Origin of the sequence: Massilia sp. 9I (genome assembly GCF_902506415.1) — a bacterium.
Classification (GTDB): domain Bacteria; phylum Pseudomonadota; class Gammaproteobacteria; order Burkholderiales; family Burkholderiaceae_D; genus Telluria.
Genome location: NZ_LR733275.1, coordinates 5130124 through 5186504, shown reverse-complemented (window position 1 = coordinate 5186504; position 56381 = coordinate 5130124). Strand labels below are relative to the sequence as shown.

53 protein-coding genes and 3 tRNA genes (2 of these 56 only partly in view) are annotated in these 56381 nt (G+C 65.1%); 16 read left to right on the top strand and 40 right to left on the bottom strand.

Annotated features, from left to right (window positions below; genetic code table 11):
* A protein-coding gene (gene maiA / locus GV068_RS23210) for a maleylacetoacetate isomerase (protein WP_159703583.1) crosses the window boundary here: on the bottom strand, positions 1-43 show its beginning. It extends 602 nt beyond the left edge of the window; only the first 43 of its 645 coding nucleotides appear in the window; its start codon is at positions 41-43; its stop codon lies beyond the left edge, outside the window.
* Entirely contained in the window at positions 40-1065 is a 1026-nt protein-coding gene (locus tag GV068_RS23205) for a fumarylacetoacetate hydrolase family protein (RefSeq protein WP_159703580.1), read from the bottom strand. The genes maiA and GV068_RS23205 overlap by 4 nt, the downstream gene beginning before the upstream one ends.
* A gap of 96 nt (positions 1066-1161) precedes the next feature.
* Between GV068_RS23205 and GV068_RS23200 the strand changes: the two genes are divergently transcribed.
* Together GV068_RS23200 and GV068_RS23195 are read left to right on the top strand one after the other, a co-directional pair.
* Entirely contained in the window at positions 1162-2052 is an 891-nt protein-coding gene (locus GV068_RS23200) for a LysR family transcriptional regulator (RefSeq protein WP_159703577.1), read from the top strand.
* Between the two features lie 33 nt (positions 2053-2085).
* A complete protein-coding gene (locus GV068_RS23195) occupies positions 2086-2646 on the top strand; it encodes a gamma-glutamylcyclotransferase (protein ID WP_159703574.1) in 561 nt (186 codons plus the stop codon).
* Positions 2647-2746: 100 nt separating this feature from the next.
* Here GV068_RS23195 and GV068_RS23190 read toward each other — a convergent pair whose 3' ends face one another.
* Positions 2747-4216 carry a cytochrome P450 gene (locus tag GV068_RS23190; RefSeq protein ID WP_159703571.1) on the bottom strand — a complete coding sequence of 490 codons (1470 nt, stop codon included), beginning with the start codon at positions 4214-4216 and terminating at the stop codon, positions 2747-2749.
* An 87-nt stretch (positions 4217-4303) separates the two neighbouring features.
* Between GV068_RS23190 and GV068_RS23185 the strand changes: the two genes are divergently transcribed.
* Both GV068_RS23185 and GV068_RS23180 read left to right on the top strand, forming a co-directional pair.
* Positions 4304-5230: an AraC family transcriptional regulator gene (locus tag GV068_RS23185; protein ID WP_159703568.1), complete on the top strand. Its 927-nt coding sequence runs from the start codon at positions 4304-4306 to the stop codon at positions 5228-5230.
* A gap of 91 nt (positions 5231-5321) precedes the next feature.
* A complete protein-coding gene (locus tag GV068_RS23180; protein ID WP_159703566.1) occupies positions 5322-5795 on the top strand; it encodes a YciI family protein in 474 nt (157 codons plus the stop codon).
* Between the two features lie 26 nt (positions 5796-5821).
* Here the strand turns inward: GV068_RS23180 and GV068_RS23175 are convergent, their stop codons facing one another.
* The 5 genes from GV068_RS23175 to GV068_RS23155 form a co-directional block, all read right to left on the bottom strand.
* Positions 5822-6943 (bottom strand): PA0069 family radical SAM protein, encoded by a 1122-nt coding sequence (locus GV068_RS23175; protein ID WP_159705468.1) that lies wholly within the window; start codon positions 6941-6943, stop codon positions 5822-5824.
* A gap of 94 nt (positions 6944-7037) precedes the next feature.
* The gene (locus tag GV068_RS23170) at positions 7038-7655 is read right to left on the bottom strand and encodes a tRNA-uridine aminocarboxypropyltransferase (RefSeq protein ID WP_159703563.1); all 618 of its coding nucleotides are present in this window, start codon (positions 7653-7655) and stop codon (positions 7038-7040) included.
* Complete coding sequence (locus GV068_RS23165; RefSeq protein WP_159703560.1) at positions 7652-9022, bottom strand: efflux transporter outer membrane subunit; 1371 nt, start codon at positions 9020-9022, stop codon at positions 7652-7654. Before GV068_RS23165 ends, GV068_RS23170 begins: the two co-directional genes overlap by 4 nt.
* Positions 9019-10104: an HlyD family secretion protein gene (locus GV068_RS23160; RefSeq protein ID WP_159703557.1), complete on the bottom strand. Its 1086-nt coding sequence runs from the start codon at positions 10102-10104 to the stop codon at positions 9019-9021. Before GV068_RS23160 ends, GV068_RS23165 begins: the two co-directional genes overlap by 4 nt.
* A 1-nt stretch (position 10105) precedes the next feature.
* A complete protein-coding gene (locus tag GV068_RS23155; RefSeq protein WP_159703554.1) occupies positions 10106-11776 on the bottom strand; it encodes an MFS transporter in 1671 nt (556 codons plus the stop codon).
* A gap of 244 nt (positions 11777-12020) precedes the next feature.
* Here GV068_RS23155 and GV068_RS23150 point away from each other — a divergent pair, with 244 nt between their 5' ends.
* Together GV068_RS23150 and GV068_RS23145 are read left to right on the top strand one after the other, a co-directional pair.
* Positions 12021-13271 carry a dienelactone hydrolase family protein gene (locus tag GV068_RS23150; protein WP_229464441.1) on the top strand — a complete coding sequence of 417 codons (1251 nt, stop codon included), beginning with the start codon at positions 12021-12023 and terminating at the stop codon, positions 13269-13271.
* Between the two features lie 145 nt (positions 13272-13416).
* Positions 13417-14601 (top strand): triacylglycerol lipase, encoded by a 1185-nt coding sequence (locus GV068_RS23145; protein ID WP_159703551.1) that lies wholly within the window; start codon positions 13417-13419, stop codon positions 14599-14601.
* A 166-nt stretch (positions 14602-14767) separates the two neighbouring features.
* On the opposite strand, the gene GV068_RS23140 is transcribed toward GV068_RS23145, so the two are convergent.
* Positions 14768-16675, bottom strand: a complete 1908-nt coding sequence (locus tag GV068_RS23140; protein ID WP_159703548.1) for a PAS domain-containing sensor histidine kinase — start codon at positions 16673-16675, stop codon at positions 14768-14770.
* A 193-nt stretch (positions 16676-16868) separates the two neighbouring features.
* On the opposite strand from GV068_RS23140, the gene GV068_RS23135 reads away from it, so the two are divergent.
* A complete protein-coding gene (locus GV068_RS23135; protein WP_159703545.1) occupies positions 16869-19109 on the top strand; it encodes an ATP-binding protein in 2241 nt (746 codons plus the stop codon).
* A 7-nt stretch (positions 19110-19116) separates the two neighbouring features.
* Positions 19117-19572: a response regulator gene (locus GV068_RS23130; protein ID WP_159703542.1), complete on the top strand. Its 456-nt coding sequence runs from the start codon at positions 19117-19119 to the stop codon at positions 19570-19572.
* Here the strand turns inward: GV068_RS23130 and GV068_RS23125 are convergent.
* Entirely contained in the window at positions 19554-21200 is a 1647-nt protein-coding gene (locus GV068_RS23125) for a response regulator (protein WP_159703539.1), read from the bottom strand. The genes GV068_RS23130 and GV068_RS23125 overlap by 19 nt on opposite strands.
* 159 nt (positions 21201-21359) lie before the next feature.
* On the opposite strand from GV068_RS23125, the gene GV068_RS23120 reads away from it, so the two are divergent.
* The 5 genes from GV068_RS23120 (at position 21360) to GV068_RS23100 (ending at position 25512) form a co-directional block, all read left to right on the top strand.
* On the top strand, positions 21360-21689 hold the full coding sequence (locus GV068_RS23120; RefSeq protein ID WP_229464439.1) for a hypothetical protein: 330 nt from the start codon (positions 21360-21362) through the stop codon (positions 21687-21689).
* 65 nt (positions 21690-21754) lie between these two features.
* The gene (locus GV068_RS23115; RefSeq protein WP_229464437.1) at positions 21755-22093 is read left to right on the top strand and encodes a metalloregulator ArsR/SmtB family transcription factor; all 339 of its coding nucleotides are present in this window, start codon (positions 21755-21757) and stop codon (positions 22091-22093) included.
* A complete protein-coding gene (locus GV068_RS23110; RefSeq protein WP_159703533.1) occupies positions 22083-22520 on the top strand; it encodes a YeeE/YedE family protein in 438 nt (145 codons plus the stop codon). The genes GV068_RS23115 and GV068_RS23110 overlap by 11 nt, the downstream gene beginning before the upstream one ends.
* Positions 22517-22972, top strand: a complete 456-nt coding sequence (locus GV068_RS23105; RefSeq protein WP_159703530.1) for a YeeE/YedE family protein — start codon at positions 22517-22519, stop codon at positions 22970-22972. Before GV068_RS23110 ends, GV068_RS23105 begins: the two co-directional genes overlap by 4 nt.
* 152 nt (positions 22973-23124) lie before the next feature.
* Entirely contained in the window at positions 23125-25512 is a 2388-nt protein-coding gene (locus GV068_RS23100; protein WP_159703527.1) for an ATP-binding protein, read from the top strand.
* On the opposite strand, the gene GV068_RS23095 is transcribed toward GV068_RS23100, so the two are convergent.
* The 13 genes from GV068_RS23095 to GV068_RS23035 form a co-directional block, all read right to left on the bottom strand.
* Positions 25509-26735 (bottom strand): acyl-CoA reductase, encoded by a 1227-nt coding sequence (locus GV068_RS23095; protein WP_159703524.1) that lies wholly within the window; start codon positions 26733-26735, stop codon positions 25509-25511. The two genes, GV068_RS23100 and GV068_RS23095, sit on opposite strands and share 4 nt — an antisense overlap.
* Entirely contained in the window at positions 26735-27820 is a 1086-nt protein-coding gene (locus tag GV068_RS23090) for an acyl-protein synthetase (RefSeq protein ID WP_159703521.1), read from the bottom strand. The genes GV068_RS23095 and GV068_RS23090 overlap by 1 nt, the downstream gene beginning before the upstream one ends.
* Positions 27817-28407 (bottom strand): alpha/beta fold hydrolase, encoded by a 591-nt coding sequence (locus tag GV068_RS23085; RefSeq protein ID WP_159703518.1) that lies wholly within the window; start codon positions 28405-28407, stop codon positions 27817-27819. The genes GV068_RS23090 and GV068_RS23085 overlap by 4 nt, the downstream gene beginning before the upstream one ends.
* Positions 28408-29430 (bottom strand): N-acetylneuraminate synthase family protein, encoded by a 1023-nt coding sequence (locus tag GV068_RS23080; protein WP_159703515.1) that lies wholly within the window; start codon positions 29428-29430, stop codon positions 28408-28410. It abuts the gene before it with no gap.
* An 8-nt stretch (positions 29431-29438) separates the two neighbouring features.
* Positions 29439-31208, bottom strand: coding sequence for a thiamine pyrophosphate-binding protein (locus GV068_RS23075; protein WP_159703512.1), 1770 nt, complete (start codon positions 31206-31208; stop codon positions 29439-29441).
* Complete coding sequence (locus tag GV068_RS23070; RefSeq protein WP_159703509.1) at positions 31205-31678, bottom strand: 3-hydroxyacyl-ACP dehydratase FabZ family protein; 474 nt, start codon at positions 31676-31678, stop codon at positions 31205-31207. The genes GV068_RS23075 and GV068_RS23070 overlap by 4 nt, the downstream gene beginning before the upstream one ends.
* Entirely contained in the window at positions 31679-31912 is a 234-nt protein-coding gene (locus tag GV068_RS23065; RefSeq protein ID WP_159703506.1) for an acyl carrier protein, read from the bottom strand. It abuts the gene before it with no gap.
* A 2-nt stretch (positions 31913-31914) separates the two neighbouring features.
* Positions 31915-32139: an acyl carrier protein gene (locus tag GV068_RS23060; protein ID WP_159703503.1), complete on the bottom strand. Its 225-nt coding sequence runs from the start codon at positions 32137-32139 to the stop codon at positions 31915-31917.
* Between the two features lie 9 nt (positions 32140-32148).
* On the bottom strand, positions 32149-32784 hold the full coding sequence (locus GV068_RS23055; RefSeq protein ID WP_159703500.1) for a NeuD/PglB/VioB family sugar acetyltransferase: 636 nt from the start codon (positions 32782-32784) through the stop codon (positions 32149-32151).
* A complete protein-coding gene (locus GV068_RS23050; protein WP_159703497.1) occupies positions 32777-33898 on the bottom strand; it encodes a 3-oxoacyl-ACP synthase III family protein in 1122 nt (373 codons plus the stop codon). Before GV068_RS23050 ends, GV068_RS23055 begins: the two co-directional genes overlap by 8 nt.
* A gap of 1 nt (position 33899) precedes the next feature.
* The gene (locus GV068_RS23045) at positions 33900-34655 is read right to left on the bottom strand and encodes an SDR family NAD(P)-dependent oxidoreductase (RefSeq protein ID WP_159703494.1); all 756 of its coding nucleotides are present in this window, start codon (positions 34653-34655) and stop codon (positions 33900-33902) included.
* Between the two features lie 12 nt (positions 34656-34667).
* The gene (locus tag GV068_RS23040) at positions 34668-36071 is read right to left on the bottom strand and encodes an AMP-binding protein (RefSeq protein ID WP_159703491.1); all 1404 of its coding nucleotides are present in this window, start codon (positions 36069-36071) and stop codon (positions 34668-34670) included.
* 136 nt (positions 36072-36207) lie between these two features.
* A tRNA-Asn gene (locus GV068_RS23035) sits at positions 36208-36283 on the bottom strand.
* Between the two features lie 124 nt (positions 36284-36407).
* Between GV068_RS23035 and purT the strand changes: the two genes are divergently transcribed.
* Positions 36408-37616, top strand: a complete 1209-nt coding sequence (gene purT, locus GV068_RS23030) for a formate-dependent phosphoribosylglycinamide formyltransferase (protein WP_159703488.1) — start codon at positions 36408-36410, stop codon at positions 37614-37616.
* A gap of 147 nt (positions 37617-37763) precedes the next feature.
* A complete protein-coding gene (locus GV068_RS23025) occupies positions 37764-38450 on the top strand; it encodes a DUF2628 domain-containing protein (RefSeq protein WP_159705459.1) in 687 nt (228 codons plus the stop codon).
* Positions 38451-38548: 98 nt separating this feature from the next.
* Here GV068_RS23025 and GV068_RS23020 read toward each other — a convergent pair.
* The 4 genes from GV068_RS23020 to GV068_RS23005 form a co-directional block, all read right to left on the bottom strand.
* Positions 38549-38624 (bottom strand) — tRNA-Asn (locus GV068_RS23020).
* A gap of 68 nt (positions 38625-38692) precedes the next feature.
* A complete protein-coding gene (locus GV068_RS23015; RefSeq protein WP_159703485.1) occupies positions 38693-39451 on the bottom strand; it encodes an alpha/beta fold hydrolase in 759 nt (252 codons plus the stop codon).
* A gap of 124 nt (positions 39452-39575) precedes the next feature.
* Positions 39576-39651, bottom strand: a tRNA-Asn gene (locus GV068_RS23010).
* Positions 39652-39775: 124 nt separating this feature from the next.
* Positions 39776-40987: an amino acid aminotransferase gene (locus tag GV068_RS23005; protein WP_159703482.1), complete on the bottom strand. Its 1212-nt coding sequence runs from the start codon at positions 40985-40987 to the stop codon at positions 39776-39778.
* Positions 40988-41092: 105 nt separating this feature from the next.
* On the opposite strand from GV068_RS23005, the gene uvrB reads away from it, so the two are divergent.
* On the top strand, positions 41093-43189 hold the full coding sequence (uvrB, locus tag GV068_RS23000) for an excinuclease ABC subunit UvrB (RefSeq protein WP_159703479.1): 2097 nt from the start codon (positions 41093-41095) through the stop codon (positions 43187-43189).
* A 217-nt stretch (positions 43190-43406) separates the two neighbouring features.
* Here uvrB and GV068_RS22995 read toward each other — a convergent pair whose 3' ends face one another.
* From GV068_RS22995 to bamB, 13 genes are all read right to left on the bottom strand, one after another.
* Entirely contained in the window at positions 43407-43883 is a 477-nt protein-coding gene (locus GV068_RS22995) for an RES family NAD+ phosphorylase (protein WP_159703476.1), read from the bottom strand.
* A 79-nt stretch (positions 43884-43962) separates the two neighbouring features.
* Positions 43963-45978: an ATP-binding protein gene (locus GV068_RS22990; protein ID WP_159703473.1), complete on the bottom strand. Its 2016-nt coding sequence runs from the start codon at positions 45976-45978 to the stop codon at positions 43963-43965.
* A gap of 91 nt (positions 45979-46069) precedes the next feature.
* The gene (locus GV068_RS22985; RefSeq protein ID WP_159703470.1) at positions 46070-46666 is read right to left on the bottom strand and encodes a MarC family protein; all 597 of its coding nucleotides are present in this window, start codon (positions 46664-46666) and stop codon (positions 46070-46072) included.
* Positions 46667-46746: 80 nt separating this feature from the next.
* A complete protein-coding gene (locus GV068_RS22980; RefSeq protein WP_229464434.1) occupies positions 46747-47232 on the bottom strand; it encodes an Lrp/AsnC family transcriptional regulator in 486 nt (161 codons plus the stop codon).
* Positions 47233-47500: 268 nt separating this feature from the next.
* Positions 47501-48040, bottom strand: coding sequence for a phosphoribosyltransferase (locus GV068_RS22975; RefSeq protein ID WP_159703467.1), 540 nt, complete (start codon positions 48038-48040; stop codon positions 47501-47503).
* A gap of 32 nt (positions 48041-48072) precedes the next feature.
* Complete coding sequence (locus GV068_RS22970) at positions 48073-49389, bottom strand: adenylosuccinate synthase (protein WP_159703464.1); 1317 nt, start codon at positions 49387-49389, stop codon at positions 48073-48075.
* 3 nt (positions 49390-49392) lie between these two features.
* Positions 49393-50547, bottom strand: a complete 1155-nt coding sequence (locus tag GV068_RS22965) for an ATP phosphoribosyltransferase regulatory subunit (RefSeq protein ID WP_159703461.1) — start codon at positions 50545-50547, stop codon at positions 49393-49395.
* Positions 50548-50877: 330 nt separating this feature from the next.
* Positions 50878-51750 carry a protease modulator HflC gene (hflC, locus tag GV068_RS22960; RefSeq protein WP_159703458.1) on the bottom strand — a complete coding sequence of 291 codons (873 nt, stop codon included), beginning with the start codon at positions 51748-51750 and terminating at the stop codon, positions 50878-50880.
* Positions 51750-53036 carry an FtsH protease activity modulator HflK gene (gene hflK / locus GV068_RS22955; protein WP_159703456.1) on the bottom strand — a complete coding sequence of 429 codons (1287 nt, stop codon included), beginning with the start codon at positions 53034-53036 and terminating at the stop codon, positions 51750-51752. Before hflK ends, hflC begins: the two co-directional genes overlap by 1 nt.
* A gap of 3 nt (positions 53037-53039) precedes the next feature.
* Complete coding sequence (hflX, locus tag GV068_RS22950) at positions 53040-54212, bottom strand: GTPase HflX (protein ID WP_159705453.1); 1173 nt, start codon at positions 54210-54212, stop codon at positions 53040-53042.
* Between the two features lie 32 nt (positions 54213-54244).
* Positions 54245-54481 (bottom strand): RNA chaperone Hfq, encoded by a 237-nt coding sequence (gene hfq, locus GV068_RS22945; protein WP_026354376.1) that lies wholly within the window; start codon positions 54479-54481, stop codon positions 54245-54247.
* Between the two features lie 140 nt (positions 54482-54621).
* Positions 54622-55965, bottom strand: coding sequence for a ribosome biogenesis GTPase Der (gene der, locus GV068_RS22940; RefSeq protein WP_159703454.1), 1344 nt, complete (start codon positions 55963-55965; stop codon positions 54622-54624).
* A gap of 9 nt (positions 55966-55974) precedes the next feature.
* A protein-coding gene (gene bamB / locus GV068_RS22935) for an outer membrane protein assembly factor BamB (protein ID WP_159703452.1) crosses the window boundary here: on the bottom strand, positions 55975-56381 show its final stretch. It continues 757 nt past the right edge of the window; 407 of the gene's 1164 nt are visible here — the last part of the coding sequence; its start codon lies beyond the right edge, outside the window; it ends in the stop codon at positions 55975-55977.

The following is a 56381-nucleotide window of genomic DNA, read 5'->3' as shown; positions in this document are numbered from 1 at the left end:
CCCGGTACGCGGCCGAGCTGCGGAAATAGGTGTAGAGCTTCATGCGTGCCTCCGATGGTAGCGCGCGACTTCCTGGTCGATCGCGCCGAAGATGCTGGCGCCGTCCTTGTCGACCATTTCGATGCGCACGGTGTCACCATACGCCAGGTAGGGGGTCTTCGGCTTGCCCTGCTCAATCGTTTCGTACATGCGCACTTCGGCCAGGCAGCAGTAGCCGACGCCGCCGTTCTCGATGCTGGAACCGTGCAGGCCGCCCTGCTTGTTCGACACCGTGCCGGAACCGACGATGGTGCCCGCGCCCAGCTCGCGTGTCTTGGCCGCATGCGCGACCAACTGGGCGAAGCTGAAGGTCATGTCCTCGCCCGCGTTGGGACGGCCGAAGGGGCTGTCGTTGAGCGTGACCAGGATCGGCAGGTGCAGCTTGGAATCCACCCAGGCATCGCCCAGCTCGTCGGGCGTAACGGCCACCGGCGAGAAGGCGCTGGCCGGTTTCGACTGGTAGAAACCAAAACCCTTGGCCAGCTCGTTCGGGATCAGGTTGCGCAGCGAGACGTCGTTCACCAGCATCACCAGGCGGATCGCGCCAGCCGCCTCCTCCACGGTCGCGCCCATCGGCACGTCGCCAGTGACCACCGCCACCTCGGCTTCCAGGTCCACGCCCCAGTCTTCCGACAGCACGGCGATCGGGTCGCAGGGGCCGACGAAGGAATCGGAGCCGCCCTGGTACATCAGCGGATCGGAATAGAAGGATTCCGGCACCTCGGCATTGCGCGCCTTGCGAACCAGCTCGACGTGGTTGATGTAGGCCGAACCGTCGCACCACTGGTAGGCGCGCGGCAGCGGCGAATGGCATTCCTCCTCGATGAAGGATTCGGCCTTGTCGGCGGTGCCCGCGTTCAGGCGCTCGTACACCTTCTGCAGCTGCGGCGCGCATTCGTTCCAGTTGTCGAGCGCGCACTGCAGCGTGCGCGCGATCTTGGGGACCGCCTGGCAGGTGACCAGGTCGCGGCTGACGACGACCAGCGTGCCGTCGCGGCCGCCGGTCTTGAGGGAGGCGAGTTTCATGGCGTTTCCTTTGCTGAGTGTTTGCTTTTCGCCATTAAAGAGCAAAACGCACTATCATTCAAACAGTATTTTTCGCTCGATTTATTAGATAATCTTATGAATCCAACTCTGCGCCAGATGCGCGCGTTCGTGGCCCTGGCCAAGACGGGTAACTTTACGCTCGCAGCGCAAGCGATGCACGTCACGCAATCGGCGCTCTCGGGTTTGATCAAGGAGCTGGAGCAGACCCTGGGCGCCAAGGTCGTCGACCGCAGCACGCGCCGCGCCCTGCTCACCGATATCGGCAAGGAACTGTATCCGCTGTTCAGCCAGATGATCGACGACCTCGACGGCGCGCTGGCGAACGTGGCCGAGCACACCAGCCTCAAAAAAGGCGTCGTGCGCATCGCAGCGCCCCAGCTGCTGTCCTGCACCCTGATGCCGGAAGTGATCGCCGCCTACCGCGCGCAACATCCCGACATCGACGTGCGCCTGGGCGACACCGCGGTCGAAAGCGTGATCGCGCGCGTGCTGTCCGGCGAAGCCGACTTCGGCATCGGTCCCGAGCGCGAGCCGGCCCCGCCGCTCGACGCGCGGCTGCTGTTCGAGATGCCGTTCGCGGTGGTGTTCCCGAAGGGGCATGAACTGGAACAGCGGGCGCGCGTCACCTGGAAGGACGTGGCGCGCTATCCGCTGATCTCGCTGCAGGGGCAGTTCACCGAGCGCCTGCTGGAAGACGTGCATGCCTCCCTGCGCGAGGTGCCGGTCAGGCCGGCGAACGAAGTGACCTTCATGACCACGGCGCTGGCGATGGCGGCAGCGGGCTTGGGCGTCACGGTGTGCATGCCCTACGCGGCGCCGCTGGTGACGCTGTACGGGCTGGTGATGCGGCCGCTGGAGGAGCCGGTCCTGAGCCGGCGCTTCTTCATCTATACGCGGCAGGGACGCTCACCGGCGCCTGCTGCGGAAAGCTTCATCGCATTCCTCGACGGCTTCGTGAAAACGTAAAATAGGGCACATCTTCTTCCGCCACTTCCCCCGATGTCCCTGAATACCATCGAGATCAACCGCCAGATGAACCGTTTCGACAGCCACGACAGCGTCTGGCTGTTCGGCTACGGTTCCCTGATCTTCAAGGCCGATTTTCCCTTCATCGAACGCCGTCCCGCCAGCATCCAGGGCTGGAGCCGCCGTTTCTGGCAGGGCTCGCACGATCACCGCGGCACCGAAAGCGCGCCCGGCCGCGTGGTGACGCTCGTGCCCGAGGAAGGCGCGACCTGCCACGGCATGGCCTACCTCGTCACGCCGGAAGAATTCGCCCACCTCGACCACCGCGAAAAGAACGGCTACCTGCGCTTGGCCACCGACATCACCTTCGACGATGGTGGCGTGCACGAGGGCATCGTCTACATCGCCACCATCGATAACGCAGCCTACCTGGGCCCGGCCAGCGAGGAGGACATCGCGCGCCAGATCGCCGGCGCCCGCGGCCCCAGCGGCCCGAACAGCGAGTACCTGCTGGAGCTGGCGCGCGCCCTGCGCGAACTCGGCAAGCACGACGCGCACGTGCACGCGATCGAGCGTCACCTGCTGGCGCTCTAGCTCACTTCGACGTTCAGGCCCACCCATTTGCGGATGCGGCCGTCGGCGCCGGCCGGCCGCGGATTCATTTAGACGATGAACAGCCGCGCAGGCAGCATTACTATGTTTTGAACGCGCGGTCGGCGCAGCCACCATTCGTGGCCCGGACCACCCTACGAACAACCAGCTTCAACGGCACTTTCGGCCGCAACGAAATATTCAACACTGCCTCTGGTTCCCTCTGCCCTTCCCCTTTCGCCAGCGCGAAACGCTGCAACAGCATCGCCGCTATCACCGTCATCTCCGCCAGCGCCAGGTGCTGCCCCAGGCACACCCGCGGACCGGTCCCGAAGGGCATGAAGGCCCCGCGTGGAATTGGCGGCGCGTCAAGCGCAAAGCGCTCCGGCCGGAACGCCTGCGGCTCCGGAAACCAGCGCGCATCCTGGTGCATCAGGAACACCGGAATCATGAACATCGTCCGAGCCGGAATCTGCCAGCCGCCCAGCGTCAAGGCCCGCGTCGCGCGCCGGCTCATCAGGATCGGCGCCGCCGGATACAGGCGCATCGTCTCGTTCAGCGTCTGCGCCAGGTAGCCCAACCGCGGCAGCGCCTCCCCATCCGGTATTCTGCCTTCGAGCACCGCCTCGACCTCCTGCCGCGCCTTCTCCTGCGCCTCGGGATGCGATGCCATGCACCAGGCCCACCAGCTCAGGCTCGCGGCGGTGGTCTCGTGCCCCGCCAGGAAGGCCGTCATGCACTCGTCGCGTACCGCCGCCAGCGGCCAGGCCGCGGCATCGGCGCGGTGCAGCTCCAGCAGGCGGCTCAAGAGATCAAGCGGCCAGTCATCTTGCGGCATCGCCAGGCGCGCCCCAATCTGGCGCTCGATCAGGCCGGCGAGCAGGCCGCGCACCCGGCGCTTGTGGCGCTTCCAGGGCAGCCAGTCCGGGGCGCTGGCCGGCCAGAACATCTCGGCATTGCCGGTCACCAGCGCCTGGTGCACGGCCGCCTCCATCTCGCGTGCTTCGCCGCCGATCTCGCCCGAGAACATCATGCGCATGATGACGTCCATCGCCAGCGAAGTCAGCTCGCTTTCGATCGGCATTGCCGCGCCGGGCTGCCAGCGTTCCATGGCGCTGCCTGCGGCCGCCGCGATAGTCGCCACGAAGCCCTTGACCGACTTCGGCGCGAAGGCCGGCTGCAGCGCCTGGCGCTTCGCGGCCCACGGTTCCTGCTCCGCGATCAGCACGCTGTTGCCCTGCAGGTAGGAGAAGATCTCGATGCCGCGTTCCCAGCGTACGATGGCGCCGTGGTGACTGACGAGGAGCTCGCGCACCAGCGCCGGATCGCTCACCACCAGCTGGTGCTCCGGCCACATGCGCAGGTGGACCAGGTCGCCGTAGGCCTGGCGCCAGCCGGTCAGTGCCGCCGGCAGGCCGCGCGCCATGTGCACCAGCAGGCCCCAGCCGGTCAGGCCGGAGGGCGGGCCCGGCGGCCAGGCGCCAGGTGGATGCGCCGCCGGCACAGGGTCGCTGGAAGCGGACGGCATGCCGCTCGCATGGAAAGGACATTGGGAGGAGTTGGTCGTGTTCATGGCCCCTATTCTTCGCCGTCTGCTGGTTCGCGTCTTGAACGCAAACGACATCGACAGTCCGCCATAGCATGCCTATACTGCTGGCTCATGGCCCCCGACAGTCACGACCACCGGCATCCCGCCCCCAATCCGCTCGCACGCGGACCGCGCGCATGCACCGAGGGTAAGACCCCGCGCGACCGCCTCTACCTGGCGCCGCCGGCGCTGCAGGGCGCGATGATGGCACTCGTCAGCCGCGACACCTTGCACCTCGACTTGAGCGATGCGCAGCGCCTGTCGCACTTCCCGGCCTCCACCATCGTCACGTTGGCCTGGTACCACGACATGGAGGTGGGCCGTGTCGATGCGCGCGGCTGGCATCCGTTCGGCGCGCGCGTGACGATCTCGGGCAGCCACTCGCATTCCCTGGTCACCTGGGCACCGACCACTGGCCGTGGCTACATGGCCTGCTTCCTGCCGGACGCGGCGCAGGCCCTGTTCGGGATCGATCTCGCCGCGGTGCAGGACCGCTTCGTGCCCGCCGATACGGTGCTCGGCGCGGACTGGCAGCCGCTGTTCGACGCCCTGCTGGCGGCCCCGGACGACGATGCCGCCATGCGCGTGCTGGAAGAGCAGCTGGGCAAGCGCTGGCGCGCGCTGCAGGGGCGAACGTCGAGCGGGCCGTCGCTGCGCCAGCTGGGCCGGCACTGGGTCCAGCAGCTGGCGTGGAAGGCCTACGAATGGCGCAGCACGCACAGCGAACGCCAGGTCGAGCGCCGCATCAAGTCCTTCAGCGGACGCTCGCTGCGCGAGTGGCAATCCTTGACCCGCACCGAAGGCGCCTTCTTCGCGGCGCGCGACCGCTACGAGAATGGCCAGCCCTTCGATTGGGCCACGCTGGCATTGGACGAAGGCTTTTCAGACCAGGCCCACCTGAGCCGCGTCACGCGCCAGATCTGCGGTTTCCCGCCGACCGAATTCGCCAAGCGCTACATCGAGGACGAGTCCTTCTGGATCTACCGCCTGTGGGTATGAAGCTTGTAGAATCCCGGTAGATGCAGGCCGCGCGCGGCGGCTTGCCGATAACACGCGCGGCCAGCAAGCGCGCCATAACAGGAGACCGGGAATGTCCACCAACATGTTGATGGTGCTGGGAAGCGCGCTGCTGTTCGCCATGCAGCCTGCCGCTGCGCAGACCAAGCCGGCCGAACCGGCGCCGCAATACGACGCCGCGCTGGCCAAGTCGCTGGGCGCCGACGAGCGCGGCATGCGTCCCTACGTGTTCGTGATCCTCAAGACCGGCCCCAAGAAAATCGAGGACAAGGCCGAGCGCGACAAGATCTTCCAGGGACATTTCGCCAACATGGGCCGGCTCGCTACCGAGAAGAAGCTGGTGTTGGCGGGCCCCCTGGATGGCAAGGAAGGCCGTCGTGGCATCTTCGTCATCGCCACGCCAGACATCGAGGAAGCCAAGCGCTACGTCGATACCGACCCGGTGATTTCGAGCGGCCTGATGGAAGCTGAGTACCACAAGCTCTACGGCTCGGCGGCACTGATGATGCTAAACGATATCCACAGCAAGATCGAAAAGAAGCAGTAAGCCACATGCTTACGCGGGGCTGCTTCCTAGAACAGGTCCAGCTGCCCCGCCGACTTCCCGCTACCCTTGCCGGGCGCCGCCGGCACGATCAGCGGCTTGCGGAACTGCGAACCGTCGAGACGGCTGAAGCGGCCGCGATATTCGCCCATTCCGAGCCGGTCCACCGCTTTCGTGAAGCGCTGCCGGATCAGGTCGGACCAGATGCCTTCCCCCTGCATGCGCTTGCTGAAGTCGCTGTCGTAGTCCTTGCCGCCGCGCAGGTCGCGGATACGGTTCATCACGCGTTGAGCGCGGTCGGGAAAATGCGCCTGCAGCCATTCCTGGAACAGCGGGTTCACTTCCCATGGCAGGCGCAGCACCGTGTAATGCGCGCCGACGGCGCCGGCGTCGCGCGCCGCTTCCAGGATGCGTTCGATTTCCGGTTCAGTGACAAAAGGGATGATCGGCGCGACGCTCACGCTCACGGGAATGCCGGCTTCGGTGAGCGTACGGATGGTGCGCAGGCGGCGCGCCGGTGCGGCCGCGCGCGGTTCCAGCGTGCGTGAGATCTCCGGGTCGAGCGTGGTCAGGGTAATCGCGGCGCAGGCCTGGCTTTTTGCGGCCATGGCCGCGATCAGGTCGATGTCGCGCTCGATCAGCGATGACTTGGTGATCAGGCCAACCGGGTGCTGGCATTCACTGAGCACTTCGAGCACGGCGCGTGTCAGGCGCAGCTCGCGTTCGCAGGGTTGATAAGCGTCGGTGTTGACGCCGATGGCGATGTGCTCGGGCACGTAGCCGGGCTTGGCCAGTTCGCGCCGCAGCAGCTCGGCCGCGTTGACCTTGGCGAACAGGCGGCTTTCGAAGTCCAGCCCCGGCGACAGGCCGAGGTAGCTGTGCGTGGGCCGCGCGAAGCAGTAGATGCAGCCGTGCTCGCAGCCGCGGTAGGGATTCAGGGAGACGTTGAACGGTACGTCGGGCGAAGCGTTGCGGCTCAGGATGCTCTTGGCATGCTCGTCGGTCACGACCGTGCGGATCGTGGAGGCTTCATCCTCGTCGCGCTCCCAGCCGTCGTCGAACTCTTCGCGGCCGTTGACTTCGTACCTGCCCTGCAGGTTCGACACCGCGCCCCGCCCCTTGCGCGCGGCGAGCGGACGCGGGCCGAGCATGGGCTGCTCGTCCACGGGCTGGCGCTGCTTCTCTAGAGGGCGGTCGGGCACGTCGGCTCCATACTGTACATTTATACAGTATCTTACGCCTAGCTCAGTCTGAATTCAAGTGCGGCACGAAGGCCGCCTGTTGCTCCACAAAGCCCTCGAAGGCGTCCAGCAGCGGCTGGAAGGACGCGCCCCTGCCTTCCAGCTGGGCCAGCGCCAGGGCGGCCGCCTCCAGCGAGGATAGCTGGTGCGGCGCATGCGCCTTGCGAATCCGATAATTCGACGGCGCCACATCGCGCAGCGCCAGCCGCGGCAGCTGCTGCAGCGCTGGATTCAGGTACAGCATCTTGCGGCTCTTGCGCCAGGTGGCGTCCAGCACCACCAGCCGCAGCTTGCCGGCATCCATCTCTTCGAACGGCGGCGACGCGGGGAGATTGGCGTCCTCCGGGGTATCGGGGTACAGCAGCACCGGCACCCGGCCGTCCGCATGCAGCAGCGCATCCAGCTCGGCCGGATCGAAGACTTCCCCCACCGCCAGCGCGCTGCCGACCACACTCAGGTGCAGCAGGCGCGCGCTGTTCTTGGCATTGCTTACCTCCAGCGGATGCTGCAGGACCAGCAGCGCCGCGCGTGGCACGACGTGCGTGATCCACTGGCAGATGCAGGCCGATTGCGCGCGCAGGCAGGTCGCGCAGCGCGCGCGTTTCGTTGACACCTCGTTCATCGTGCTGATGTCCATCCCCCACCCAACGCGCGGTACAGGTCGACGTGGGCCGCGAGCAGGCTGGCGCGCAGCTGCAGCACCGTGTTCTCGGCGCTGAAGGCATTGCGCTGGGCGTCCAGCTCTTCCAGGTAGGACGCGTAACCGTTGGCGTAGCGGTTGTGCGCCACGCGCAGCACCTCGTTTGCCGCCGTGCGGCGCGCTTCCGCTTCAAGCAGTTGGCGGCGCAGACCATCGATGCCGGCCAGCGCATTCTCGGTTTCGGCAAAGGCGCCGCGCACCACGTTTTCGTAGGTATAGACGGCGCGGTCGCGCACCGTGCCCGCGATCTCGGCCTGGGCGCGCAGGCGGCCGGCGTCGAACAGCGGCGCGAGGATGCTGCCGCCGATGCTCCACAAGGCAGTGGGCGACTGCAGCAGATTCCCCAGGCTGTGGCCCTGCGCCCCGAACGAAGCCGTCAGGCGGATCGACGGCAGCAGCTGGTCGCGCGCTGCCGCCAGGCTGGCGTCGCTCGCTGCGACGGCGCGCTCGGCCTGGGCGATGTCCGGACGGCGGCGCAGCAGTTCGGACGGCAGTCCCGGTGCGGGCGTCGGCATGCGCAGCTCCAGCAGCGGCACGCCGCGCGCCACCGGCCCGGGACTGGCGCCCACCAGGAGATTGAGCGCCTGCTCCTGCTGCGCGATCGCACGCTCCAGCTGCGGCACCACGGAGGCGGTGGCGCGCAGCTCGGCCTCGGCCTGCGACATCTCCAGGCGCGAGCTGTAGCCGACCTCGAACTGATGCCGCGCCAGCGCGAACGAACGCTCGCGCGAGGCCAGCGTCGCACGCGCCAGCGCGAGCTGGGCGTCCAGGCCCAGCAGATTGAGGTAGCCGGAAGCCGTATTCGCCGCCACCGCCAGCGCCGCCGCATCGAGCGCGGCTTCCTGCGACAGCTCGTCGAAGCGCGCCGCCGCGGTGGTGCTGGCCAGGCGTCCGAACAGGTCGAGCTCATACGCCGCCTGCACCGCACCGGTGACCGAAGTGACTTCCACCGGCTGGCCGAGCGGACCGATGGCGCGGGCGCGCGTCGGGCCGACGGAGAGGTTCAAGGACGGCACTTCGGCGCTGCTGGCCACGCGCACGCGCGCCCCGTATTCCTGCAGGCGCGAACGGGCGATGCGCAGGTCGCCGTTGCTGTCGAGTGCGCGCGCAACCAGCGCGTTCAATTGCGGATCGCCGAAAGCCTGCCACCAGTCACGCGCAACGATGCCATTGGCTGCGGGTGCGCTGCGCCAGGCTGCCGGCAGCTGCAGGGTCGGCGCGGGCGCCGGCTGGGGCGCCATGGCGCAGCCGGCCAGCATCAGCGGTGCAAACAGAAGCGCCTTCCTCATCGCGCTTCCCTATTCCCGGACGCGGTGTCGATCGTCGCCACCACCGACATGCCGGGCCGCAGGCGCTGCGCCAGCGGCTGGTTCGGGTCGATGCTGATCCGCACCGGGATGCGCTGGGCGATCTTGACGTAGTTGCCGGTCGCATTGTCCGGCGTGATCACCGAGAATTCGGAGCCGGTCGCCGGTGCGATCCGTTCCACGTGGCCGCGCAAGGCGGCGTTGTTCAGCGCATCCACCGTGAAGCTCACCGGCTGGCCTAGGCGCACGTCGGCCATTTGCGTTTCCTTCATGTTGGCGATGACCCAGAGCGCGTCCGGCACCAGGGCCGTCAGCTGGGCGCCAGCATTCACGAAAGCGCCCTGGCGCACGGTCACCTGCCCCAGCTGACCGTCGCGCGGGGCGAGGATGCGGGTATTCGACAAGTCGATCTCGGCCAGGCGCACGGCCGCTTCGGCATTCGCCACCGCGGCTTCGAGCGAGGCGCGGCTCACGCCCACCGAGCGCAAGCCCTGGCGCGCGATCTCGAGCGCTGCCCTGGCCTGGTCGCGCGCGGCAACGGCCTGGGCGCGGGTGGCGCGCGCGGCGTCGCGTTCGCGTGCCGACAGCGAACCGTCGGCCGCCAGTTCCTCGACGCGCCGCAAGTCGGCCTCGGCGCGCCGCGCCTGCGCTTCGCCTGAGGCCAGCGTGGCCTGGTTCTGTTCGATGGTCGCCTGTGCGCTGCGATTGGTCTGCGCGTAGTTCTCGAGCGCGGCGCGGCGCGTGGCCAGTTCGGCGCGCGCCTGCTCCAGGCGCTGGGTCGGGATGCGGTCGTCGATGCGCATCAACAGCTCGCCCTTGCGCACCGCCTGGAAGTCCTGCACCAGCACCTCGACCACGTAGCCGGAGAGCTGCGGACTGATGATGGTCACCTGTCCTGCCACCTTCGCGTTCTCGCTCGCCTCCAGGGTGGTGCGGAAAGGCGGCAGCTTCCAGGCGTAGAGCACGAGCAGCACGCCTGCCAGCGCGATCGCGCCGAAGGTCAGGGCGCTGAGCAGGATGCGGCGCGAGCGCTTGTTGGCGGGGGATGTGGATGGTTCGGCCATATCAGTCTGTCACGGGTTCGGGTGGCGGAGGCGCCCCGGGCGGCGGCGGCGCCGGCACGGCCTTCGGGGCGGAGAAGTACTGCAGCCAGACGGCGTGCAGGAAGATCCAGACGGCGCTGGCGGCGGCCAGGACCGACAGGACAAGGAAGACGTCGTTGTACGCCAGGATGTTGGCTTCGCGCGTGGCGGTCGCGGCCAGCGAGGCCACGCCCTGGCGCGTGCGCGCGGCCGGGTCGGCGACCAGCTGGCCGACGGCGGCGGCGCCGGCCTGGATGCGGCTGGCCACCAGCGGGTCCAGGCTGCTCAAGTGTTCGACAATGATCGAAGAGTGGTACTTCTCGCGCACGATCTGGAAACTGCCGACCAGGGCCGAGCCGAGCAGGCTGCCCAGGTTCTGCGTCAGGCCGAACAGCACCGAGAAGCTGATCAGGTTGGCCGGGTTGGCGATCACGGTGCCGATCAGGGAAATCACCAGGGGCCCGAGGAACAGGGTGCCGCCGAAGGCGAGCAGGCTCTGGCTCAGGTACATCTGTTCCGGGCGGGTCTGATTGGTGGCGTGAGCGTCGATCCAGGCGCCCAGCGCCATGATCAGCAGCGAGATCACCTGCGGCGCCATCAGGTGGTTGACGTTGATCGTCAGCGCCGAGACGATCACGCCGGCGACGGTCGCGCACAGCACGATGGCGAATAGAGTCTGCAGCTGGTCGTTACCGAGGCCCACGGCGCGCAGGAAGCCGACCGCCCCCACGCTCTGCTCGGACAGCACGATGCGCACCAGCAGCATCGACAGCGCCAGGCGCAGGATGTTGGCGCTGGTGAACCAGCGCAGGTTCAAGAGCGGATTGGCGCGGTTGTGCTCCACGCACAGGGCCGCCGCCAGCAGGAACACCGAGGCGGCCAGCGCCACGCCGATCCAGGGGGCATCGAACCACCACTGCACGCGGCCGAAGCTCAGCGCCGCGCACAGCAGCGCCATGCCCGGCGCGAACAGGGCGAAGGTGACGAAGTCCATCGGCCGGAAGGCCTTGAAGTGGTCGCCCGGCGGCAGCTTGAGCAGCAGCACTGCACCGAGCGAGACCAGGGCCAGGCCCAGCTCGAACATGTACAGCCCGCGCCACTCGGCGATCTGCAGCAGGTCGTTGGAAAAGATGTAAGCCAGCGGCAGCGCCAGCTGGGCGCAGCCCATGGCCAGCGCCACGCCGCGCAGGCGCCACTCCTTCTTGAAGGCCTGCAGCACGTAGTACAGGCCGAGCGGCGACACCGCCGCCGCCAGCATGCCGTGCGCCGCGCGCACCGCGATGGCCGAGCCCAGGTCGTTGACGAACAGGTGGGCGAAGGTAACCAGCGCGTACAGCACCAGGAAGAACTCGGTGAACAGGCGCAGCCCGAACTGCTGGCGGAACTTCACCAAGAGCAGGTTCATCGAGGCGTTGGTCATCACGTAGACGGCCGGCAGCCAGGCGGTCTCGGTGGAATAGGCGCCGAGCACGCCCTGCAGGTTGATCAGGTTGACCGACACCAGGGCATTGCCGAGGCCGCCAGTGATGGTGATCAGGATGCCGACGGCCAGGTAGGCGAAACGCAGCGGTGTCGGGTGGGCAGGCGTGGAAGGAGAGCCCGGGAGCATCGGCTTTTCGTCCGGCGCCCACTGGCGCGGCGCGTACTTGCTCATCCGACCATTCCCCTCCTTCGTTGTCACCTTCGCATGATAACCGTGATCGAAAAACGACGGCGGACGCAGATGTGGACAGTGTTGCAAGCCGAATGCGTGGTGACTTTGGCACGCCACGAAAATTTACTACCGGAATTGCCTAAACGGATATTGCTCTGGGTTTTCTACATACCTAGAATCAATTTATGCCATGCGGAAATTTGTTCCACTTCTGCTTCACCCGGTACGTAGAGACAGAGTCAACATGATCCACCGCCTCACGCTTCGCAAGTTCCTGGCCGCCGCCCTGGCGGCCGCTGCCATGATCCCCGGGATCGCCGTGCAGCAGGAGTTGCAACTCGATCATCGCATGAACGAACACATCGAGCAGGTGCCCGCCGGCCCGCAGGGCCGCGCCATGCTCGAGACTACCGTGTTCCAGCCGAATGGCCCTGGCCCCTTCCCGCTGATCATCATCAACCACGGCAAGGATCCGGGCCGCCCGAACCTGCAGCCGCGCGACCGCTTCTATCACATGGCCACCGCCTTCGTGAAACGCGGCTACGCCGTGATGGTGCCGATGCGCCAGGGCTTCGCCAACTCGACCGGCCGCTACCGCGACTACGGCTGCAACATGACCGCCAACGGCTATGCCCAGGCGGAAGACATCGCCGCCACCCTCGCCTATGCGCGCCAGCAGAAGTGGGTCGATGCCGAGCGCATCGTCGTCGCCGGCCAGTCCTACGGCGGCCTGGCGACCATCGCCCTCGGCACCTGGGAACAACCGGGCGTGCGCGGCCTGATCAACTTCGCCGGCGGCCTGCGCGACGACAGCGACCGCTGCGCCTGGCGCTCGGCGCTGGTGTCTGCCTTCTCGGAATACGGCTCGAAAGCCAAGCTGCCGACCCTGTGGATGTATGGCCAGAACGACTCGCTGTTCGGCCCGGAACTGGCGCAGCGCATGCACGCCGCCTTCGAACAGTCCGGCGGCCGCGGCCGCCTGATCGAGTTCGCAGCATTCAAGCGCGACTCGCACGGCATGCTGGCCAGCCGCGACGGCGAGAAGGTCTGGCTGGACGACACCATGCGCTTCCTGGCCCAGATCGGCATGCCGACCAAGGTGCTGTACGACGTGCCGCCGCCGCCGACTCCGGCGCGCACCGACTACGCCAAGGTGGACGACATCGAAGCCGTGCCTTTCCTGTCCGAGAACGGCCGCCGCGCCTACCAGGAATACCTGAGCAAGATGACCCCGCGCGCCTTCGCGGTGTCGCCGAGCGGCGCCTGGACCTGGGCCGAAGAAGGCGAAGACCCGGACGGCCGTGCGCTGTCCACCTGCACCGCCAAGAGCACCGAACCATGCCGCCTGTACTCGGTGGACGATTACGTGGTCTGGACGGGCGACCTCGACCAGGCGGCGGAAGCGGCCGTGACGGCATCGAACACGCCAGCGCCGAAGCCGGCGCTGGATTCGGCAACGACGACGTCGATCGGCTCGAACAAGGCGACCAACTAAACCCTTGCCCGGGCCCGCGGCTGTCAAGCGGTTCACGCACTGTTTCAGTGCGTGAAACCTGACAGCCGCCAATTGTGCGACGCAGCGCAAACCACAGCCCGCCCCTAGCTCCGACAATGGCCTTGAGCCCATCTCGGAGACTTGCATGCTTCGCATCACCCACGCCCTGCTCGCGCTGGCCGCGCTGTGCACCAGCGTGCCCGCGCTTGCCTCCACCAACTACCCCGTCATCCTGGTCCACGGCTTTCTCGGCTTCGGCCCCGACACCTTCGAGCACAGCGGCTTCAACTACTGGGGCGGCTATGGCGACATCGCCTCGCACATGCAGATCTACCGCGGCCCGCACACGGTGTTCGCGGCCGTGGTCGGCCCGGTGAGTTCCAACTGGGACCGCGCGGCCGACCTGTACGCCCAGATCAAGGGCGGCTGCGTTGACTACGGCGCCGCCCACGTGCGCAAGTATGGCCTGCCGGGCCAGCAGCAGAAGCCCGCCGGCAAGTGCTGGGCCGCCGACCCGAAGAACAACCCGGACAACTACCCGCTCGCGCTCTACCCGGCCTGGGATGCCAGGCATCCGGTCCACTTCATCGGCCACAGCCAGGGCGGCACCACCATCCGCGCCCTGGTCGAGCTGCTGGAACACGGCTCGCCAGAGGACGAGGGCGGCCACGAACTGTTCAAGGGCGGCAAGGTCGGCTGGGTGCGCAGCGTGACGACCATCTCCACGCCGCACAACGGCACCACCTTCGCCGACGCCGTGCTGAACGTGGTGCCACCGCTGCAGTCGCCGCTGGGCGACCTGCTGAAGAACCGCTGGGCCAACTGGGAGCTGTCTCCGGACGGCGCGCGCGAGTTCAACCTGTGGGCGCGCACCTCGCCGCACATCTATTACTACTCGGTAGGAACGATGGCGACCGAAGCGGGCGCCTGGTGCTGCAACGGCACCGACCGCGTGGTGGCGCCGATCCAGACCACCTTCTATCAGTATCCGCGTACCGACATGATCCCCGGCTTCAAGGCCACGGCGGGCGAATGGATCGTGCCCTCGGTGCTGCAGCACGGGCTGGGCGGCTATACCCAGCTGGCAGCCGGGCGGGTGCGCATCGACAGCGACTGGTTCGCCAACGACGGGGTGGTGAACACGGTCAGCATGCGCGCGCCGGACGGGCATCCGGTGCGCGAGTTCGACGGCAAGTCAGTGAAGGGAACCTGGAACTTCCTGGGGAATTACCGGGGTTACGACCACTTCGATATCCTGAACTGGCCGAATCCGGGGCCGTCGGCCAACCTGGTGTACGAGCGGATCAGCGACATCATCTTCGACCTGTGACTGTAAAGCCGTCGTCCCGGCGGAGGCCGGGACCCAAGTTCGTCGCACCGCCACTAACGCATCCGCGAAGCGCTATCACTAAGCAGGGGAATGGGATCCCGGCCTGCGCCGGGATGACGGATCGAGCGGTGGTGGTAAGAGGTAACGGAACCGGAGCGCGCACGCCTCAGTGCACGCTCCGCAGCCCCCGCGCCAGGTCCGACAGCCGGTACGGCTTGCTGACAAAGGTGAAGTCCCCCAGTCGGTACTGGTCCAGCTTGAGCGCCGGCTGCGGATAGCCCGAGGCCAGCATCACCTTGATGTTCGGGTAGTTCTCGCGCGTGTACTCGGCCAGCTCGATGCCGTTCACGCCGTTCGGCATGACGATGTCGGTAAACAAGATGTCCACATCGCGGCTGGCCAGCACGTTCATGGCTTCCAGTCCGCTGGCCGCCGTCGTGACCTCGTAGCCCATGCTCATGAACAGGGCCGAGGCGACATCCAGCAGGTCCGGTTCGTCCTCGACGATCAGCACCGTCTCGCTGCCGCTGCGCGCCGCCTCGCCGTCCTGGGTGCTCACCATCGGCAGGTAGATCGTGATCGAGGTCCCCTCCCCCTGCGTGCTCTGGATGACGACTTCGCCGCCCGACTGCTTGATGAAGCCGTACACCTGGGACAGGCCCAGGCCCGTGCCCTTGCCGGTTTCCTTGGTCGTGTAGAAAGGCTCGAAGGCGCGCTGCACGGTCTCCGGAGACATGCCGGTGCCGGTGTCGCTCACCGAGATGCACACGTAGGCCCCCGGCGCCAGGCCCGGCACCTCGCCTTCGCGCAGCGTGACCGGCGCGGTGTCGAGCGTCAGCCTGCCGCCGTCCGGCATCGCGTCGCGCGCGTTGACGACCAGGTTGAGCAGGGCCGATTCGAAGCGGGCGCCATCCACCACCGCGCTGCCGGCCTGCGGGTCGAGATGGAAGTCGAACTCGATGCCGCCATGGCCGGCGCGCCGCAGCACCGACTCGAAGCCCGAGATCAGGCGGTTGATGCTGCGCGTTTCCGGCTGCAGCGGCTGCTGGCGCGCAAAGGCCAGCAGCTGCTGGGTCAGGGTAGCGCCGCGGTCGATCGCGCGCCGCATGCTGTCGAGCGTCTTGGCGTCGCCGCTGCCCTGGCGGCTCATGCTCAGCACCTCGACGCCGCTGGCCAGTACCGACAGCAGGTTGTTGAAGTCGTGCGCCACGCCGCCGGTGAGCTGGCCGATCGATTCCATCTTCTGCGACTGGAACAGCGCCAGCTGCGCCTGCTCCAGGGCTTCCTCGGTGCGCTTCTTTTCGGTGAGGTCGCGCGTGATCTTGGCAAAGCCCAGCAGCTCGCCCCCCTCGTCGTGGATGGCGTCGATGATGACGTGGGCCCAGAAACGGGTCCCGTCCTTGCGCTGGCGCCAGCCTTCGGCCTCATAGCGGCCTTCGCGCGCGGCGGTGCCGAGCGCGCGCTGCGGCATGCCGGCGCCTCGATCTTCCTCCGTATAGAAGCGCGAGAAGTGGCTGCCGACGATCTCTTCCAGGCTATAGCCCTTGATGCGCTCGGCGCCGACGTTCCAGTTGGTGACCAGGCCCTCGGGCGAGAGCATGTAGATCGCGTAATCGGTGACACCCTGCACCAGCAGCCGGAAGCGCTGTTCGCTCTCGCGCAGCGCATCTTCGGCCAGCTTGCGCTGCGTGACGTCGCGCGTGATCTTGGCGTAGCCAAGGTGGTTGCGGTGCTCGTCGTAGATCGGGTCGATCACCACGTGGGCCCAGAAACGGGTGCCGTCCTTGCGCACGCGCCAGCCCTCGGCCTCGTATTTACCTTGTTCGAGTGCTTGCGCCAGCGCGCGCGCCGGCAGGCCGCTTTCCCGGTCTTCGGGCGTGTAGAAGCGCGAGAAGTGTTCGCGCAGGATCTCGTGCGGCTGGTAGCCCTTGAAGCGCTGCGCGCCCGTATTCCAGCTGGCGATGTGGCCGGAAGGGTCGAGCATGTAGATGGCGTAGTCGCTGATGCCGGCAATGAGGTACTGGAAGCGCTGCTCGTCGGTCAAGGGAGGCTTGGTCGGGTGTTGCGAATTCATGAGCGGGGCAATTCCGTGTCAGGTGCAGCAAAGATCGTATCATAGCCTTGCTCAGCAATACCGGCCGCGCGCTTGACTCGCCTTTGACTTGTATAGACAGAAGCAATGTTGGAAATTCAGTCAGCTGGCGCTTAATCTGCCGGAATTGACGTTACAATGCTGAATTGTATCCTCCGCAGGCCTCCTGTTTGACATGACCCAGGCACCCACCGACATCCTCGACCTCAGCCGCTGTGCGGAAGAAGCGATCCGCACGCCGGGCAGCATCCAGCCGCACGGCTTCATGCTGACGCTGTCGCCGACCTTCGAGGTGCAACAGGCCAGCGCCAACCTGGAAGGCTGGACCGGCATGCCGGCCCAGCAGGCCATCGGCCGTCCGCTGGCGCAGGTGGTGGGCGAGGCCGCGTCCGAACGCATCCTGGCCGAGATCGCCACAGCTCCGCTGGTCGCGCGTCCGGTCTACCTGGGCACGGTGACGACCGGCAATGGCGCCCACTTCGACGTGTCGGCCCATGCCTGGGACAGCCTGCTGATCCTCGAGTTCGAGGGCGTCGAGCGGCGCCGCGCCGCCGACTTCCGCAACCTGTATCCCTTGATCGGCGACTTCCTGGTCAAGGCCAACCAGCCGGCCTCGATCCCCGAACTGTCCGAACTGGCGGCGCGCCGCGTGCGCCAGGTGACCGGCTACGGCCGGGTGCTGGTGTACCAGTTCGACGCCGACGGCCACGGCAAGGTGCTGGCCGAATCGAAGGAAGACGGCTACGAATCCTATCTCGGCCAGCACTTCCCGGCCAGCGACGTCCCGGCCCAGGCGCGCGCGCTGTACACGCTGTCGCCGATCCGCCTGATCCAGGATGCGAATTACGAGCCGGCGCCGCTGGTGCCCGGGCTGAACCCGGTCACCGGCCAGCGCAACGACCTGTCCTTCGCCGCCCTGCGCAGCGTCTCGCCAGTCCATTTGCAGTACATGCGCAATATGGGCACGCTGGCCTCGATGTCGGTCTCGCTCATCGTCAAGGGCAAGCTGTGGGGCCTGATCTCCTGCCATAACGCCGAGCCGCAGAAGGTCGAGGTCGACCGCCGCACCGCCTGCGAGCAGCTGGGCCAGATCCTGGCGCTGTGCATCGAGTCGCGCGAGGACGCCCGCGAACTGCAGTTCCGCCTCGAGGTGCGCCGCATCATGGTCGAAATGCTGGGCCACCTGACCAAGGGCGCCGACTTCCTCGAGAACATGAGCGGCGTCTTCCCCGAACTGCTGCGCTTCGGGCGCGCGGGCGGGGTCGCGATCGTGGTCGACGACCGCGTGCTGACCTATGGCGACACCCCGGACGAGCCGCAGATCCGCGCCCTGACCGACTGGCTCTCGCAGCGCGGCCATGCCGAGGTGTTCCATACCGACCACCTGAAGGATGTCTACCCTGCGGGCGCCGATATGGTGCGCAACGCCAGCGGCCTGCTGGCCCTGCCGATCTCGCGCATCCACCAGCACTACCTGCTGTGGTTCCGCCCCGAGGTGGTGCAGACCATCGAATGGGCGGGCAACCCTCGCGGCAAGCAGGCCTCGGCCGACGACCCGACCCAGCTGACCCCGCGCCTCTCCTTCGACGCCTGGCGCGAAACCATCCACGGCCGCAGCCTGCCCTGGCACGTGGCCGAGATCGAACTGACCGTCGAATTCCGCTCGGCGCTGCTGGGCATCGCGCTGGAGCGCGCCGAGCAGATGGCGGAACTGGCCGAGGAACTGGGCCGCGCCAACAAGGAGCTCGAAGCCTTCTCGTATTCCGTCTCGCACGACCTGCGCGCGCCGCTGCGCCACATCGTCGGATTCTCCGACCTCCTGATCGAGGCGGGCGGCGCGGAAGACCCGGAGCGGCGCCAGCGCTTCCTCAAGAACATCAAGGAATCGGCGCGCCTGGCCGGCAAGCTGGTGGACGACCTGCTGTCCTTCTCGCAGATGGGCCGCGCGGCGCTGCGCCCGACCACGGTCGACATGAACGACCTGGTGGCCGCCTGCATCGACAAGCTGGGCATGGAAATGCAGGGCCGGAACGTCGACTGGCACATCGAGCCGCTACCGAAGGTCTGCGCCGACCCGACCTTCCTGCACCTGGCGATGTTCAACCTGCTGTCGAACGCGGTGAAGTTCACCAGCGGGCGCGACCCGGCGGTCATCACCATCACCTCGGAAGAAGAAGGCGACTTCACGGTCTTCCACGTGGCCGACAACGGCGCGGGCTTCAACATGGAGTACGTGCACAAGCTGTTCGGCGTGTTCCAGCGCCTGCACCGCATGGAAGACTTCCAGGGCACCGGCATCGGCCTGGCCAACGTGCGCCGCATCATCGAGCGCCACAACGGCCGCGCCTGGGCCACCTCCGTACAGGGAGAAGGCGCGACCTTCTCTTTCAGTATCCCGAAACACCCAATTAATTGAGGCGAAAATGCTCAAGCCCATCCTCCTCGTCGAAGACAATCCGCACGACCTCGAACTCACCCTGATCGCGCTGGCGAAAAGCCAGCTCGCCAACGAGGTGGTGGTGGTGCGCGACGGCGCGGAGGCGCTCGACTACCTGCACCGCCGCGGCGAGTTCCGCGAGCGCGCGGTCGGCAACCCGGCCGTGATCCTGCTCGACCTGAAGCTGCCCAAGGTGGACGGGCTGGAAGTGCTGAAGGAAATCCGCGACACCGACTCGCTCAAGAGCATTCCGGTAGTGATGCTGACGTCGTCGAAGGAAGAGCAGGACGTCGTGCGCAGCTATGAACTGGGCGTGAACGCCTACGTGGTCAAGCCGGTGGACTTTGCCGAATTCCTGCGCGCGATCGCCGACCTCGGCATCTTCTGGGCGGTCCTGAACGAACCGCCGCCGGGCTCGCGCCGCTACGTCAAGCCCAAGTGAACCGGCTGGCCTGAACGGCCGGCCTTCTGTTCCTTCTTCGCGCGGCGCAGCAGATGGCGAATGCGCGCGCTCAGCGCTTCCGGGTGGTAGGGCTTCTGCAGCAGGTGCACCGACGCATCCAGCTTGCCCTCGTGCGCCAGCACGCCTTCGGCGTAACCCGAGGTGTACAGCACCTGGGCCTGCGGCAGCCGCAAACGCACGATCTCGCCCAGCTGCAGGCTGCTCAGCGGTCCCGGCATGATCACGTCCGAGAACACCAGGTCGATGTGGCGGCCGCTGTCGATGATCCGCACCGCTTCAGTGGCGTCCGCCGCTTCCAGGACTTCGTAGCCCAGCGCCGACAGGATGCCACAGGTCGAGCTGCGCACGTCCGCCTCGTCCTCGACCACCAGGATCGTCTCCAGGCCGCCGGCCAGCGGCGCGCTGTGCACCGGCTCGACCGCCGCCGGGGCCGCATCGCTGCGCGGCAGGTAGATGCGTACGCTGGTGCCCTGTCCGAGCTCGCTGCGCAGCACGATCTCGCCGCCCGACTGCTTGACGAAACCATAGGCCATGGACAGGCCAAGACCTGTGCCCTGCCCGGTCGGCTTGGTGGTGAAGAAGGGTTCGAAGGCGCGCAGCAGGACTTCCTGCGGCATGCCCTTGCCGGTGTCGGCCACCTCGAGCATCACGTAGTCTCCTGGCGGGACTTCGGGTGGCAATTCAGTGCCGGCGCCCGCATTGCAGGCGCGGATCGTCAGGATGCCGCTGCCGGCCATGGCGTCGCGCGCATTGATGGCCAGGTTCAGCAGCACGTTGTTCAGCTGGTTCGGGTCGACCATGGTGCTGCCCAGGCCGGGCGCGATCTCGGTGACGATGCGCGCGCTGGGGCCCAGCACGCGGCGCATCATGTCGTCCATGTCGCGCAGCAGGTGGCCGGGGTCGACCACCACCGACTGCAGCGGCTGGCGCCGCGCAAAGGCCAGCAGGTGCGCGGCCAGCTTGGCGCCGCGTTCGACGCCGGTGAGGGCCATCTCGACGCGGCTCTTCGCGCTCTCGTTCAGGTTCCCCACCAGCTTGAGCAGCTGCAGGTTGCCGCCGATGATCTGCAGGACGTTGTTGAAGTCGTGGGCGACACCGCCGGTGAGCTGGCCGATCGCTTCCATCTTCTGGGCCTGGTGCAGCGCCGACTGGCTGGCGGCGAGCTGCTCCTGGCTCACGCGCAGGGAAGCGAATGCCGCGTCGCGCTGGCGCCGCGCGATGCAGGCGCCGCTGTGGTAGCGCACGCGCGCGACCAGCTCGCGCGGGTCGGGCCACTTGACCATGTAGTCGTTGGCGCCAACGGCAAAGGCCCTGGCCTTGATCTCGGGGTCGTCTTCGGAAGACAGGACGATGACGGGCACGTCCTCGGTGTCGGGATGGGCGCGCAGGCGCGCGGTAACGTCGAAGCCGTCCACGTCCGGCATGCGCAAGTCCACCAGCACGACAGTGGCCTTGACCTCGCGCGCCACCTCGACCGCGCGCGCCGCACTCGACTCGTAACACAAGGTATGGCCGACGCAGCCCTGCAGACCGTGCGCGATGATGTCCTGTGCGAAGGGCTCATCATCGATGAGGAGAACGGAGCATTCTGGGCGATCGTCAATCATTGCGGGAGCTGAAAGATACGTCACAATCTTGCAAAAAGGTAAGCGTTGATTCTACTACACTAGCCTGCGCACACGCCAAATGACGATATTGAGCAGTGCGCGCGTATTTACACAAGGCCAGTCCTTGCAAGTAGACGGAAGCGCCGCCATCTGCAAGGCATGCCCAAGCGCCGCCCAGCACCGATCGACGAGCCCTCGCCGCCCGAAGCGCACTGCCCTCTGTGCGGCCGTGTGCTCGGCACGGCCAACATCGACCGCCACCACCTGATCCCCAAGACCTTCAAGGGCAAAGAGCAGTTCCCGATCCATAAGATCTGTCATCGCAAGATCCACTCGGCCTTCACCGAGCGCGAGCTGCTGCAGACCTATCACACCTGGGAGTCCCTGCGCGGCCACGAAGATATCCGCAGCTTCATCGACTGGGTGGCCAAGAAGCCGCCCGACTTCTATACGCGCACCTACACCTCCAACAAGAAGAGATATCGCTGATCGCCTGCAGGACCCTGGCTTTCAATATATAATTTTATATATTGATGTCGCATCAGGAGATCTCTGTGGAGACACCTACATTCGTGGACCTCGGTCGGCTGCAGGCCGCGGCCGGGGAAGCCAGCCAGCTGCTCAAGGCCGTCGCCAACCCCGACCGCCTGCTGCTCCTGTGCCAGATGACGCAGGAAGAACTGTCGGTCAGCATGCTCGAGGCCCGCACGGGCATTCGCCAGCCCACGCTGTCCCAGCAACTGAGCGTCCTGCGCGAGGAAGGCCTGGTCGCCACCCGGCGCGCGGGCAAGCAGGTGTTCTACCGGATTGCCAGCGCCCAAGCCCTCGCGCTGCTGCAACTCCTGTATGCGCTGTACTGTCCAAGCCTTGAAGAGGCGTCCGATGCAGATTGACATGCACAACTTCACACCATGGACCTCGCTAGCCGGAGGCCTCCTGATCGGCGCAGGCATTGCGCTCTTCGTCCTCCTGGCCGGCCGCGTCGCAGGCATCAGCGGGATCGTTGGCGGCCTGCTGCGCCCGGTGCGTGGCGACAGCGGCTGGCGCCTGGCTTTCCTGGCGGGCCTGATCGGCGCGCCATTCGCCTTCGCCCTGGTCCTGCCGCTACCGGCGGCCCATGTCGACGCCGGACTGCCGGTGCTGCTGCTGGCCGGCCTGCTGGTCGGCGTCGGCACCCGCTACGGCGCCGGCTGCACGAGCGGCCACGGTATTTGCGGCATGTCGCGCCGCTCGCCCCGCTCGTACGCCGCCACCGCCGCATTCATGGGTGCGGGCTTTCTCACCGTCTGGCTGATGCGCCACGCGCTGGGTGCCGCATGATCCTGCTCTACGCACTTGCCGCCGGCTTTGTGTTCGGCATTGGGCTGCTGCTGTCGGGCTTGGCCGATCCGGCCAAGGTGCTGGCCTTCCTCGACCTGGGCGGCGCCTGGGACCCCTCGCTGCTGTTCACCATGGGCGGCGCGCTGCTGGTCGCGGCGCCCGCCTTCGCCTGGGCTCAGCGACGCGGCCGCACGCTGGACGACGGCCCGCTGCACCTGCCGCAGAAAGGCCGCATCGACCGCCGCCTGGTATTTGGTAGTTTGGTGTTCGGCGTGGGATGGGGACTGGCAGGCTACTGCCCGGGTCCGGCCGTGGTATCGCTGGCCTGGGGCGGACTCAAGCCGCTGTTGTTCGTCGGCGCGATGGTGGCCGGCATGGGCGTGTACGAGCTGCTCGAAAGAAGGCGCTGGCGCCAGTTAGGCCCGGATCCACAAATGAAGCAAGGAAAATAATCGTGGCAACACAATTGAAATTGCCGAAGTGTAAATATTAACTGTGCGAGAATATATGAATGAACGCCCGCACGCCACCTCCCGCCCTCCCAGCCGATGACATGTCTTGTTCCCTCGGCGCTGACCAGGAACGACTCGCCTTCCAGGAGCGCTTGAGCACCCACATGCAAGATGGCAGGTCGCCGCTCGACGCGGTCATGCTTGCCAGCGGTCTGCTGGGACAGGAGTTGGCGGCGAGCCGCGTCGTGTACGCGTCGCTCGATACCGGAAACGCCGCGCACAAGGTCTGCAGCGACTGGCTTGCGGATCAGCTTGACCCGAGCCAGGAAGGCGCGCTCCCGGATGCTGCGTGCCTGGAACTGTCCGCCCTGCTCGCCGGGGGACGGGCGACACGCGTCGAGGACACCGCAGCCGATCCTCGCACGCCTGTCCATGCTGCCGCGGGCCTGCGGGCGATGCTATCGGTCCCGATGTTTCGTGCCGGACAGATCTCCGCGGCGCTGTGCGTATATGCGCGCGAGCCCAGAGCGTGGAGCACGCTGGATGTGCACAAGGCGCAGGACGTGGCCCGGTGCACCTGGCTCGCCCTCGACGCCATCCGCTCCGAGCGCGCCCTGCGGCAGAGCGAATCCCTGCTGCAGACGGTCTTCGACGGTCTTCCGGTTGGCATTGGCCTGGTGGATGCCGACGGTACGATGATGCTGTCGAACCAGGAAATGAAGCGCTACCTCCCTACCGGGATCATGCCTTCACGCGATGAACAACGCCATGCCCGCTGGCAATTCCGCAATGCCGACGGCAGCCTCGTGGATCGCAAGGATTACCCTGGCGCCAGGGCACTGCGCGGCGAGTCGGTGGTGCCGGGGCACGAAGCACTCTACCGGCAGGATGACGGCGTCGAAACATGGACACAGGTGGCTTCGGTGCCGATCCGCGATATGGCCGGAAACATTACCGGGCAAGTCGCCGTGGTCACCGACATCGACCGCATCAAGCGCGCCGAGATCGCGCTGGCAGCCTCGGAGGAACGGTATCGCACCCTGTTTATCCAGATGGACGCGGCTTTCTGCCTCGTGCAGATGGTGTTCGACGAAGCCGGCCAGGCCTGCGATTTCACCTTCCTCGAGACCAACCCGCAATTCGACAGCCATCTCGCCCTGAGCGGGGCGGTCGGGAAGCGCGTCCGCGCGCTGATCCCCGGCGTCGAATCCTCCTGGATCGCGCTGCTCGGCAAGGTGGCTCTCACCGGCGAGCCGGTCCATGTGGAGAAATTCTCCCCGGCGCTGGGGCGCTGGCTGGACCTGAACGCCTCCCGTGTCGGGGCGCCCGGCCTGGCCCAGGTAGCCGTCGTGTTCCGCGACACCACCGAGCGCCGCAGGATCGAAGAAGACGTCCGCCGTCTTGCCGCGGAAGCCTCGGAAGCAAGCCGGCGCAAAAGCGAATTCCTCGCAGTGCTGGCCCACGAGCTGCGCAATCCGATGGCCCCGATCCGCACCGGCCTCGAAGTCATGCGCATGCGGCCGGACAGCGCGGAGACCGTCAACCGCGTCCGCGAAATGCTGGAGCGCCAGACGCGCCAGATGACCCACCTGGTCGACGACCTGCTGGACGTGGCGCGCATCACGAGCGGCAAGATCGAGATCCGCAAACAGCTGGCCGACCTGAACCAATTGGTGTCGAGTGCCGTCGAGACCTGCGCCCCCGCCGTCCAGCGGGCTCGTCACGAGCTGTCCGTCGAGCTGCACCAGGGCGCCCTGCTCCTGCATCTCGACCCGACCCGGATCGCACAGGTGATCGGCAATCTCCTCGGTAACGCCGTCAAGTACACGCCGCCAGGAGGGCGCATCCGCATCGAGGTCACGCAGGAAGGCAGCGAGGCGGTGGTCCGGGTCAGCGACAACGGGATCGGCATCCCGGCGGAGTCCCTGCAATCGGTGTTCGAGATGTTCAACCAGGTCGGCCGTAACATGGGCTACGCCCAGGGCGGCCTGGGCATCGGGCTGTCGCTGGTCAAGCAGCTGGCCGCCCTGCACGAAGGAAGCGTTGCCGTTGCGAGCGAAGGGAGCGGCAAGGGCAGCGTGTTCACCTTGCGCCTGCCGATCGTCACGGCCGCGTCGGAGAACCATGTGCCCACTCCCGGTGACGGCGACGCCGCCTCGCACCAGCAAGCGTTCCGGGTGCTGATCGTCGACGACAACCGCGACGCGGCCGAGAGCCTGGCCCTGTTGCTTGAACTGAACAAGCATGCGATCCGCACCGCACCGAACGGGCTCGCCGCCCTGGAGATCGCGCAAGAATTTCGCCCCGATGTCGCCTTCCTCGATATCGGCATGCCGGGCATGAGTGGCCTCGAGCTCGCGGGCAGGCTGCGTTCGGTCGATGGGCTGGCGAACATGACGATTGCCGCAGTGACGGGCTGGGGAGCGCCGGAAGACCAGCTACGCTCGAAAGAAGCAGGATTCGACCACCACTTCACGAAGCCGATCTCCGCCGAAGCTCTCAGCCGGCTGCTGAACGGCTTGCGGGCAGGCGGCGCCTAGAGGTAGACCGGAATCTGCCGTGTGAAGGAGGCCAGCAGGTTGTAGCCATCCCAGACGTGGCCGAAGTCGAGCGCCTGGCCGATCTTCGTCACGCGGTCGAGCGAACGTAGCGGGACGTCGCGCAGGTATCCGGCCATCTCGGTGCCCTCCACCCCGAACACCGACAGCGTCTGCTCGCGATCCGTCAGGGTCTGCAGGAAGGCGGGCACCGTCGCGAAGCACTGTTCGTAGAACAGGCCATTGCCGCAGTGGACGTGCTTTATGTCGGCCAGCCTTTCGCTGCCGAGCAGGATGCGGGTCGGGAACGGCAGTGCGCTGGTCTCGCGGTGCAGCGGATCGGTCGCCACCAGGCAGGCCGTGACGAAGCGGTCCATCGCCATGCCGGGCGAGTTTTCATACTCCTTGTCCTTGAGCTGCGCTTCGAAGGCTTGCCAGAAGCGTGCGCGCGCCGCATCGCATTCTTCCGGCGTGCCGATCCAGGCCACCAGCCGCGGCGAGGAGCAGGCCTGCTGCGCGAACCAGATCGCATCGTTGAAGAAGCGGCCAGCGAGTTGCGCCAGCGCCGGTCCATCGCAGGCCAGCACGCCGTCGGCGCGCAGCATTGCGGCCGAGAAGCGGTCCGGGAAGCACAGCTCCGCGGCGGTCGGACGCAGGGGCAGCGAGCGGATCTTTTTCACCGTCTCGTCGCCGCCCCAGACCACGCGCATGTGGCAGTAGCTGGAAATCAGGGACGTGATGGCGTCGCAGTGTTCGTAGGTGAGGACATAGAAGCGGTCGGCCAGCGCCGCGTGTTCGCCCGCCAGCAGCGTGGCCAGCTTGTCGAGGATGAAGCTGACCTGCGGCCCCGAGCCGCGCGAAATGCGGATCAGGTTCACGTTCCCGCACAGCAGGGAGATCAGGCTCGAATACAGGAACACCGAATCCACGTTCGAGGGCGCGATGTGGAAGACCAGCCCACGCGCCACGCTCAGCGAAGAATTAGCAGTGGTCAGTTCGTCCTTCAGCTTCGCCACATTGCCGGCCTTGAAGAAGTTGGCCATCACGATCAGTTCGGGATAGACGCGCGCGCTCCGGTCGAGCAGGATGGACTTGGCGAAGTCGGCTACAAAAGCGACCAGGGTGGGGTCAAAAGGCGCGATCGCACGGCTCTGTACCGCTGCCTGCAGCACGGTCTCGATGTCGGTGCTGGCCGGCCGGGCCGGCACGAAAAACTGGACGCTCATCAGAACTGCCTCACATCGCTGCAGCCACGCACCTCGGCCGACTTCAGGCGGCCATGCACGTGGAAATATTTGCCCATGCGCCCGCAAGCGCAGTCGTCCTCGCCCACCAGCGCGCCTACGTCTTCGGTCAACAGGCTGTGGCCCGGATAGCTGGTCGGCAGCAGGCTGAGGACCTGGATCACGCCCTCGTCCCCGACCTTGCAGGGCTTGAAGGTGACGGGGTCGCGCACGATCACGTCCGAATAGTCCGAGGCATGCAGGTGGCCATGCTCGCACTCCATGTAGATCGAGCCGGTCTGCTCCACCATGCCGTAGTAGTTGTGCACGCGGCGCAGCCCGGCGCGCTCGCGCAGGCCGTCCTTGAAGGCTTCGTTGGACACGCTTTCGTCCACCAGCTTCTTCCAGCCGCCGCCGTGGATCAGCATGCTGCGCGGCCCGAAGTCGAGCCGGGCGCCCGTCTTCTCCAGTGCCTGGACCAGGAACTTCCACACGACGAAGGTGAAGCCGAAGGAATAGATGCCGTTCTCGCGGTGCTTGTCGCAGTAGGCTTCCAGGGCCTCCAGCTTCAGGTGCATGTCGCTGTCCAGCGCATAGGCATGCTCGCGGCCATACATCGAAAAGCCCAGCACACCGGCCGCACGCGCGTTGAATTTGCTGCGATCGCGCAGGATGTCTTCGGCATCGATCACCACCATCGGGGCGCGCTGCTTGCCGAGGAAGCTGGACACGATCGAACCCAGCACCTTGGTCTGCATGGCGGCGTTGTCGCGCGCCAGGTAAATGCGCGACACGGCCTGGCCGCTGGTGCCGCTCGAGGTCAGGGTCTTGAACACCTCAGCGCGCGGCACGCTCAGCAGGTCCAGGTGCTTGAACAGGCGCACCGGCAGGAAAGGCAGGTCTTCCAGCCGCTCTGCAAGCACGGGATGCGGCAGGCTGGCCGCGATCTTCGCGTAGGGTTCCGACTGCCGGCGGTGATGCGCGCCCAGCTCGTTCAGCAGCGCCAGGAACAGCTGGCGTTTTTCGGGCGCCGCCAGCGAATAGGGGCGCTCGGCGTCGAGGCTTGAAAAATGATCGTAATAGCTCATGCGGCGAGCACGCTTCCAATGTCCGTCACGGCTCTAGAGATCTCGAAATGGTCGCCGCTGAACCAGCGTGCTTCCGGTCCGGCGCGGTAGGAAAAATAGCGGTCGGCGTCGGGCAGGTAGATCGCGCGCGCCCTTCCCGCCTGCGCGCGCGGCCGATGCGCGGCGATGGCGCCGTCGACTTCCGCCAGCAGCGTCCGGATCTCGTCTTGCGACATCGTGGACCCGGTCTTGCGCTCGATCTCGCCGACGAAGTCGTCCTGCTCCTGGCGCACCGCGGAGTACACCGGGCAGACCTCGAAGCTCGCTGTGCGCACGTCCTCGGGCAGATGGCTGGCCAGCAGGCAGCCGAGCGAATGCGAGACCACGCCGTCGACCTTGCCACCGCCCTGCTCCGCAACGATGCCACACAGCCGCGCCACGTAGGCATCGATGTCGCGGATGCCGCGGTAATCGATGTCCGGGATGACCAGGCGGTAGTCCTTCAGGCTTTGCAGGTAGGGCAGCCAGTAGCCGGCGCTGGTGAACAGGCCGTGTACCAGCAGCAACGTGCGCGGCTTGGACTTGTTGACGACGGTGGCGCGGATCATTTACTGGATCATCGACGGATAGATCACTTCGTCCGCGGGAATGTCCTGCACGGCGGTCTTGCCGACCACCAGGTCGACCTGGGTCGGGCTGTAGCCGTCGCCGGGGCGCTTGAAGTCGATGTCGTCCTGCGTGATCGCGCTGCCCGCCGCGATCGCGCGCTTGGACACGATGCTGCGGCGCATATTGGCGCGCTGCGCCAGCTCTTCGTCGGACACGGTCCGCTCATACGAACCGAGCGACTCCCAGGCCATGCGGCAAGAGGCGATCATGGCGTGGAAGGCACTTGGTTCCATCGCCATCTGGTTGTCCATGCCGATCTTCTTCGAGTCCAGCGTGAAGTGCTTCTCGATGATGGGCGCGCCCAGCGCCACCGCTGCAAGCGGGGTCTCGATGCCGACGGTGTGATCGGAATACCCGATCGGCAGGCCGTGGTACAGCTCACGCAGGCGCAGCATGTTGTTCAGGTTGATCGTCGACGGCTCGGCCGGGTAAATCGAGACGCAGTGCAGCACCGCCACCTTGTCGTTGCCGGCCGCGCGTATGCAGTCCACGGCGCGAGTGATTTCCTCTTGGTCGGCCATGCCGGTCGACAGGATGATCGCAGTACCCGTCCTGGCGATGTACTCCAGGTAAGGCAGATTGTTGATCTCCATCGAGGCGATCTTGATGAAGGGGACCGCGCATTCCTTGAGCAGGAAATCGGCTTCGTCCGTCGAATACGGCGTCGAGGCGAAGGCGATGCCTTTACCGTGCGCGTAATCGGCCAGCTGCTTGAGTTTCTCGGGCGAGAAGCTGAACTTGTCGACGAAGCGGCGCGCCACCGGGTTCTGGCGGTAGTAGGTGTTCGAGTACAGCGTATTGGCCGACCAGGACTGGAACTTCACGCAGTCGCAGCCCGCCTCCTTGGCCGCGTCGATCATCTCCATCGCGGTTTCCAGCTTGCCGAAGTGACTGGTGTTCAGCTCCGCGATGAAGTACGGCCGGCCATGGTTCTCGATGATGACGCCGTTGTTCAGCTTCATGACATTCCTTATTGGTCGATCGCTTCCACGATCATCTCTTGGGTGAACACGTCACGCTCCAGGAAGGGCCACTGGTCTTCGAGCGGACGGCGCACGAACTTGCCGGCGCTGTTCTTCGCGTGCGACACCTCGACATATTCCTGGTCTTCCTTGCCCATGATCTCGCACAGCACCGGGCCGTCCATGCGCATCACCTGCGCCAGGCCAGCCTGCAAGCCATCGATGCCGTCGATGCGCACGTAGCCGAAGCCGAACAGGCCGGCAACCTTCTCGAACTCCGGCACGGTGACGCCGTTGCCCGGATCGGTGCCGATGGTGCGGTTACGGAACAGCTCCTTCTGGCGGCGGCGGATGATCGAGTACACGTTGTTGTTGACCACGATGAGCTTGACCGGGATGCCGTGCGCGCGAATGGTCTCGAGTTCCTGCATGTTCATCATGAAGGAACCATCGCCCACCACGACCACGACCTGGCGGTCCTGGTCGCCCACGCCCAGCACTGCCGGCAATGCAAAGCCCATGGCGCCCTGCGACACCGGATGGATCGCGCGGCGACGGGCGCCAAAGTCCAGGTTCGACGGCAGGATCACTTCGATCAGGCCGGAGTCGGTGATTACGATGGCATCAATGTCCAGCGTCGACGACAGGGCGTGCGTCAGGTCGTACAGATCGACCCGCTCGGTCGAGGCGAAATACGGCTCGCGCGCAAAGCGCGTCTTCCAGTGCAGGCACTTCTCGACCCAGGCGCTCGTGTCACCGCTCAGGCGCTCGGAGCCGAGGCGGCCGAACAAGGTGGCCAGGTCCTGCACCACGATGCGATCCACGCGCAGCTCGTTCTTGCGGTGCTCGGCTTCGTCCAGATCGACTACGATCAGCTTCGCCTCGCGCGCGAACTTGCAGAAGTCCACGCCCGTGGTGATCGAGGACAGGCGGTTGCCCAGCACGATGACGCAGTCCGCGTTCTGGACGGCGAAAGCGCCGGCGCGCGAGCAGCCCATGCTGCCCAGTGAGCCGACCGACAGCTCCTGCGACAGCGGATAGCAGTCCGCCGAGCTGGGCGTATACACGACCGGAATCCGGTTAGCCTGCACGAAATCCGCGAAGGGTTCGAGCACATTGGCCGAGCGCAGGCCCGAGCCGATCAGCAGCACCGGACGCTCGGCCGCGCCGATCGCTTCACGCAGATAGGCGATGTCCGCATCCGGCGCATTGGTCGGCGCCGCTGCCGCATCGAAGCCCGGCAGTTCGTCGGGCTCGATCTGGGCGCTCTGCAGGTCGAGCGGAATGTCGATCCAGACCGGGCCCTTCTTGCCTTCGTTGGCGAGATACAGGGCCTGCTCCAGGTGCTGGCGGATGGTGCGCGGATCGGTGATCGTCACCGCATACTTGGTGATCGGCTTGACGATCTCGACGATGTTCGCTTCCTGCTGGCCATAGGTGCGGATCGGATGGCCCGTGTAATAGGTCGTTTCCTTCAACACGTTCTGGCCGGAGATGAACAGCACCGGCAGGCCGTCCTGGTACGCGTTGAGGACGCCGGTGACAGCATTGGTCGAGGCACAGCCGGTCGAGACCAGGCACACGCCGAGCGTATTGTGCAGCTGGGCGCGCGCCGTCGCCGCGTAGGCCGCGGCCTGCTCGTGGTGGGTGCACACGGGACGCAGGCGCTTGGACTTGGCCACGGCGTCGGTCAGGAACAGCGCGCCGCGTCCCGTCACCAGGTACACGGTGTCGGCGTGGTCGGCGACCGTTTCGACCAGGTAGTCCGCCAGCCTCATGCCGCGCTCTTCGGCTTGAACTGGTCCAGCACGTCAGGCACCGCGACCACGAAGTCGGCCGAGCAGGCCGGCTCGTCGCCCACGAAGCTGACCGCGCTGCCGGTGGCGATGCCGCGGCGGTAGGACTGCAGCGTCGCGTGGATGATCAAGGTGTCGCCCGGGACGATCTTGCGCTTGAACTTTACGTTATTGATACCGAGGAAATTGGTTTTCTTGCCCCGCAGTTCGTCCTTCGACAGGAAGCTCATGATGAAGGTCTGCACCAGGGATTCCACCTGGATGAAGCCCGGCACATTGGGCTCGTCATCGAAATGGGCCGGGAAGAACCATTCGTTGTACGTGAAGCACTTCAGGCCAGACGCCTTCTCACCCGGCACCACGTCGAACACGCGGTCGACGAACAGCAGCGGATGGCGGTTGCGCTGGCATTCCTTGATGCCGTTGATGTCGAACTGCAGGGGCGAATCCATTTAGATCTCTACCTTGTACTTCGCGAGGATCGTAATGCCCTTCTTGAAGCTGGAGAAGTCGATGATGTCGTCCACGTCGAGCTCGATGCCGAAGGCGTCTTCCAGCGCCGCCATCAGCTGCATGTGGCCGACGCTGTCCCATTCCGGGATGCCCTGGTATTCCAGCTGTTCGACGTCGCCCTCGTGCTGGAACGATTCCTTGAAAATGCCTTTGTATTTCTCGAGATTGCTCATCTTTATTTTTCCATTACCTTGAAAATGTCGTCGACCTTCTTCATGTGCCTGATCTGGGTGCCGTCGATGTCGGAGCGGCCGAAGTGCTCTTCCAGCAGCGCGATCAGCGACAGCGTCGCCATCGAGTCCCAGGTGGAAAAGGATTCCAGCTCAGTGTCGGCATGGACTTCCGAAGCATCCACTTCCAGCATCTCGGCCAGCAGCCGGGTTTTTTCTGCGATATCCATCCTCACTCCTTATCCAATGATTTTTGCCGGGTTGCCCATCAATTTCGACGCCGCAGGAACATCCTTGAACACCACCGCGCCGGCGCACAGGTAGCTGCCAGGCGCGATCTTCGTCGAGGGGATGATCTTGGCCCCGGTCCCGACAAACGTCGCTTCGCCCAGCACGGCGTTACCCGCCAGATCGCAGTAACTCATGATGGAACAGTACTGCTCCACCCGCGCATCGTGGCCGACGCCGGAATGCGCGTTCATCATGGCGCCGTCGCCGATGCTCGCATTCGCCGCGACCACGCAATTCGACTGGATCAGGATCGCCTCGCCCAGCGTAGCGAAGCCGGAGACGACGGCGCTCGGGTGGATCACGTTCGGGAAAGCGTAGGCGTCCTTGTATTGGAGGTGCAGCTTGCGGCGCGCCTCCGGCAGCGCGATCCCGATGATCACGCCGACCTGGCCGCGCAGGCGTTCCAGCGTATCAAGACCGCCCAGCACGGGCAGGCCATTGATGAGCGTGCCCGGCTCCTTCACCTCGTCGATGAAGCCGCGGATGGTGTAGGTCTGCGTACGGGCGTTAATGGTCAGCAGCGTGTCGTAGATCTCGCGACCCAGTCCGCCGGCGCCGAAAATGACCACCTCCATGCTAGACATTCACCAGGCTCCTGGTCTCGTTGTGCAGGTTGTCGATGTTGTCATCGAAATAGCGCTCGCAGCTGCGCACCTTGAACACCCGGGTGTCCTTCAGCGCCAGCGTGGCCACGCCCAGCGACAGGCCGATGCCGAAACCGCAGACCGACACGGTTTCGCTGACAGTCGTGTCCGCTTCCCGTGCGTAATGGTCGCAGATCGTCAGCGGAATGGTTGCCGCGCCGGTATTGCCGTAGCGGTCTATGCTGACTGGCATTTTACCGTCCACAATCCCCACCCGCTTCGCGATGTTCTTCATGATGAACACGTTGGCCTGATGCAGGAAGTGGCGGTCGATGTTGTTGTAGTCGATGTCGAAGTCGGCCTTGAAGTCCTTGACCAGCTTGGGCACCTCGGTGATCGAGAACTTGAACACGTCGGCGCCGTTCATGTAGCCGTCGTAGTCGTTGCGCACCACCTCGGGCTCGCGCAGGGTGCGCTCATGCGAGCCGGTACGGTGACGGTAACCGCCGTAGGGCACGATCAGGCTGCGGTAGCCGTCGCCGATGGTGCGCAGCTTGAAGTGGGCCGGGGTCGTGCTATCCGCATCCTTGTCGATCAGCATGGCCGAGCCCGCGTCATAGGACAGCATCACCAGGCCGCGGTCTTCCGGCGAGCAGTGCTTGCTCACGGTGTCGCCGCATAGCAGCAGCACGCGCTTGATCCCGCTGTTGGCCAGGTAGGACAGTGCGGCGCTGAGGCCATAGACGAAGCCCGAGCAGGCCAGGTTGATGTCGTAGGCCAGGCAATCGACCGACAAGCCCAGGCGCATCTGCAGCACGCAGGCAGTCGAAGGCGCGACGTAGTCCGGGGTCTGGCTGACGAACAGCAGCGCGTCGATCGAGTCGCGCGCAATGCCGAGTTCCTCGATGATGGTGTTGGCGGCGTGCTCGCACAGGTCCGAGGTGGTGGTGCGTTCGTCCGCGACATAGCCCTGCTCGACGCCGACGTTCTTGATGATCTTGTCGACGACGTCCTGGCCGTATCTTTCCGCGAAGTCGTGGCTGCTGCGCAGGTGCTGGGGCACGCTGCTGGCGACCGCCGCGACGCGGTAATTAGCGAAAGTAAGATTTGCCATCTCAGAATACCTTTCCGGCTGGTCCGCCACCGTCGATCTTGATCTGGGTGCCGGCAATGTGACGCGCGCCGTTCGACAGCAGAAAGGCGATCAGCTCGGCGATCTCGCTTGGCTCCGCGATGCCGTTCAGCTGCATGGCCTGCACGTCGGCGATGTCCGCCACCCCGATCTTTCGCATCCAGCGCCGCGTCATGTCCGTATCGACAATCCCGGGCTTGACCGCGTTGATCCGTATCCGTTTTGCCGCCAGTTCCTTGGTCAGCACCCGCACCGCCGCTTCCAGCGCCGCCTTCGATGCCGCATACATCGTCTGCCCCACCCCGCCGTTGTCCGACGCGATCGAGGACAGCGCCACGACGCTGGTGAGATAGTCGTCGCTGCGCTTCTTGCTCTTTTCGATGAGCTTGAGCAGCTCGACGAAGGCGTACACATGCAGGCGCATGATGGCGTCGAACTTGGCGTAGCTGACCAGCTTGATCGGTTCCACCGATTCCACGCCGGCCGCATGCACGAAGCCGTCGATGCGGCCCGGCAGTTGTGGCGCGATTGCCGGGATCTGCTCGACCTCGGCCAGGTCCAGTGCGATCAGGGTGGTCGAGGCGCGCAGCTGCCCGGCCAATGCGTCCAGTTTGTCTTGCGAGCGGCCGATCAGGACCAGGTGATGTGCGTCGTCATCGAGCCTGGCCGCGAGGGCCCGCCCGATACCCGAGGTCGCCCCGGTGATGATGATGTTTTTCTTGCCTGAAGCTTCGCTCATTCGCCACTCGCTCTATTGCTTCAGAGCATTATAATTGACTTTGCCGTTGCTCAATCGCGGGATTTCAGGGAGGAAAACGCATTTGATCGCGCTACGGTGGATCGATAGTTGACGAGACGCAAATGCAACCAGTTCACTCTCGACAATGTCTCCGACGTACGCGATGCGCAGGCCGTCATCCTGACCGAAGCAGATGAACTCGACCTGCGCGAATTCCGCCTGCAGCAGCGCCTCGACTTCGTCGAGCGAAACCCGGTTGCCGAACAGCTTGACGAAGCGTTTCAGGCGACCGGCAATGGTGTAGCAGCCGTCCTCGTCGCGGTAGGCCACGTCGCCGGTGGGCAGGCGCCCGTTCCAGTCGTCGCCGCGCGCCAGGTCTTCGCGCGCCACCGCATAGCCCATCGCGACGTTGGGGCCGTAGTAGACCAGCTCGCCCTTCTCATGGGGACTGTCGAGCACCTCCCCCGCCTCGCCGACGATCTCGAAGCGCCCGCCCGGAATGGCGTGCCCGATGCTGCCCGACTTCTGCTCGAGCCGGTGCGGCGGCAGGTAGGACATGCGCGCCGTCGCTTCGGTCTGGCCGTACATCACGAAGCTGGGCCAGGATTTTTCCCTCGACACCCGCGCCAAGTAGGCCAGGCCTTCTTCGCTCATCTTTCCGCCCGCCTGCGCTAGGTACCGGATCGCATCGAGCTGGAAGCGCTCGAATTTAATGCGGCGCAGCATGTCGTAAGTGTAGGGCACACCCGACAGGGAGGTGACACGCTTCTGTTCGACCAGCGCCCAGAACTCCCGGCTCAAGGGCGTCAGCTCGGTGACCTGGATCGAGGCGCCGGCCAGCAGATGGGTGTTGATGATCGACAGTCCGAAGGAATAGCTGAACGGCAAGGTGGTGACGGCGACGTCGTCCCGATTGATGCCGAGATAGCTGATGATGGACGTGGCGTTCGCTTCCAGGTTCCTGCGGCTCACCCGCACGAACTTGCTGCTGCCCGTCGAACCGGAGGTGGTCAGGAGCAGCTGCAGGTCCGGGTGCAGCGGCGTGGCTTGATGCGCCGTTACAGGCATCCGCACCAGCACGTAGTGGCCAACACGATGCAGCACCTCGCCGCCCTGCAGCTCCTCGACGCGCGCCTCCGGCAGCCAGGCATAGTCGGGACCGTGGTCCTCGACGATGCGCTGCACGGCAGATGCCTTCTGGCCCGCATCCACCAGGATCGCCACTTGATCGTGGACCATGAAGCCGACGTAGCCGACCAGCGCCGGCACGGAGTTTTCGCACAGGCACAGGATCAGCTTGCGCTCGGCAAGCCTTGGGCGCATCGCTTCGACCGCGTGGTGGAGATCGATGTAGGAAAGCACATGGCCGTCTCCCTCAAGGCAGGGCCGGGCGCCGTAGTTGATCAGGTCGAACATGAGGATGAGAGCTTGGCCGTATCGTACGCGCCCGATACCAGAGCGGAGGCACCCAAGTGCCAAGCGGACATTATACGAGCAGCGGAGGGCGCTGGAACGACAAAAGGGCCGCGCTTGCACGCGGCCCTTCATATTCTGGCTCCCCGACCTGGACTCGAACCAGGGACCTGCGGATTAACAGTCCGTCGCTCTACCGACTGAGCTATCAGGGAAAGGAGGCCGCATTATAGCGGCCCGTTTTGGATTTGACCAGTGCTTTGCATAAACAGATCACGGCCAGCAGATGCGTGGCGCCTTTGCTATAGTCCCACGCTCTATTGCAACCTATTCAAGACCATGACGACCCCGCGCATTTTCGGTACGCCCCTCTCCCCTTCCGCCACCAAGGTCATGCTGCTCGGCTCCGGCGAGCTCGGCAAGGAAGTGATCATCTCGCTGCAGCGCCTGGGCGTGGAAGTGATCGCGGTCGACCGCTATCCGAACGCGCCCGGCCACCAGGTGGCGCACCGCGCGCACGTGATCGACATGACCGACGGCGCCGCCCTGTCGGCCCTGATCGCGCTGGAAAAGCCCGACCTGGTGGTGCCGGAAATCGAAGCCATCGCCACCGAGACCCTGTTGGCGCTGGAAGAAGCCGGCAAGATCACCTGCATCCCGACCGCGCGCGCCGCGATGCTGACCATGAACCGCGAAGGCATCCGTTGCCTTGCCGCCGAAGAGCTGGGCCTGCCGACCTCCCCCTACCGCTTCGCCAGCAGCCTGGAAGAACTGGAACAGGCCTGCGCCGCGGTCGGCTTCCCCTGCGTGGTGAAACCGGTGATGTCTTCATCCGGCAAGGGCCAGTCGAAGCTCGACAGCGCCGCCGACGTGCAGGCCGCCTGGGACTACGCGGCCAGCGGCGGTCGGGTCGACGCCGGCCGCGTGATCGCGGAAGGCTTCATCGACTTCGACTATGAAATCACCCTGCTCACCGTGCGCTCGCAGGGCGCCGACGGCCAGGTCGAAACGGCTTTCTGCGAACCGATCGGCCACAAGCAGGTGCAGGGCGACTACGTCGAATCCTGGCAGCCGCACCCGATGAGCCCCACTGCCCTCGAACGTGCACGCGACATCGCGGCCAAGGTGACGGCCGACCTGGGCGGCTGCGGCGTGTTCGGCGTCGAACTGTTCGTCAAGGGCGACATGGTATGGTTCTCGGAAGTGAGCCCGCGCCCGCACGACACCGGCATGGTGACCATGGCGAGCCAGGTGCAAAGCGAGTTCGAACTGCATGCCAAGGCCGTGCTGGGCCTGCCGGTGAACGTGGCGCTGCGCGCGCCGGGCGCCTCGGCCGTTATCTATGGCCAGCATGAGGCGGCGGGCATCGCCTTCGAAGGCGTGGCAGACGCGCTGCGCGTGCCGGGCGCCGACCTGCGTCTGTTCGGCAAGCCGGAATCCTTCGCGCGCCGCCGCATGGGCGTGGCGCTGGCCACCGCCGACGATGTCGAGACCGCACGCCAGCACGCGCTGGAAGCGGCCTCGCGCGTCAAACCAGTGATCCGTTAAGGCCGGGTCCTAACAGCTGGTGGGGCGTGACAAAGAGTGAGCTTTCAGGTGGGAATAATCGCTACCCTGAAGAAACGCGCCACAGGGTGCATGAGCATGATCGTCGCGCCAACAGTCCTGGAAGCTCACTCTTTACAATAAATAAAAATGTTCTGTTCAAACTGCGGAAGTCCAAACAACATCACGGCGAAGTTTTGCTCCAAGTGCGGGCACGCTCTGACACCAAACCAGCAATCTCAAGATCCTCACTCGAGCGGTGCTGAACGCCAATATCTGGCGGACGGCTCGCCGACAGCCGAGCAGTTTTACCGCGCAGCGATCGGGCCGCAGAACCAGGACGCCTACCTACGAAAGTTTCTGCGCTTCGACCAGGGCGGCGCTCGCTGGTCGTGGAATTGGGGGGCTTTTTTCCTGACCTTCTATTGGCTGCTCTACCGGAAGATGTGGTTGAACGCCCTCATCTACTTCGTGCTGCCATACGTGATCATTTTCGCCACGGTGTTCGTCGGTACACTGATCGGTTCCGGGGAATACGCAGCCGGCATGGCCTATGTGCTTGTCATGGCGGCCATGTTTGTGTTCCCGCCCCTGTACGGCGATGCGCTTTATCATCGCCACTGCCGGAAGAAGATTGCTGAGGCAAAGGCAAACCTGGCACTGGGCGACGACGCCAGCCGCCTTCAGGCAGTGGCGAGGAGCGGCGGCGTCAGCAGGATTCTGCTGATCTTTGGTGGCATCCTCTTTTCGATCATGCTCATCGGGATCGTTGCGGCGATTGCGATTCCCGCATATCAGCAGTACGTTACCAAGGCCAAGGCGGCTTCGCAATTTTAGGTACAGGTTGCGAGCGGAAGCAGGCCTCCGCTGCAGGAGGCCGCTAACGACGCCGTAAAAACAAAAAGGGCCGCATGTGCATGCGGCCCTTCGAATTCTGGCTCCCCGACCTGGACTCGAACCAGGGACCTGCGGATTAACAGTCCGTCGCTCTACCGACTGAGCTATCAGGGATTAGAGGCCGTATTATAGCAGCGCTTTTCGATTTCGCGAAATCCTTTGCTTTTCAAACGCAACATTTCTTAGTGCGATGTCCGCTTGATAAGCTTCGCCAGCTCCTCGAGCACCAGCTGCGGCTCCGACATCTGCGGGAAATGCGTGCTGCCCTGCGCGATCACGCGTTCGCCCAGCGGCGACAGGCGCGCCAGCGCTTCCTGGTTGCGTCCCCGTTCGCGCTGCGCCTCGGCTGACACCATCCAGCGCGGCAGGCGCTTGCCGCCCGAGATCACCGTCACCGGAATCAAGGGAAAACCGGGCGCCTCAAGAATCTCTTCCACGGTTTCGGCCTCGTTGCTGATCTCATCATTCGGATCCGGCGGCGAGACGCGGTCGAGCAGGCCGGCGATGGCACGCTGCAGGCCCGAGCGGTAACGCTTCATGTTGCGCACGTCGTCGGGCGCTGTCGCCTCCAGGAATAGCACGCCACAGGTCTCGTCCGGATAGACACGCGCGAACAGGTTCGCATGCAGGCCGCCGAAGGAATGGCCGACTAATAAAAACGGCGGCTTGGCGTCGATTTCGCGCAGCAGCGCGCGCAGCTGCAGGACCACGGTGGTGCCCATCTGCGCTTCGCGCGGACGGGCGCTACCACCCACGCCGGGCCGGTCGTAGGTCACCACCGTGCCCAGCGCCTCGATGTCGGGGAAGAGCTTGTGCCAGCTCTCCAGCGGGCCACCGGCGCCGCTGAGCATGACGATGGTCGGGCTGCCCTGCCCCGACAGGGAAAAACGGAGCACCTGTCCGGCGGCGGCAATCCTCTTGCTCGGTGGAAGATGCTTCACAAATGAATCCTGATGAGTTCGACGCTAGCAGCGTAACCTGCCTTAGCACCACCGTGCAATACCTATAGTCAGCCAAGTGGACAAACAAAAAGGCCACATCTTGCGATGTGGCCTTCTAGAATTCTGGCTCCCCGACCTGGACTCGAACCAGGGACCTGCGGATTAACAGTCCGTCGCTCTACCGACTGAGCTATCAGGGAATTGATGACAGCATTATATGTTTGCAGCGACACGGTGTCAAATTCAGGCCGTGTCACGCAGCCATTTAGCTGCTCTTCGGAACTAGTTGAAACACTGTTGGGTTAGTTCCGAAGAGCCAAGATTTTAAAGAACTTTTGCGACGGCGTCAACGACACGGTCGAGGTTGGTCGAGTTCAGCGCGGCGACGCAGATGCGGCCGGTGTCGACCGCGTAGATCGACTGTTCGCGCAGCTTGCCCACCTGCTCCTTGGTCAGGCCCGAGTAGGAGAACATGCCCACCTGCTCGCGCACGAAGTCGAAATCGTGGCCGGGCGCCTTCTCTTTCAGCTTCTCGACCATCAGGTTGCGCATCTCGCGGATACGCACGCGCATGCCGGCCAGTTCCTCTTCCCACAGCTGGCGCAGCTCCGGGGTTGACAGCACCATCGCCACGACCTTGGCGGTGTGGGTCGGCGGGTTCGAATAGTTGGTGCGGATGACGCGCTTCAGTTGCGACAGCACGCGCGCCGCTTCTTCCGCGCTGGTGGCGACAATCGACAGCGCGCCGGCGCGTTCGCCGTACAGCGAGAAGGACTTCGAGAACGAGTTCGAGACCAGCAGCGGGATGCCGGTGTCGGCGAAGCGGCGCACCACCGCGCCGTCTTCCGCGATGCCCGCGCCGAAGCCCTGGTAGGCCATGTCGAGGAAGGGCACCAGGCCGTTCGCGACGACGGCGTCGATCACCTGGCCCCACTGCTCCTGGCTCAGGTCGGCGCCGGTCGGGTTGTGGCAGCACGCGTGCAGCACCACGATCGAACCGCGCGGCATGGCCTTCAGGGCGGCCAGCATGCCGCCGAAGTTCACGCCGTGGGTGGCCGCGTCGTAATAGGTGTAGTTGTTGACGGTGAAGCCCGCGCCTTCGAACAGCGCGCGGTGGTTTTCCCAGCTCGGGTCGCTGATGTAGACATCGGAATCCGGCGCGAAACGCTTGAGGAAGTCGGCGCCCAGCTTCAGTGCGCCGGTGCCGCCGAGAGCCTGCACGGTAATCGCACGCTTCTCTTGAATTACGGCGCTGTCAGCCCCAAATACGAGCTCTTGCACGGCCTTGTCGTACGCCGCCAGCCCTTCGATCGGCAGGTAGGTACGCGGGGCCGGCTGCTCCATCAGCTTCGCTTCCGCCTTTTGCACGCACTGCAGCAAAGGAACCTTGCCATTATCGTCATAGTAGACGCCGACACCCAGGTTAATCTTGGCCGGATTGGTGTCTGCGTTGAATGCTTCGGTAATGCCCAGGATCGGGTCGCGGGGCGCCATGTCGATGGCGCCAAAGAGGCTGGCGGAGGCTGTGGAAGTCATCGTGATAAACTGAGTTGTCGGTGGGTTCGCAGCGGTTGTATAGACATAGACACAGTGTGCTGCACTGCGGCATGCGGACTCCCATTCTAGCAAAGGTCTGAAAGTATGGCAGAACTATCCATCGCGAATGCCCCGGAACCGACCGTCCTCACCTTCCCCGGCTCGCCCTTCAAACTGCACCAGCCCTTCCCGCCCGCCGGCGACCAGCCGACCGCGATCGCCGGCCTGATCGAAGGCATCAACGACGGCCTGATGTACCAGACCCTGCTTGGGGTGACCGGTTCGGGCAAGACTTACACGATGGCGAACGTGATTGCGCAGGCGGGCCGTCCGGCCATCGTGTTTGCGCCCAACAAAACGCTGGCGGCCCAGCTGTATGCGGAGTTCCGCGAATTCTTCCCGCAGAACGCGGTCGAGTATTTCGTCTCCTACTACGACTACTACCAGCCGGAAGCCTACGTGCCGCAGCGCGACCTGTTCATCGAAAAGGACTCGTCGATCAACGAGCACATCGAGCAGATGCGCCTGTCGTGCACCAAGTCGCTGATGGAAAGGCGCGACGTGGTCATCGTGGCTACCGTGTCGGCGATCTACGGTATCGGTAATCCGAACGAATACCACAAGATGATCCTGACCTTGCGCCACAAGGACAAGGTGGCGCAGCGCGACATCATCGCGCGCCTGATTCAGATGCAGTACACCCGCAACGAAATGGATTTCTCGCGCGGCTCCTTCCGCGTGCGCGGCGATACCATCGACATCTTCCCGGCGGAGCACGCGGAACTCGCGATCCGCGTCGAGATGTTCGACGACGAAATCGAATCGCTGCAGCTGTTCGACCCGCTGACGGGCCGCGTGCGCCAGAAGATCCCGCGCTTCACGGTGTATCCGGGTTCGCACTACGTCACCCCGCGTTCGACCGTGCTGCGCGCGGTGGAATCGATCAAGGCCGAGCTGCGCGACCGCCTCGAAGAATTCCGCCAGCAGAACAAGCTGATCGAGGAACAACGCCTCGAGCAGCGCACCCGTTTCGACCTCGAGATGCTGGCCGAAATCGGCTTCACCAAGGGCATCGAGAACTACTCGCGCCACCTGTCCGGCTCGATGCCGGGCGAACCGCCGCCGACCCTGATCGACTATCTGCCCAAGGACGCGCTGATGTTCATGGACGAGTCGCACGTGATGGTCGGCCAGCTCAACGCGATGTACAACGGCGACCGCTCGCGCAAGGTGAACCTGGTCGACTACGGCTTCCGCCTGCCGTCGGCGCTGGACAACCGGCCGCTCAAGTTCCAGGAGTTCGAGAACAAGATGCGCCAGACCGTCTTCGTCTCGGCGACGCCGGCCGAGTACGAGAAGGGAAAGGCCGACAACGTGGTCGAGCAGGTGGTGCGCCCCACCGGCCTGGTCGACCCGCTGGTCATCGTCAAGCCGGCGCGCTCGCAGGTGGAAGACCTGATGAGCGAGATCACGGACCGCATCGCCAAGGACGAGCGCGTTCTGGTGACGACGCTGACCAAGCGCATGGCCGAGCAGCTGACCGAATACCTGAGCGACCACGGCATCAAGGTGCGCTACCTGCACAGCGACATCGAGACCGTCGAGCGCGTGGAAATCTTGCGCGACCTGCGCCTGGGTACCTTCGACGTGGTGGTCGGCATCAACCTGCTGCGCGAGGGCCTCGACTTGCCGGAGGTATCGCTGGTGGCGGTGCTGGACGCGGACAAGGAAGGCTTCCTGCGTTCAGAGCGTTCGCTGATCCAGACCATCGGCCGCGCGGCGCGTAACCTGAACGGCGTCGCGATCCTGTATGCCGACCAGATGACCGATTCGATGAAGAAGGCGATCGACGAGACCGAACGCCGCCGCGCCAAGCAGATCGCCTTCAATGAAGCGAACGGCATCACGCCGAAAGGCGTGAACAAGAAGATCAAGGACATGATCGACGGCGTGTACAGCAACGCCGCGCAGCGTGCGATGGTCGAGGGCATCCAGGAAGATGCGGCCACGGCCAAGGTCGAATCGATGAGCGAGAAGCAGATTTCGAAAGAGATCAAGCGCCTCGAGAAGCTCATGGTGGACCACGCCAAGAACCTCGAGTTCGAAAAGGCGGCGCAGGTGCGGGATCAGCTGCATGTGCTCAAGCAGCAGGCGTTTGGGGCGCCGGGGGCGGACAATGTGGTGTCGATACTCGGCAAGTAAGCCTGCATCAACGTAAGCACTACACCGTCGCCCTTAGCACTACTATCCTTGAAACGTCATCCCGGCGAAGGCCGGGATCCAATTTCAACCAGCGTGCGGTCAGCCGACGCGCGTGTGAATGCATGCGCCGTCACTGGTCATAGGAATTGGGTTCCGGCCTTCGCCGGAACGACGTACTCCGGCTAACGGAAGAACTGGTTGGCCACTGTGCGAAGGCTTACTTCTCCGCCTTGGCCGGCCGATCAAACATCCTCGGATCAAACCTGTACGATCGCGCAATACTGAGCTTCACATCGGCATACGCCGGATGCTCGGGATTGATGACCAGGTTGACGCCCTCCCCCACGATCACCGACGGCACCCGCATGTAGAGGTGGTGGCACTTCTCGAGAAACGCCGTGCCGAAGCGCGCCGCGCTGCCGCCGTCGTCGAGCGAGTCCCAGCCCTTCGGCAGCTCCTCGCGCGCTACGTCAATGCCCAGTTCTGGATCGTCCGGCAGGTCGACCGCAACCAGCACCAGGTCTTTCTGGTCGCCCTCCACGTGCACGAATGTTTCGAGCACCGCCAGCTCCACCGTCATGGCCGTGTACAGGGCCGCGCAGCCCTCCTCGTGCCAGTGACCTCCGCTCTTGCGCGCGCCTTCGCAGCTGCGGTCCAGCGCCACGTCTTCTTCCGCGATTCTCCAGGTTTTCATGCGCTCCTGCCCCTCTTTTGTCCCGGTTCCAGCTTACACCGGCTCGCGCCCCTGCCCGCGCACGACTAGGAGGCAGAAATCAGTCGCTGGAACCGCGTACCGTCGCGAGGATGTGCAGGAGTTCCGACAGGTCGGCCGGCTTGACCAGGTGGCGATCGAAACCGGCAGCGCGTGCGCGTTCGCGGTCTTCGCTCTGGCCGTAGCCGGTCAGCGCGATCAGGGTCGCGTCGGCGGTGTCGGGCGAGGCGCGCAGGCGGCGCGCCAGTTCGTGGCCGTCCATGTCGGGCAGGCCGATGTCCAGCAACATGACCTCGGGCCGTTCGCGCAGGGCGCGCGCCAGGCCGCCGGTGCCGTCGTACTCCACGCTCACCGAATGGCCATGCGCTTCCAGCAGCGTGGCCAGCATCTGGGCGGCGTCGGCATTGTCGTCGACGACCAGTACCCGCACCGGGCCTTCGTTGCTGTTCGCCTGTTCCAGCGGCGCCGGTTCGCCCGGCGTGGCCTGCAACAGCGGCAGGCGGATGACGAATTCACTGCCCAGGTTCGGCCCCTCGCTGAAGGCGGCCACGCGTCCGCCATGCAGCGCGACGAGGCTCTTCACCAGCGCCAGGCCGATACCCAGGCCGCCCTGCGAGCGGTCGGGCGTGCGTTCGGCCTGCGTGAACAGGTCGAAGATGTAGGGCAGCACCTGCGGATCGATGCCCTGGCCGTTGTCGCAGACTGCGATCACAGCCTCGCCGTCATCGCTCCGCACGCGCAGGGTGATCTTGCCGCCGGATGGCGTGTACTTGGCCGCGTTATTGAGGATGTTGGAGACCACCTGCACCAGGCGCGTGCGGTCGCCCGACACGTGCAGGGGCTGCGGAGGCAGCTCCAGCTTGAGTTCATGCCGCCGCATGTCCAGCAGCGGGCGCACCTGTTCGACCGCGCCATTGACGATGACGCTGACGTCCAGGTCTTCCTTGTCGATGTCGGCCAGCCCGCGCGTGACGCGCGAGACGTCCAGCAGGTCGTTCACCAGGTCGGTCATGTGCTCGGCCTGGCGCACGATGATGTCGCTGGCGTGGCGTGCGCGCTGCGGGTCGAGCGTACCGCGTTGCAGGAGCTGGGCGGCGGTGGTGATCGGCGCCAGCGGGTTGCGCAGCTCGTGCGCCAGCATCGCCAGGAACTGATCCTTCTGGCGGTTGGCGGCGCGCAGGTCGTCCTCCACGCGCTTGCGCACGGTGACGTCGCTGCCCTCGACAAAAATGCCCTCGACGTTGCCCTTCGGGCCGCGAATCGGCTGGTACACGAAGTCGACGAAGCGTTCTTCCAGCGGCGCGCCGGCCTCGCGCTGGACGCGCACCGGCACCGCATGGCCGACGAAAGGCTGCCCCGACTGGTACACCTGGTCGAGCAGCTCGAAGAAACCCTGGTCCGCCACTTCCGGCAGCGCTTCGCGCGCCGGCCTGCCGATCAGCTCACGGCGGCCGATCAGCTGGATATAGGACTCGTTGGTGATCTCGAAGACGTGGTCAGGGCCGCGCAGCACGGCCAGGATGCCGGGCGCCTGCTCGAACAGAGTCATGAGGCGCTGGTTCTCTTCTTCGCGGTAGCGCTCGGCCAGTACTTCACCGGTCATCTCGACGCAAGCGCAGAACATGCCGGCCACGGTGCCGTCCTCGTCGCGCACAGGCGAATACGAAAAGCGGAACCAGGTGTCCTCGTCGTAGCCGTGGCGATTCATGCGCAGCGGCATGCGGTCCATGTAGGTCGCTTCGCCCTTGAGCGCGCGCACGATCAGCGGATGGATGTCGTCCCAGATCTCACGCCAGATGTCGTGAAAGCGGTTACCCAGGGAAGTCGGGTGCTTCTCGCCCAGGATGAGTGCATACGAGTCGTTGTACAGGAAGCCAAGCTCCGCCCCCCAGGCCACGAACATCGGGAACTTCGAATTGAGCATCAGGCCGACCGTGGTGCGCAGGGGCTGCGGCCAGTCGCGCGGGTGGCGGAGCGGCGAGGTCGACCAGTCGTGCGCCCGCATCATGGCGCCCATCTGCCCGCCCCCGCTGAGGAAGGGCAGCCATTCTGAAGGCGTCTCGTGTTCCGTTTTCATGCGTTCATGCCTGCGTGTGCTGCCGTGCTTATTGTAGAAACAAAAGTGTGCCAGAAAGGCGACGCTTGCCCCCGCACCGCAGCCCCGGCCATCACAGCGTCTTGACGAAGTCGCGGATGCCGCCGAGCAGCATTTCCACCGACATCGCCGTCAGGATCAGGCCCATCAGGCGCTCGAAGGCGGTCATGACCTGCGGGCCGAGTTTCTGCTGCAGGCGCTCGGCGCTGAGGAACACGGCCAGCCACACGATGCCGACTGCGGCCAGGGCGGCGACATGGACCATGGTTTCCGACAGGCTGCCCGAGCTGAACAGCAGCACGGTGGCCAGCGCCGACGGGCCGGCCAGCGCGGGAATGGCCAGCGGCACGATGAAGGGCTCACCGCCTTCGCTACGGCCCAGCACCCCGTCCGGATGCGGGAAGATCATGCGGATCGCGATAATCAGCAGGATCACGGCGCCGCCGATGCGCAGCGCCACCGGGCTCAGGTGCAGCGCTTCGAGGAAGTGCTGGCCGAAGAACATGAACACCAGCAGCAGCAGGAAGGCGATGGCGCATTCGCGCACGACGATGCGCGGACGGCGCTCGACCGGCACTTCCTTCAGGGCGGTGGCGAACAGCGGAACGTTGCCGAACGGGTCGGTGACGAGGATGAGGAGGATGAAGGTCTGGAAAAAACTCTGGGTCATGGGATTCTTATTGTTGGCACAACCGGTCAGGCAACCGGCATCTTAACAGAGTGGCACGCCCGCACGATGTCGCCTTTGTATCAGGGTTCGACCGAGTGGGTGCGCTTCAGGGTGCGCAAGACAAAAGTAGAACGGCTGTGGCGGATGCCGGGGATTTTGTACAGGCGCTGGCGCAGGAAGCGCTCGTAGCCTTCGGTGCCGGCCACCGCGACCTTGATCAGGTAGTCGTAGTCGCCAGTCAGCAGGCTGGCTTCCATCACTTCCGGCAGCTCGGCCAGCGCAGCGCCGAAGCGTTCCAGCATGTCCTCGTCGTGGCGCTCGAGCGTGACTTCGATGATGACGGTGTCGGGCAGGCCGAGCGCGCGCTGCGACAGGATCGCGGCGTAGCCCTCGATGTAGCCCTGCTCTTCCAGCGCACGCACGCGGTTCCAGCAGGGCGTCGGCGACAGGTGGACGCTGTCGGCCAGCTTCTGGTTGCTGATGCGGCCGTCGGTGCGCAGGATGCGCAGGATCTTGCGGTCGATCTCGTCGAGCTTGTGGCCCTTCATTTCCGGTTTTGAGACCATCCTGAAGATTCCCCCATGTTTTAATCAAATCATAGGAGATTCTCCCATGTTTCGGCTGAAACAGGGGAACTACAAAAGCACATTCCTGCGCCTGAAGAATACGATGGAGGGACTTTATCGAGTACTTCCCGCGCCGCCCTGAACCTTCGCCACGACCGGAGCTGCATCGCGCGCCGCGGACGCTTCTTCACAAGAGGGGCCAAAGCAAAACGGGCAGGTCAGCTTGCGCTTCCCTGCCCGTTCGCTTGTCGCTGTATAGCGTAAAGGATTACTTCTCGAACTTCTTCATCCACGCCGCCAGCTGGTGCGGACGCAGGCCGTCGTAGTCTTCGAACGGCTGGTGGATCCACGGGTTGTGCGGCAGGTCTTCCAAGTGGTAGTCCGGCTTGAAGCTGGACGTGCCCTTGACCCAGATGACGGCCGAACGCACTTCGGTGACGTCCGGGTAGTTCGTCTTCAGGTGCTCGCCCACCTTCTGCAGGGTGACGCCGGTGTCGGCCAGGTCGTCGACCAGCAGGATGCGGCCGGCCAGCGGGCCCTTGGTCATCGTCATGTACTTGGCGATGTCCAGGTTGCCTTGCTTGGTGCCGGCTTCTTCGCGGTAGGAGCTGGTCGACAGGATCGCCAGCGGCACGTCGAAGATACGCGAGATCACGTCGCCCGGACGCACGCCGCCGCGCGCCAGGCACAGCACCATGTCGAACTTCCAGTTCGATTCATACACTTGCAGCGCGAGGCGCTCGACCAGGCGGTTGTACTGGTCCCACGAAACCCAGAGGTCCTTGTCGGTCGATGCAGGGGTGTTCATTTCAGGCTATTCCTATTTTTATGTTTGAACGATCAGGCTGCGAACGGATGACGCAGCACGATGGTTTCTTCGCGGTCCGGGCCGGTCGACACCATGTCGATCGGCACGCCCACCAGTTCTTCGATGCGCTTGATGTAGGCGCGTGCGTTGGCCGGCAAGTCTTCCATCGACTTGGCGCCGACGGTCGATTCGGTCCAGCCCGGCATCTCTTCGTAGACCGGCTCGCACAGCGCCGCTTCTTCAGCGCCGACCGGGAAGATGTCGACGTTACGGCCGTCGATCTTGTAGCCGGTGCACAGCTTCAGCGACTCGATCCCGTCCAGCACGTCCAGCTTGGTCAGGCACATGCCCGACACGCCGTTGATCTGCACCGAGCGGCGCAGCAGCGCGGCGTCGAACCAGCCGCAGCGGCGCGCACGGCCGGTCACGGTGCCGAACTCGTGGCCCACGCGCGACAGGTGCTCGCCGACGCCGGCGTCGGTCGGCAGTTCGGCCGGGAACGGGCCCGAACCGACGCGGGTGGTGTAGGCCTTGGTGATGCCGAGGATGTAGTGCAGCATGCCCGGACCCACGCCGGCGCCGGCGGCGGCGTTACCCGCCACGCAGTTCGACGAGGTGACGAACGGATAGGTGCCGTGGTCGACGTCGAGCAGCGAACCCTGCGCGCCTTCGAACAGCAGGCTGCCGCCGGCCTTGTGGGCGGCGTACAGCTGCGACGAGACGTCGCCCACCATCGGGCGCAGGCGCGGCACCAAGGCCATCGCGTCGTCGTAGGTCTGCTGGAAGTCGATCGGATCGGCGCCCAGGTAGTTGACCAGCACGTGGTTGTGGTACTCGAGGTTTTCCTTGAGCTTCTCGGCGAAGCGCTCTTCGTTCAGCAGGTCGGCGATGCGGATCGCACGGCGCGCGACCTTGTCTTCGTAGGCCGGGCCGATGCCCTTGCCGGTGGTGCCGATCTTGTTCTCGCCGCGCTTGGCTTCGCGCGCCTTGTCGATGGCGACGTGGTAAGGCAGGATAACCGGGCAGGCTTCCGAGATCTTCAGGCGCGACACCACTTCGATGCCGGCGGCCTGCAGCTTGTCGATTTCGCGCATCACGTCCGGTACCGAGACCACGACGCCGTTGCCGATGTAGCAGGCCACGCCTTCGCGCATGATGCCCGACGGGATCAGCTGCAGCGCGGTCTTCTGGCCCTTGATCACGAGCGTGTGGCCCGCGTTATGGCCGCCCTGGAAACGGACGACGCCGGCCGCATGGTCGGTCAGCCAGTCGACGATCTTACCTTTACCCTCATCGCCCCACTGGGTGCCGATGACAACGACGTTCTTTGCCACGTTAGTATTTGACATCACTTAACCTAAGTTTTTGAGAATCCAATTTCCGTTTTCGAGGACGAGCACGCGGTCGCACTCGAACTCGTCCTGAACATTGTCGTGACCCGGCATGGACTGGATCACGACTTCGCCTGCCTTGCGCAGGTCAGCGATTTTTTCCTTCAGCTCGAGGGCATTGCCCCAGGGCGCGCGGATGGAATGTTTGCGCTCGGCGGTCGGTAGCAGCCGCGCCAGTTCGCGCAGGTCGAGCGAGAAGCCGGTCGCCGGACGCGCACGTCCGAAGGCTTCGCCCACATGGTCGTAGCGGCCGCCTCGCGCCACCGCGTTCGGCAGGCCCGGCACGTAGAGCGCGAACATGGCGCCGCTTTCGTACTGGTAGCCGCGCAGGTCGGCCAGGTCGATCGCCACTTCCGCGCGTCCGATGGCGCCGGCGGCGAGCGCCGCCAGTTCGGCCAGCGCGCGGGTGATGCCCGGCAGCGCCGGCAGTTCGTCTTTCGCACGTTTCAGGACGTCGACGTCGCCGTACAAATGCGGTAGCGCCAGCAGGGCCCTGCGGGTGCTCGGAGCGTATTGTTGGGTGAACTCGTCCAGGCCCGGCGCATCCTTGGCGCGCAGCAGGCCGATGAGCTGGGCTTCGTCGCGGCGGGCGGCCGGGTCTTCGGCCAGCACGGCGCGCAGGATGCCGACGTGGCACAGGTCGAGGCGCACGTCGTCGAATCCGGCCAGCGCGACGGAAGCGAGGGCCAGTTCCTGGATCTCGGCGTCGGCTTCCAGGCCGGCGTGGCCGTAGATCTCGCAGCCGATCTGGATCGGCTCGCGGGTGCCGTGCAGGGTCGACGGGCGGGTATGCAGCACGCTGCCGGCGTAGCACAGGCGGGTGACGGTATCGCGGTTGAGCAGGTGGGCGTCGATGCGCGCGACCTGGGTGGTCATGTCGGCGCGCAGGCCCAAGAGGCGCCCGGACAGCTGGTCGACCACCTTGAAGGTGCGCAGCTCGGTGTCCTGCCCTGCTCCCGCCAGCAGCGACTCGACGTACTCGAGCAGCGGCGGCATCACCAGTTCGTAGCCGTACAGGCGGAAGGTATCGAGCATCTTGCGGCGCAGATCCTCGATCTTGCGCGCCTCGGACGGCAAGACATCGGCGATATTCTCAGGCAGGAGCCAGTTCGGCATGGGCAGACAGCTAACGAGTTGTTTTTAAGAGCAAGTTTCAGGGCACGGGCGTGCCGGCGCACGGTGCGAGCGCCGAATCGGCAATTTTACCCGAAAATGGGGAGGCGTAGGACGGGGATGTTGATTTGACAGGCTTTGGAGTTGCCAGAGTGCCACTAAATGGCGCTTGTCTATACTGCTTGAGTTGGCGCGATGCAAACAAAATTGGATCCCGGCCTGCGCCGGGATGACGTCGTTTTGATTCGAGGGTTGAGCTGAGTTACCGGCTCCTGACAGCACAAACCGAAAGACCGTCATCCCGGCGCAGGCCGGGATCCAAGTTCAACCAGCTTACTTCGAACCCGGCTGCTTGAAGTACTTGAAGAACTCCGAATTCGGATCCACCACCATCACGTCGCCGCGGTTCTTGAACGTCGCGCGGTAGGCTTCCAGCGAGCGGTAGAACTTGGCGAATTCCGGGTTCTTGCCGAAGGATTCGGCATAGATCGCGGTGGCCTTGGCGTCGCCGTCACCCTTGATCTTCTCGGCCTCGCGGAAGGCTTCGGCGATGATCACGGTGCGCTGGCGGTCCGCGTCGGCGCGGATCTGCTCGGATTCGGCGGCGCCGGTCGAACGCAGTTCGTTGGCCACGCGAGTGCGCTCGGCCTTCATGCGCTCGTACACGGAGTTGTTGATCTGCTCGATGTAGTCCACGCGCTTGAGGCGCACATCCACCACGCCGACGCCGATCTCCTTGGCTTCGGCAACCACCTTTTCCTTCACCGCTTCCATCACGCGGCCACGCTCGCCGGAGATCACTTCGCGCACGGTGCGCTTGGTGATTTCGTCGTTCAGGGCCGCCTTGACGATCTGCGACATGCGGTCGCGCGCGCGGTTCTCGTCGCCGCTGAAGCTGACGAAATACAGGCGCGGGTCGACGATGCGCCACTTGACGAAGGCATCCACCAGGATGTTCTTCTTCTCGGCCGTGATGAAACGGTCGGCGTCAGGCGTGTCCAAGGTCAGGATGCGCTTGTCCAGGTAGATCACGTTCTGGAACGGCGGCGGCAGCTTGAAGTGCAGGCCCGGCTCGGTGATCACGTCGCGCACCTGGCCCAGGGCGAACACGATGGCGAAGCGGCGCTGGTCCACCACGAACACGGTCGAGGACAGCAGCATCAGGGCAATGAAGCCCGCCACAAATAAAGTTACGAGGCGGTTCATTAACGGCTCTCCCGGTCACGTGAGGAATCGCGGCTGCGGCTGTCGCGGTGGCGCACCGCATCCATGGCTTGCATGGCGTCGGTCGGCGGCGCCGACTGCGGCACCTGCACAGGGCCCGACTTGTTGCCGACACCGTCCTGTCCCGCGCCCTGCCCGATCAGCTTGTCGAGCGGCAGGTAGATCATCGGATTGCCGGCGCGCGAATCGACCATCACCTTGCTGGTGTTGGAGAAGATCTGCTGCATGGTGTCGATGTACATGCGGTCGCGCGTGACGGCCGGCGCCTTGCCGTAAGCAGCCACCACCTGGTCGAAGCGCGAGGCGTTACCGGTCGCGTTCTCCACCACCATCGAGCGGTAGGCCTCGGCATCCTGGGCCAGGCGGAAGGCCTGGCCGCGCGCCTGCGGGATCACCTGGTTGGCGTAGGCTTCGCCTTCGTTACGGGCGCGGGCACGGTCCTGGCCGGCCTTGACGGCGTCGTCGAAGGCTTCCTGCACCTGCTCCGGCGGCTGCACCGCCTGCATGGTCACGTTGGTGATCAAGGCGCCCAGCGCGTAGCGGTCGACGATCTGCTGCATCATCTGGTGCACGTCGACGGCGACCTTTTCGCGGCCCTCGTACAGGACGAAGTCCATCTTGCTGCGGCCGACCACTTCGCGGATCGCGGTCTCGGCGACCTGGCGCACGGTTTCGTCGTTCTCGCGGTTGTTGAACAGCCACTGGACCGGGTCCTTCAGCGTGTACTGCACCGCGAACTGGATGTCGATGATGTTTTCATCGTCGGTCAGCATCAGGGCTTCCTGCGGCTGCTTGTTGCGTACGTTCGCGCGGTAGCCGATCTCGGCGGTACGGATCTGCGAGACGTTGACGGTCTCGTGGGCCTGGATCGGGTACGGCCAGCGCCAGTTGAAACCGGCGCCGGTCTTGTGGCTGAGCTTGCCGAAGGTGGTGACGACGCCGACCTGGCCTTCCTGCACGATGAAGGCGCCGCTCGCCAGCCAGATCAGGCCGACGATGACCGCCACCACGCCAGCAGTGACGCTGGCGCCGCGCATGTCGCCGCGGCCGGAGGGACCATTGCCGCCGTCGCCGCCGCCGTTGTTGCGGCCGCCGAACAGGCGGTTCAGGCGAGCGTTGAAGTCGCGCCAGAGTTGATCGAGATCGGGCGGGCCTTCACCCGGCCGGCGGCCCTCCTGGGCCTTGTGGTCACCCTGGGGTTTATGGCCCCAGCGTGGATCGTTGAGCGACAGTTTGATGCCGCAACGTTTTAGCAGAGAAACGAGCATAGGCTAGTGTGGCCCGAGATGGGAAGTTGTTGTGTTATTGTCCGCAGGATTGCCGAAGGAGCCGCCCACCGCCGGTTCCTCCCCCTCCTGACTGCTTTCAGGTGCGCGCGCCGCCTTCGCCGATTCGACGATGGCCTCGCGCAGCAGGTCCAGCCCGGCCCCGCTATGGGCGCTGATGAAAACGCGGCTGATCTTATCATACTCATCACGCTCGATCCCAGGCTCCAGCCCGGCGGCGTCGATCTTGTTCCAGACCAGGATCTGGGGCACGTGGTCGGCGCCGATCTCACGCAGGACTTCGTTGACCTGCTCGATCTGCTCCATGCGCACCGGCGAATTGCCGTCGACCACATGCAGCAGCAGGTCGGCGTGGATGGTCTCTTCGAGCGTGGCGCGGAAGGCCGCCACCAGCTGGTGCGGCAGTTCGCGCACGAAGCCGACGGTGTCGGAGATCACCACCGAGCCCACCTCGTCGCCCAGATAGAGGCGACGGCTGGTGGTGTCGAGGGTCGCGAACAGCTGGTTCGCAACATACACCCCGGCCTTGGTGAGCGTGTTGAACAGCGTCGACTTGCCGGCGTTGGTATAGCCGACCAGCGACACCGAGAATGTCTGGTTGCGCCCGCGCTGGCGGCGCTGGGTCTCGTGCTGCTTGCGCAGCTTGGTGAGGCGGATGCGCAATTGCTTGACGCGCTCGCCGATCAGGCGGCGGTCGGTCTCGAGCTGGGTTTCACCGGGACCGCGCAGGCCGATACCACCCTTCTGGCGTTCCAAGTGGGTCCAGCCGCGGATCAGGCGCGTGGCCAGGTGTTGCAGCTGAGCAAGCTCCACTTGCAGCTTGCCCTCGTGGCTCTGGGCGCGTTGGGCGAAGATGTCGAGGATCAGGCTGGTACGGTCGACCACGCGCACTTCCAGGCGGCGTTCGAGGTTGCGCTGCTGGGCCGGAGACAGGGCGTGGTTGAAGATGACGAGCTCGATCCCTTCGGCCTTGCAGGCCATCTTGATTTCGTCGGCCTTGCCGCTGCCGACGAAATGGGCAGGATCGGGACTGCTGCGCTTGGCCGTGATCGTGGTAATCGGTTCGGCGCCGGCGGAGCGCGCAAGCAGGGACAGCTCTTCCAGGCTGGCGGTGAAATCGCCAGTACCGAAGTCGATGCCGACCAGCGCTGCGCGCATGGAGGTGTTGCCGGGGGCGTCAGCCATCGGCCTTACTCGGCTTCGGAGTCGAGGTTAAGGTTGACGGCGCGAGCCGGGACGACGGTGGAAATGGCATGCTTGTAGACCATCTGGGTCACGGTATTACGAAGCAGGACGACGTACTGGTCGAAAGATTCGATGTGGCCTTGCAGTTTGATGCCGTTGACCAGGTAGATGGAGACGGGGACGTGCTCCTTGCGCAAGGCGTTCAGGAATGGGTCTTGTAACAGTTGCCCTTTGTTGCTCATAACAGCTCCGTAATGTTGTTGTAGTTTAAAAATTGTGGCGGTTTGCCAAATTTCAAGTGCCTGGGCCACATTCCGCTGTCGCGAATGAAAGCCCTAAGCTACTGTAACCTGTTTCGCCACATTTTGTCGTACTGCTAGGCTTAATTCTGCTCCTTGGCAAAAGGATTCTTACCGGACTTGAATTCAATGCGCACCGGAGTGCCGACCAGGTTGAAGGTGTCGCGGAAATGCTTTTCCAGATAGCGCTTGTAGGGGTCGCTGACCGCCTCGAGCGCATTGCCGTGGATGACGATGATGGGCGGATTCTGGCCGCCCTGGTGGGCATAGCGCATCTTGGGACGGATGCTGCCCTTGCGCTTCGGCTCCTGCTTTTCGATCGCTTCCTGCAGCGCGCGCGTCAGGCGCGGCGTCGACAGGTTCGCGGTCGCGGCGGCATAGGCCGAATCCACCGACTTCATCAGCTGGCTGATACCGGTGCCTTTCAGCGCCGACACGAAGTGGGTCTTGGCGAAGGAGAGGAAGTCGAGCTTGCGGTCGAGGTCCGTCTTGACCTGGTCGCGCTGGTCCGACTGCAGGCCGTCCCACTTGTTGACGGCCACCACCAGCGCCCTGCCCGATTCCAGGATGAAGCCGGCGATGTGGGCGTCCTGCTCGGAAATATCCTGCTGGGCGTCGAGCAGCAGCACGACGACGTTGGCGTCCGAGATCGACTGCATCGTCTTGACCACCGAGAACTTCTCGATGGCTTCGAAAATCTTGCCGCGTCGGCGGATACCGGCCGTGTCGATCAGGGTGTATTTCTTTCCATCACGCTCGAACGGCACTTCGATCGAGTCGCGGGTGGTGCCCGGCATGTCGAAGGCGATCACGCGCTGCTCGCCAACCAGGGTATTGATCAGGGTCGACTTGCCCACGTTCGGGCGACCCACGATGGCGATCTTGATGCCGTGGTCCGGATGCTCGAGTTCTTCCTCGTTCTCGGCGCGGTTTTCGAAAGCGAAGTCGAGCGCCTCGACCACCAGGTCGTGCACGCCGTCGCCGTGGGCGGCGGAGATCACGTAAGGGTCACCCATGCCGAGCTCGTAGAAATCGGCGGTCACCGAGGTGTACTTCATGCCTTCGGATTTGTTGACCACGAGCATGACCTTGCGGTTCTGCTTGCGCAGGTAATCGGTGATGGTCTTGTCGTGCGGGGTCAGGCCCTGGCGGCCGTCGACGATGAACACGACGACGTCGGCTTCGGCCACCGCCTGGCGCGTCTGCAGCGCCATCTCGTGCATGATGCCCTCTTTGGCGACCGGTTCGAAACCGCCGGTGTCGATGACCAGGAACGGCCGTTCGCCGATCCGGCCTTCGCCATAGTGGCGGTCGCGGGTCAGGCCAGGGAGGTCGGCCACCAGCGCGTCCCGCGAACGGGTCAGGCGGTTGAATAGGGTCGACTTCCCGACGTTCGGGCGACCAACGAGTGCGATTACCGGCTTCATGTAATTATTTTATTCGACCGCGATCGCGGTCACAGTTCCATTTTGCGTTTGAAAAATCAGGTGCGATCCAGCCACCAGCGGGGTGCCCACGATGGGGCTGCCGTCGGTGGCGGCGCGCGCCAGGAAGGAGCCGTCTTCGCGCGACAGGAAGTGCACGATGCCCTGGTAGTCACCCACCGCTACGGCGCGGCCGTAGGAGACGGGGGTCGACAGGCGGCGGAAGGCCAGCTTGTCGTTCTTCCAGGCACTCGAACCGGTGTCGCGGTTGAAGGCATACAGGGCGCCCTTGTCGTCCGGCGCGAACACGAAGCGCTGGTCGACGGCGACGCCGACCTCGGAGGACAGGTCGCGGGTCCATTTCGGCGAACCGGCGGCTGCGTCGAAGCAAGCCACGCGGCCCTGGTAGGACACGGCGC

Coding starts and splice junctions, on each gene's coding strand:
- GV068_RS23205 (WP_159703580.1), bottom strand. CDS start 1,065: ATGAAACTCGCCTCCCTCAAGACCGGCGGCCGCGACGGCACGCTGGTC.
- GV068_RS23200 (WP_159703577.1), top strand. CDS start 1,162: ATGAATCCAACTCTGCGCCAGATGCGCGCGTTCGTGGCCCTGGCCAAG.
- GV068_RS23195 (WP_159703574.1), top strand. CDS start 2,086: ATGTCCCTGAATACCATCGAGATCAACCGCCAGATGAACCGTTTCGAC.
- GV068_RS23190 (WP_159703571.1), bottom strand. CDS start 4,216: ATGAACACGACCAACTCCTCCCAATGTCCTTTCCATGCGAGCGGCATG.
- GV068_RS23185 (WP_159703568.1), top strand. CDS start 4,304: ATGGCCCCCGACAGTCACGACCACCGGCATCCCGCCCCCAATCCGCTC.
- GV068_RS23180 (WP_159703566.1), top strand. CDS start 5,322: ATGTCCACCAACATGTTGATGGTGCTGGGAAGCGCGCTGCTGTTCGCC.
- GV068_RS23175 (WP_159705468.1), bottom strand. CDS start 6,943: ATGCTCGGCCCGCGTCCGCTCGCCGCGCGCAAGGGGCGGGGCGCGGTG.
- GV068_RS23170 (WP_159703563.1), bottom strand. CDS start 7,655: ATGAACGAGGTGTCAACGAAACGCGCGCGCTGCGCGACCTGCCTGCGC.
- GV068_RS23165 (WP_159703560.1), bottom strand. CDS start 9,022: ATGAGGAAGGCGCTTCTGTTTGCACCGCTGATGCTGGCCGGCTGCGCC.
- GV068_RS23160 (WP_159703557.1), bottom strand. CDS start 10,104: ATGGCCGAACCATCCACATCCCCCGCCAACAAGCGCTCGCGCCGCATC.
- GV068_RS23155 (WP_159703554.1), bottom strand. CDS start 11,776: ATGAGCAAGTACGCGCCGCGCCAGTGGGCGCCGGACGAAAAGCCGATG.
- GV068_RS23150 (WP_229464441.1), top strand. CDS start 12,021: ATGATCCACCGCCTCACGCTTCGCAAGTTCCTGGCCGCCGCCCTGGCG.
- GV068_RS23145 (WP_159703551.1), top strand. CDS start 13,417: ATGCTTCGCATCACCCACGCCCTGCTCGCGCTGGCCGCGCTGTGCACC.
- GV068_RS23140 (WP_159703548.1), bottom strand. CDS start 16,675: ATGAATTCGCAACACCCGACCAAGCCTCCCTTGACCGACGAGCAGCGC.
- GV068_RS23135 (WP_159703545.1), top strand. CDS start 16,869: ATGACCCAGGCACCCACCGACATCCTCGACCTCAGCCGCTGTGCGGAA.
- GV068_RS23130 (WP_159703542.1), top strand. CDS start 19,117: ATGCTCAAGCCCATCCTCCTCGTCGAAGACAATCCGCACGACCTCGAA.
- GV068_RS23125 (WP_159703539.1), bottom strand. CDS start 21,200: ATGATTGACGATCGCCCAGAATGCTCCGTTCTCCTCATCGATGATGAG.
- GV068_RS23120 (WP_229464439.1), top strand. CDS start 21,360: ATGCCCAAGCGCCGCCCAGCACCGATCGACGAGCCCTCGCCGCCCGAA.
- GV068_RS23110 (WP_159703533.1), top strand. CDS start 22,083: ATGCAGATTGACATGCACAACTTCACACCATGGACCTCGCTAGCCGGA.
- GV068_RS23105 (WP_159703530.1), top strand. CDS start 22,517: ATGATCCTGCTCTACGCACTTGCCGCCGGCTTTGTGTTCGGCATTGGG.
- GV068_RS23095 (WP_159703524.1), bottom strand. CDS start 26,735: ATGAGCGTCCAGTTTTTCGTGCCGGCCCGGCCGGCCAGCACCGACATC.
- GV068_RS23090 (WP_159703521.1), bottom strand. CDS start 27,820: ATGAGCTATTACGATCATTTTTCAAGCCTCGACGCCGAGCGCCCCTAT.
- GV068_RS23085 (WP_159703518.1), bottom strand. CDS start 28,407: ATGATCCGCGCCACCGTCGTCAACAAGTCCAAGCCGCGCACGTTGCTG.
- GV068_RS23080 (WP_159703515.1), bottom strand. CDS start 29,430: ATGAAGCTGAACAACGGCGTCATCATCGAGAACCATGGCCGGCCGTAC.
- GV068_RS23075 (WP_159703512.1), bottom strand. CDS start 31,208: ATGAGGCTGGCGGACTACCTGGTCGAAACGGTCGCCGACCACGCCGAC.
- GV068_RS23070 (WP_159703509.1), bottom strand. CDS start 31,678: ATGGATTCGCCCCTGCAGTTCGACATCAACGGCATCAAGGAATGCCAG.
- GV068_RS23065 (WP_159703506.1), bottom strand. CDS start 31,912: ATGAGCAATCTCGAGAAATACAAAGGCATTTTCAAGGAATCGTTCCAG.
- GV068_RS23060 (WP_159703503.1), bottom strand. CDS start 32,139: ATGGATATCGCAGAAAAAACCCGGCTGCTGGCCGAGATGCTGGAAGTG.
- GV068_RS23055 (WP_159703500.1), bottom strand. CDS start 32,784: ATGTCTAGCATGGAGGTGGTCATTTTCGGCGCCGGCGGACTGGGTCGC.
- GV068_RS23050 (WP_159703497.1), bottom strand. CDS start 33,898: ATGGCAAATCTTACTTTCGCTAATTACCGCGTCGCGGCGGTCGCCAGC.
- GV068_RS23045 (WP_159703494.1), bottom strand. CDS start 34,655: ATGAGCGAAGCTTCAGGCAAGAAAAACATCATCATCACCGGGGCGACC.
- GV068_RS23040 (WP_159703491.1), bottom strand. CDS start 36,071: ATGTTCGACCTGATCAACTACGGCGCCCGGCCCTGCCTTGAGGGAGAC.
- purT (WP_159703488.1), top strand. CDS start 36,408: ATGACGACCCCGCGCATTTTCGGTACGCCCCTCTCCCCTTCCGCCACC.
- GV068_RS23025 (WP_159705459.1), top strand. CDS start 37,764: ATGTTCTGTTCAAACTGCGGAAGTCCAAACAACATCACGGCGAAGTTT.
- GV068_RS23005 (WP_159703482.1), bottom strand. CDS start 40,987: ATGACTTCCACAGCCTCCGCCAGCCTCTTTGGCGCCATCGACATGGCG.
- uvrB (WP_159703479.1), top strand. CDS start 41,093: ATGGCAGAACTATCCATCGCGAATGCCCCGGAACCGACCGTCCTCACC.
- GV068_RS22995 (WP_159703476.1), bottom strand. CDS start 43,883: ATGAAAACCTGGAGAATCGCGGAAGAAGACGTGGCGCTGGACCGCAGC.
- GV068_RS22990 (WP_159703473.1), bottom strand. CDS start 45,978: ATGAAAACGGAACACGAGACGCCTTCAGAATGGCTGCCCTTCCTCAGC.
- GV068_RS22985 (WP_159703470.1), bottom strand. CDS start 46,666: ATGACCCAGAGTTTTTTCCAGACCTTCATCCTCCTCATCCTCGTCACC.
- GV068_RS22980 (WP_229464434.1), bottom strand. CDS start 47,232: ATGGTCTCAAAACCGGAAATGAAGGGCCACAAGCTCGACGAGATCGAC.
- GV068_RS22975 (WP_159703467.1), bottom strand. CDS start 48,040: ATGAACACCCCTGCATCGACCGACAAGGACCTCTGGGTTTCGTGGGAC.
- GV068_RS22970 (WP_159703464.1), bottom strand. CDS start 49,389: ATGTCAAATACTAACGTGGCAAAGAACGTCGTTGTCATCGGCACCCAG.
- GV068_RS22965 (WP_159703461.1), bottom strand. CDS start 50,547: ATGCCGAACTGGCTCCTGCCTGAGAATATCGCCGATGTCTTGCCGTCC.
- hflC (WP_159703458.1), bottom strand. CDS start 51,750: ATGAACCGCCTCGTAACTTTATTTGTGGCGGGCTTCATTGCCCTGATG.
- hflK (WP_159703456.1), bottom strand. CDS start 53,036: ATGCTCGTTTCTCTGCTAAAACGTTGCGGCATCAAACTGTCGCTCAAC.
- hflX (WP_159705453.1), bottom strand. CDS start 54,212: ATGCGCGCAGCGCTGGTCGGCATCGACTTCGGTACTGGCGATTTCACC.
- hfq (WP_026354376.1), bottom strand. CDS start 54,481: ATGAGCAACAAAGGGCAACTGTTACAAGACCCATTCCTGAACGCCTTG.
- der (WP_159703454.1), bottom strand. CDS start 55,965: ATGAAGCCGGTAATCGCACTCGTTGGTCGCCCGAACGTCGGGAAGTCG.